This is a genomic window from Pseudonocardia sulfidoxydans NBRC 16205, from assembly GCF_007989085.1.
In the GTDB taxonomy this organism is placed as follows: Bacteria; Actinomycetota; Actinomycetes; order Mycobacteriales; family Pseudonocardiaceae; genus Pseudonocardia; species Pseudonocardia sulfidoxydans.
The window spans coordinates 113,332-170,704 of sequence record NZ_BJVJ01000002.1 but is presented as its reverse complement, the minus strand read 5'-3'; the positions used below and the strand labels follow the sequence as shown (position 1 = coordinate 170,704).

At 73.7% G+C, this 57,373-nt stretch carries 49 protein-coding genes and 1 pseudogene (2 of these 50 running past the window's edge); 28 read left to right on the top strand and 22 right to left on the bottom strand.

Annotated elements, in window-relative coordinates; all coding sequences use genetic code 11:
- The 3 genes in view from PSU4_RS02010 to PSU4_RS02000 are tightly spaced (at most 24 nt apart) and all read left to right on the top strand, a layout consistent with a single transcriptional unit that may run on beyond the window.
- Window positions 1-971, top strand: partial view of an acetamidase/formamidase family protein gene (locus tag PSU4_RS02010; protein ID WP_147102133.1) — the 3' portion only. Its footprint begins 31 nt before the window's first position; 971 of the gene's 1,002 nt are visible here — the last part of the coding sequence; its start codon lies off the left edge, out of view; it ends in the stop codon at window positions 969-971.
- Between the two features lie 14 nt (window positions 972-985).
- A complete protein-coding gene (locus PSU4_RS02005; protein WP_147102131.1) occupies window positions 986-1,747 on the top strand; it encodes an SDR family NAD(P)-dependent oxidoreductase in 762 nt (253 codons plus the stop codon).
- A 24-nt stretch (window positions 1,748-1,771) separates the two neighbouring features.
- The gene (locus PSU4_RS02000) at window positions 1,772-2,905 is read left to right on the top strand and encodes an epoxide hydrolase family protein (protein WP_147102128.1); all 1,134 of its coding nucleotides are present in this window, start codon (window positions 1,772-1,774) and stop codon (window positions 2,903-2,905) included.
- A gap of 55 nt (window positions 2,906-2,960) precedes the next feature.
- On the opposite strand, the gene PSU4_RS01995 is transcribed toward PSU4_RS02000, so the two are convergent.
- Window positions 2,961-4,085, bottom strand: coding sequence for an AbrB family transcriptional regulator (locus tag PSU4_RS01995; protein ID WP_222596140.1), 1,125 nt, complete (start codon window positions 4,083-4,085; stop codon window positions 2,961-2,963).
- A 91-nt stretch (window positions 4,086-4,176) separates the two neighbouring features.
- Here PSU4_RS01995 and PSU4_RS01990 point away from each other — a divergent pair, with 91 nt between their 5' ends.
- Window positions 4,177-6,099 (top strand): ABC transporter ATP-binding protein, encoded by a 1,923-nt coding sequence (locus PSU4_RS01990; RefSeq protein WP_147102126.1) that lies wholly within the window; start codon window positions 4,177-4,179, stop codon window positions 6,097-6,099.
- 13 nt (window positions 6,100-6,112) lie between these two features.
- On the opposite strand, the gene PSU4_RS01985 is transcribed toward PSU4_RS01990, so the two are convergent.
- Window positions 6,113-7,114: a hypothetical protein gene (locus PSU4_RS01985; RefSeq protein ID WP_147102124.1), complete on the bottom strand. Its 1,002-nt coding sequence runs from the start codon at window positions 7,112-7,114 to the stop codon at window positions 6,113-6,115.
- Window positions 7,115-7,251: 137 nt separating this feature from the next.
- Between PSU4_RS01985 and PSU4_RS01980 the strand changes: the two genes are divergently transcribed.
- Both PSU4_RS01980 and PSU4_RS01975 read left to right on the top strand, forming a co-directional pair.
- Entirely contained in the window at window positions 7,252-8,001 is a 750-nt protein-coding gene (locus PSU4_RS01980) for a hypothetical protein (protein WP_186816695.1), read from the top strand.
- Entirely contained in the window at window positions 7,998-8,603 is a 606-nt protein-coding gene (locus tag PSU4_RS01975) for a hypothetical protein (protein ID WP_147102122.1), read from the top strand. The genes PSU4_RS01980 and PSU4_RS01975 overlap by 4 nt, the downstream gene beginning before the upstream one ends.
- A 166-nt stretch (window positions 8,604-8,769) precedes the next feature.
- On the opposite strand, the gene PSU4_RS01970 is transcribed toward PSU4_RS01975, so the two are convergent.
- The 4 genes from PSU4_RS01970 to PSU4_RS01955 all read right to left on the bottom strand — a co-directional run bounded on the left by PSU4_RS01970 (window position 8,770) and on the right by PSU4_RS01955 (window position 11,313).
- The gene (locus PSU4_RS01970; RefSeq protein WP_147102120.1) at window positions 8,770-9,594 is read right to left on the bottom strand and encodes a family 1 encapsulin nanocompartment shell protein; all 825 of its coding nucleotides are present in this window, start codon (window positions 9,592-9,594) and stop codon (window positions 8,770-8,772) included.
- An 8-nt stretch (window positions 9,595-9,602) separates the two neighbouring features.
- Window positions 9,603-10,202, bottom strand: a complete 600-nt coding sequence (locus PSU4_RS01965; protein WP_147102118.1) for a hemerythrin domain-containing protein — start codon at window positions 10,200-10,202, stop codon at window positions 9,603-9,605.
- Window positions 10,203-10,264: 62 nt separating this feature from the next.
- The gene (locus PSU4_RS01960) at window positions 10,265-11,038 is read right to left on the bottom strand and encodes a DUF1990 family protein (RefSeq protein WP_147102116.1); all 774 of its coding nucleotides are present in this window, start codon (window positions 11,036-11,038) and stop codon (window positions 10,265-10,267) included.
- Window positions 11,035-11,313 (bottom strand): hypothetical protein, encoded by a 279-nt coding sequence (locus tag PSU4_RS01955; RefSeq protein WP_147102114.1) that lies wholly within the window; start codon window positions 11,311-11,313, stop codon window positions 11,035-11,037. Before PSU4_RS01955 ends, PSU4_RS01960 begins: the two co-directional genes overlap by 4 nt.
- A gap of 6 nt (window positions 11,314-11,319) precedes the next feature.
- On the opposite strand from PSU4_RS01955, the gene PSU4_RS01950 reads away from it, so the two are divergent.
- Window positions 11,320-12,039: a DUF1990 family protein gene (locus PSU4_RS01950; protein WP_147102111.1), complete on the top strand. Its 720-nt coding sequence runs from the start codon at window positions 11,320-11,322 to the stop codon at window positions 12,037-12,039.
- Window positions 12,040-12,110: 71 nt separating this feature from the next.
- Here the strand turns inward: PSU4_RS01950 and PSU4_RS01945 are convergent, their stop codons facing one another.
- A complete protein-coding gene (locus PSU4_RS01945) occupies window positions 12,111-12,635 on the bottom strand; it encodes a YbhB/YbcL family Raf kinase inhibitor-like protein (RefSeq protein WP_147102109.1) in 525 nt (174 codons plus the stop codon).
- 180 nt (window positions 12,636-12,815) lie between these two features.
- Between PSU4_RS01945 and PSU4_RS01940 the strand changes: the two genes are divergently transcribed.
- The 3 genes from PSU4_RS01940 (at window position 12,816) to PSU4_RS01930 (ending at window position 16,277) form a co-directional block, all read left to right on the top strand.
- A complete protein-coding gene (locus PSU4_RS01940; RefSeq protein ID WP_147102107.1) occupies window positions 12,816-14,399 on the top strand; it encodes a Na+/H+ antiporter in 1,584 nt (527 codons plus the stop codon).
- Window positions 14,400-14,780: 381 nt separating this feature from the next.
- Complete coding sequence (locus PSU4_RS01935) at window positions 14,781-15,536, top strand: SDR family oxidoreductase (RefSeq protein WP_147102105.1); 756 nt, start codon at window positions 14,781-14,783, stop codon at window positions 15,534-15,536.
- Between the two features lie 33 nt (window positions 15,537-15,569).
- A complete protein-coding gene (locus PSU4_RS01930; RefSeq protein WP_147102103.1) occupies window positions 15,570-16,277 on the top strand; it encodes a TetR/AcrR family transcriptional regulator in 708 nt (235 codons plus the stop codon).
- Here PSU4_RS01930 and cydC read toward each other — a convergent pair.
- From cydC to PSU4_RS01910, 4 genes are read right to left on the bottom strand one after another with little or no spacing between them, the layout of a single operon-like run.
- The gene (gene cydC, locus PSU4_RS01925) at window positions 16,274-17,998 is read right to left on the bottom strand and encodes a thiol reductant ABC exporter subunit CydC (protein ID WP_246114899.1); all 1,725 of its coding nucleotides are present in this window, start codon (window positions 17,996-17,998) and stop codon (window positions 16,274-16,276) included. The genes PSU4_RS01930 and cydC overlap by 4 nt on opposite strands.
- On the bottom strand, window positions 17,995-19,782 hold the full coding sequence (cydD, locus tag PSU4_RS01920; RefSeq protein WP_147102101.1) for a thiol reductant ABC exporter subunit CydD: 1,788 nt from the start codon (window positions 19,780-19,782) through the stop codon (window positions 17,995-17,997). Before cydD ends, cydC begins: the two co-directional genes overlap by 4 nt.
- A 24-nt stretch (window positions 19,783-19,806) precedes the next feature.
- Window positions 19,807-20,808, bottom strand: coding sequence for a cytochrome d ubiquinol oxidase subunit II (gene cydB, locus PSU4_RS01915; protein WP_147102099.1), 1,002 nt, complete (start codon window positions 20,806-20,808; stop codon window positions 19,807-19,809).
- Window positions 20,809-20,824: 16 nt separating this feature from the next.
- Window positions 20,825-22,285, bottom strand: a complete 1,461-nt coding sequence (locus PSU4_RS01910) for a cytochrome ubiquinol oxidase subunit I (protein WP_147102097.1) — start codon at window positions 22,283-22,285, stop codon at window positions 20,825-20,827.
- 198 nt (window positions 22,286-22,483) lie between these two features.
- On the opposite strand from PSU4_RS01910, the gene PSU4_RS01905 reads away from it, so the two are divergent.
- The 4 genes from PSU4_RS01905 (at window position 22,484) to PSU4_RS01890 (ending at window position 28,964) form a co-directional block, all read left to right on the top strand.
- On the top strand, window positions 22,484-24,397 hold the full coding sequence (locus tag PSU4_RS01905) for a methylmalonyl-CoA mutase family protein (RefSeq protein ID WP_147102095.1): 1,914 nt from the start codon (window positions 22,484-22,486) through the stop codon (window positions 24,395-24,397).
- Window positions 24,394-26,586: a methylmalonyl-CoA mutase gene (gene scpA / locus PSU4_RS01900; RefSeq protein WP_147102092.1), complete on the top strand. Its 2,193-nt coding sequence runs from the start codon at window positions 24,394-24,396 to the stop codon at window positions 26,584-26,586. The genes PSU4_RS01905 and scpA overlap by 4 nt, the downstream gene beginning before the upstream one ends.
- A gap of 61 nt (window positions 26,587-26,647) precedes the next feature.
- Window positions 26,648-27,628 (top strand): methylmalonyl Co-A mutase-associated GTPase MeaB, encoded by a 981-nt coding sequence (gene meaB, locus PSU4_RS01895; RefSeq protein WP_147102090.1) that lies wholly within the window; start codon window positions 26,648-26,650, stop codon window positions 27,626-27,628.
- 127 nt (window positions 27,629-27,755) lie between these two features.
- Window positions 27,756-28,964 carry a YihY/virulence factor BrkB family protein gene (locus PSU4_RS01890; RefSeq protein ID WP_373866027.1) on the top strand — a complete coding sequence of 403 codons (1,209 nt, stop codon included), beginning with the start codon at window positions 27,756-27,758 and terminating at the stop codon, window positions 28,962-28,964.
- Here PSU4_RS01890 and PSU4_RS01885 read toward each other — a convergent pair.
- Window positions 28,951-29,712 (bottom strand): HpcH/HpaI aldolase family protein, encoded by a 762-nt coding sequence (locus tag PSU4_RS01885; RefSeq protein WP_147102088.1) that lies wholly within the window; start codon window positions 29,710-29,712, stop codon window positions 28,951-28,953. The genes PSU4_RS01890 and PSU4_RS01885 overlap by 14 nt on opposite strands.
- A gap of 110 nt (window positions 29,713-29,822) precedes the next feature.
- On the opposite strand from PSU4_RS01885, the gene PSU4_RS01880 reads away from it, so the two are divergent.
- Together PSU4_RS01880 and PSU4_RS01875 are read left to right on the top strand one after the other, a co-directional pair.
- Window positions 29,823-30,650 carry a metal-dependent hydrolase gene (locus tag PSU4_RS01880; RefSeq protein ID WP_186816694.1) on the top strand — a complete coding sequence of 276 codons (828 nt, stop codon included), beginning with the start codon at window positions 29,823-29,825 and terminating at the stop codon, window positions 30,648-30,650.
- A 10-nt stretch (window positions 30,651-30,660) separates the two neighbouring features.
- Window positions 30,661-31,527: a DUF1932 domain-containing protein gene (locus PSU4_RS01875; protein ID WP_246114898.1), complete on the top strand. Its 867-nt coding sequence runs from the start codon at window positions 30,661-30,663 to the stop codon at window positions 31,525-31,527.
- Window positions 31,528-31,839: 312 nt separating this feature from the next.
- Here the strand turns inward: PSU4_RS01875 and PSU4_RS01870 are convergent, their stop codons facing one another.
- Window positions 31,840-33,171, bottom strand: a complete 1,332-nt coding sequence (locus PSU4_RS01870; protein WP_147102083.1) for a DUF1254 domain-containing protein — start codon at window positions 33,169-33,171, stop codon at window positions 31,840-31,842.
- A gap of 280 nt (window positions 33,172-33,451) precedes the next feature.
- Here PSU4_RS01870 and PSU4_RS01865 point away from each other — a divergent pair, with 280 nt between their 5' ends.
- Window positions 33,452-34,372, top strand: a complete 921-nt coding sequence (locus tag PSU4_RS01865; RefSeq protein ID WP_147102081.1) for an alpha/beta hydrolase — start codon at window positions 33,452-33,454, stop codon at window positions 34,370-34,372.
- A 4-nt stretch (window positions 34,373-34,376) separates the two neighbouring features.
- Here PSU4_RS01865 and PSU4_RS31780 read toward each other — a convergent pair whose 3' ends face one another.
- A complete protein-coding gene (locus PSU4_RS31780) occupies window positions 34,377-35,138 on the bottom strand; it encodes an LLM class F420-dependent oxidoreductase (protein ID WP_147102196.1) in 762 nt (253 codons plus the stop codon).
- Window positions 35,139-35,333: 195 nt separating this feature from the next.
- Window positions 35,334-35,765: pseudogene (locus PSU4_RS31775) on the bottom strand (Pr6Pr family membrane protein); the annotation flags it as partial.
- A gap of 422 nt (window positions 35,766-36,187) precedes the next feature.
- Between PSU4_RS31775 and PSU4_RS01855 the strand changes: the two are divergent.
- From PSU4_RS01855 to PSU4_RS01840, 4 genes are all read left to right on the top strand, one after another.
- Window positions 36,188-36,562, top strand: a complete 375-nt coding sequence (locus PSU4_RS01855) for a DUF742 domain-containing protein (protein ID WP_147102079.1) — start codon at window positions 36,188-36,190, stop codon at window positions 36,560-36,562.
- A 237-nt stretch (window positions 36,563-36,799) separates the two neighbouring features.
- Window positions 36,800-37,999, top strand: a complete 1,200-nt coding sequence (locus PSU4_RS01850) for an acyl-CoA dehydrogenase family protein (RefSeq protein ID WP_147102077.1) — start codon at window positions 36,800-36,802, stop codon at window positions 37,997-37,999.
- Between the two features lie 82 nt (window positions 38,000-38,081).
- Window positions 38,082-38,660: a winged helix-turn-helix domain-containing protein gene (locus PSU4_RS01845; protein ID WP_147102075.1), complete on the top strand. Its 579-nt coding sequence runs from the start codon at window positions 38,082-38,084 to the stop codon at window positions 38,658-38,660.
- A 9-nt stretch (window positions 38,661-38,669) separates the two neighbouring features.
- Window positions 38,670-39,110, top strand: coding sequence for a hypothetical protein (locus PSU4_RS01840; protein ID WP_147102073.1), 441 nt, complete (start codon window positions 38,670-38,672; stop codon window positions 39,108-39,110).
- Window positions 39,111-39,580: 470 nt separating this feature from the next.
- On the opposite strand, the gene PSU4_RS01835 is transcribed toward PSU4_RS01840, so the two are convergent.
- The gene (locus tag PSU4_RS01835) at window positions 39,581-39,970 is read right to left on the bottom strand and encodes a hypothetical protein (protein WP_246114897.1); all 390 of its coding nucleotides are present in this window, start codon (window positions 39,968-39,970) and stop codon (window positions 39,581-39,583) included.
- 90 nt (window positions 39,971-40,060) lie between these two features.
- Window positions 40,061-42,601, bottom strand: coding sequence for a DEAD/DEAH box helicase (locus PSU4_RS01830; protein WP_147102069.1), 2,541 nt, complete (start codon window positions 42,599-42,601; stop codon window positions 40,061-40,063).
- Window positions 42,602-42,875: 274 nt separating this feature from the next.
- Between PSU4_RS01830 and PSU4_RS01825 the strand changes: the two genes are divergently transcribed.
- The 3 genes from PSU4_RS01825 to PSU4_RS01815 all read left to right on the top strand — a co-directional run bounded on the left by PSU4_RS01825 (window position 42,876) and on the right by PSU4_RS01815 (window position 47,622).
- Window positions 42,876-44,450: an ATP-dependent DNA ligase gene (locus PSU4_RS01825; RefSeq protein WP_246114905.1), complete on the top strand. Its 1,575-nt coding sequence runs from the start codon at window positions 42,876-42,878 to the stop codon at window positions 44,448-44,450.
- Between the two features lie 65 nt (window positions 44,451-44,515).
- Entirely contained in the window at window positions 44,516-45,265 is a 750-nt protein-coding gene (locus PSU4_RS01820) for a beta-phosphoglucomutase family hydrolase (RefSeq protein ID WP_147102066.1), read from the top strand.
- Window positions 45,262-47,622 carry a glycoside hydrolase family 65 protein gene (locus PSU4_RS01815; RefSeq protein ID WP_147102064.1) on the top strand — a complete coding sequence of 787 codons (2,361 nt, stop codon included), beginning with the start codon at window positions 45,262-45,264 and terminating at the stop codon, window positions 47,620-47,622. The genes PSU4_RS01820 and PSU4_RS01815 overlap by 4 nt, the downstream gene beginning before the upstream one ends.
- A gap of 24 nt (window positions 47,623-47,646) precedes the next feature.
- Here the strand turns inward: PSU4_RS01815 and PSU4_RS01810 are convergent, their stop codons facing one another.
- Window positions 47,647-48,456, bottom strand: coding sequence for a SigB/SigF/SigG family RNA polymerase sigma factor (locus PSU4_RS01810; protein ID WP_147102062.1), 810 nt, complete (start codon window positions 48,454-48,456; stop codon window positions 47,647-47,649).
- Window positions 48,457-48,627: 171 nt separating this feature from the next.
- Here PSU4_RS01810 and PSU4_RS01805 point away from each other — a divergent pair, with 171 nt between their 5' ends.
- Window positions 48,628-50,997 (top strand): HelD family protein, encoded by a 2,370-nt coding sequence (locus PSU4_RS01805; protein ID WP_507763231.1) that lies wholly within the window; start codon window positions 48,628-48,630, stop codon window positions 50,995-50,997.
- 21 nt (window positions 50,998-51,018) lie between these two features.
- Here the strand turns inward: PSU4_RS01805 and recQ are convergent, their stop codons facing one another.
- The gene (gene recQ, locus PSU4_RS01800; RefSeq protein WP_147102060.1) at window positions 51,019-52,836 is read right to left on the bottom strand and encodes a DNA helicase RecQ; all 1,818 of its coding nucleotides are present in this window, start codon (window positions 52,834-52,836) and stop codon (window positions 51,019-51,021) included.
- Between the two features lie 170 nt (window positions 52,837-53,006).
- Here recQ and fgd point away from each other — a divergent pair, with 170 nt between their 5' ends.
- The 3 genes from fgd to PSU4_RS01785 all read left to right on the top strand — a co-directional run bounded on the left by fgd (window position 53,007) and on the right by PSU4_RS01785 (window position 55,120).
- A complete protein-coding gene (gene fgd / locus PSU4_RS01795) occupies window positions 53,007-54,011 on the top strand; it encodes a glucose-6-phosphate dehydrogenase (coenzyme-F420) (RefSeq protein WP_147102058.1) in 1,005 nt (334 codons plus the stop codon).
- 166 nt (window positions 54,012-54,177) lie between these two features.
- Window positions 54,178-54,756, top strand: a complete 579-nt coding sequence (locus tag PSU4_RS01790) for an ATP-binding protein (RefSeq protein WP_147102056.1) — start codon at window positions 54,178-54,180, stop codon at window positions 54,754-54,756.
- 97 nt (window positions 54,757-54,853) lie between these two features.
- Window positions 54,854-55,120 (top strand): hypothetical protein, encoded by a 267-nt coding sequence (locus tag PSU4_RS01785; protein WP_147102054.1) that lies wholly within the window; start codon window positions 54,854-54,856, stop codon window positions 55,118-55,120.
- A 93-nt stretch (window positions 55,121-55,213) separates the two neighbouring features.
- Here PSU4_RS01785 and PSU4_RS01780 read toward each other — a convergent pair whose 3' ends face one another.
- From PSU4_RS01780 to PSU4_RS01770, 3 genes are all read right to left on the bottom strand, one after another.
- Entirely contained in the window at window positions 55,214-56,008 is a 795-nt protein-coding gene (locus tag PSU4_RS01780) for an AfsR/SARP family transcriptional regulator (protein WP_147102052.1), read from the bottom strand.
- A 232-nt stretch (window positions 56,009-56,240) separates the two neighbouring features.
- Window positions 56,241-57,191 (bottom strand): ATP-binding protein, encoded by a 951-nt coding sequence (locus PSU4_RS01775; protein WP_186816692.1) that lies wholly within the window; start codon window positions 57,189-57,191, stop codon window positions 56,241-56,243.
- On the bottom strand, window positions 57,188-57,373 hold the final stretch of the coding sequence (locus PSU4_RS01770) for an MEDS and STAS domain-containing protein (protein ID WP_246114896.1). The gene runs 798 nt beyond the window's last position; the window shows 186 of its 984 coding nt (coding positions 799-984); its start codon lies beyond the right edge, outside the window — the gene reads right to left on this strand; its stop codon occupies window positions 57,188-57,190. The genes PSU4_RS01775 and PSU4_RS01770 overlap by 4 nt, the downstream gene beginning before the upstream one ends.

Genomic DNA, 57,373 nt, shown 5'->3' with positions numbered 1-57,373 from the left:
ACCAGTACGTGTGGACCTTCGGCGGTGTCGCGCCGAGCCACCGGATCTCACCCGGCACGCTGCTGCGACTCTGGACCGAAGACGCGTTCTCCGGGCGCATCACGAAGGTCACCGACCGGCCCGGCCAGGTGCTGAACCTCGCCGAGGTCAACCCGCAGACCGGCCCGTTCTTCGTCGAGGGCGCCGAGCCGGGCGACACCCTGGCGCTGCACATCGTGGACCTCACCCCGGCCCGGGACTGGGGCGCGTCGACGACCATCCCGTTCTTCGGTGCTCTGTCCACGACGGACCGGACCGCGCTGCTGCACGACCCGCTGCCGGAGCGGACCTGGATCTACCAGCTCGACCGCGCCGCGAACACGGTGCTGTTCGAGGCGTCCAGCGTCGACATGCGCCTGGAGCTGCCCTGCAACCCGATGCTCGGCACGGTCGGTGTCGCGCCCGCCGGGCGTGAGGTCCGGTCGAGCCTGGTGCCGGACACGTTCGGCGGCAACATGGACACGCCCGAGATGAAGCCGGGTGTCACCTGCTACCTGCAGGTCAACGTCGAGGGCGCCATGTTCTCGGTCGGCGACGGGCACTACCGCCAGGGCGAGGGCGAGAGCTGCGGCACCGCCGTCGAGGGGGCCATGGACGTGACCCTGCTCGTCGAGCTGATCAAGGGCGGCGCGGGCCCGGCGTGGCCGCGGATCGAGTCCGACACCCACTACGTCGTCGTCGGGTCGTCGCGCCCGCTGGAGGACGCGTGGCGGGCCAGCCAGGTCGGCATGATCGGCTGGCTCGGCGAGCTGTACGGCCTCGACCGACTCGACGCCTACCAGCTGCTCACGCAGGTCAGCGAGTCGCCGCTGGCCAACGTCGTCGACACCAACTACTCGGCCGTCACCAAGGTCTCGAAGGCGCTGTTGCCTGCGGGCCGGGCCTACAACGGGATGCACGCCCATCTGCGCGAGCAGTCCGCTTCCCTCTAGCTCGAAGGAGACCCATGGACCTGCAACTGGCCGGCCGCAAGGCCCTTGTCACCGGCGGCACCCGCGGTATCGGCGCCGCGATCGTCGAGCAGCTCGCCGCCGAGGGCGCCCGGGTGGCGTTCTGCGCGCGCACGGAGGACGACGTCCGGGCCCGGGTGGACCTGCTGGGCGGCAAGGGCTACGAGGTCGCCGGCCGCGCACTCGACGTCGCCGACGGCGACGCTCTCGCCGCGTGGGTGGCCGACGAGGCGCGCGAGGCCGGTGGCATCGACATCGTCGTCGCCGGCGTCAGCGCCCTGGCCATCGGGCCGGGGGAGCAGAACTGGCGCGACAGCTTCGAGGTCGACCTGCTGCACACCGTGCGGCTGGTGGAGGCGGCGATGCCGCACCTCGAGCAGAGCGACGCGGCGTCGATCATCGCGGTGTCGAGCGTGTCGGGCCGCGAGATCGACTTCGCGAACGGCTCCTACGGCGTCATGAAAGGGGCGCTGGTGCACTACATGTCCGGGCTCGCGCTCGACCTGGCGCCCAAGGGGATCCGGGCCAACGCCGTGTCGCCCGGCAACGTCTACTTCGACGGCGGTGTGTGGCAGGGCATCGAGACCGGCAACCCCGACCTGTTCACCATGGCCATGGGCCTGAACCCCACGGGCCGGATGGGCACCCCCGACGAGACGGCGTTCGCCGTCGTCATGCTCGCGAGCCCGCTCGCGAGCCGGATCTCCGGGGCGAACCTGGTGGTCGACGGTGCGCTGACCCGCGGGGTGCAGCTGTGAGCGGGGGCGTGCAACTGTAGGCAGGTGCGCGAGTTCCGCATCGAGACCCCCCAGGCCGACCTCGACGACCTCCGCGACCGGTTGCGGCGGACGCGGTGGCCCGAACCGGCGACGGTCGACGGCTGGACCCAGGGCGTCCCGCTGGACTACCTGCAGGAGCTGTGCGCCTACTGGGCCGACGGCTACGACTGGCGGCGTTGCGAGGCGGAGATCAACGCCCGCCCCCAGATCCGCACCGTGCTCGACGGCGGCGCCGACGACACCGTCGACGTCCACGCCCTGCACGTGCGGTCGCGTCACGAGAACGCCCTGCCGCTGATCCTCACCCACGGCTGGCCGGGTTCGATCGTGGAGTACCTGGGCATCATCGACGACCTCGTCGACCCGCCCGACCCCGCGGACGCCTTCCACGTCGTCGTGCCGTCGCTGCCCGGGTTCGGGTTCAGCGGCAAGCCCCGGCTGCCCGGCTGGGGCATCGAACGGATCGCGACGGCGTGGGCGCAGCTCATGGACCGTCTGGGCTACGACCGCTACGGCGCCCAGGGCGGCGACTGGGGCTCGATGATCACCGCGATGCTCGGGACGGGGGCGCCGGAGAACGTCGTCGGCATCCACCTGACGATGCCGCTGGCCGAGGTGCCGCCCGACGAGGAACGCCGCCCGCTCTCCCGCGAGGAGAAGAAGGGCATGCTCGACGCGAAGAAGTTCCGCCGTTTCGGCACCGGCTACTCCGCCCAGCAGTCCACCCGCCCGCAGACCATCGGGTACGCGCTGACCGACTCGCCGGTGGGGCAGTGCGCGTGGATCGTCGAGAAGTTCTGGGACTGGACCGACTGCGCGGGGCAGCCGGAGAACACGATCCGGCGCGACCGGCTGCTCGACAATGTGATGACGTACTGGCTGACGGGCAGCGCGGCGTCGTCGGCGCGGCTGTACTGGGAGAGCTACGGCAAGACCCGCTACGACCTCGTCGAGGTGCCGGCGGGCGCGACGGTGTTCCCGCACGAGATGCGCCGGCTCCCGCGGCACTGGCTGGAGCGGCGCTTCACCGACCTGCGGATGCTCAACCACCCGGAGGTGGGCGGGCACTTCGCGTCGATGGAGCAGCCGGAGGTGCTGGTCGACGACATCCGGACCTTCTTCCGCATGGTGCGCTGAGTGCGGATCGCGTCACCGCCCGGGTGCGGTGGCGCGGGGGGTGACGCCGGGCGGGTCAGTCGGCTCCGGTGGTGCCCCAGCGCCTGCCGGCGAGCCGGGCCAGGAACGGCGCGATCAGCAGCATCAGCACGACCCGCAGCACCTGCATGGCCACGACGAACGTGACGTCGGTGCCCGCGGAGATGGCCGTCGCCAGTACGGCGTAGATGCCGCCCGGCGTCGTCGCGAGGTAGCCCTCCAGCAACGTCGCCCCGGTGAGGTGCGACAGCGCCACGCCCAGCGCCGCGCTCGCCCCGATGATCACGACGATGAGCCCGGTCGCGAGGGGCAGCACCCGGGCGACCGTGCGCAGGCTCGCCCGGGTGAACCGCACCCCCGCCTGCCAGCCGATCACGGCGTAGGCGAGGTCGACGACCAGCGTCGGCGGCGTCGACCCGAACGACCACCCGGTGAGCGCGAGGGCCAGCGCGACGACCATCGGGCCCAGCAGCGCCCCGGCCGGGACGCGGGTGAGCACACCGAGCGGCACCCCGACGGCGCAGCAGAACGCCAGCACCCCGAGCCCGACGTACCAGGGCGCGGTCGCGGCGGCCTCCCCGCCGGGCGGGGAGTGCTGGGCGCCGAACGCGAGCGTCGCGACGACCGGCATCGTCGCGGTCACCAACCCGACGCGCAGGTACTGCACGACGGCGACGACACGTTCGTCGCCACCGAGCTCGCGGCTGATCGCGACCAGCCCCGACGCCCCGCCCGCGGTGAGCGCGAGCAGCCCGGTCAGCGGCGACACCCCGCGCTGTACCCCCATCAGCAGGCCCGCGCCCATGCTGGCCAGCAACGTCGCGAGCCCGATGCCGAGCACCGGCAGCCAGTCCCGGGCCACGGCGGCCAGGGTGTCGCTCTGCGCGATCAGCCCGATGACGACACCGATCACCGCCTGCGCGCCGGCCGTCGCAGGCTGCGGGACCGCGTTCGGGGCGCGGCCGAGCAGTGCCAGCACGGTCCCGACGAGCAGGCCCGCGAACAGCGCGGGCGACGGGACACCGAGCGCCCCGAACCCGAACGTCAGCGCAACGGTGAGGACGACCAGCAGCGCCCACCGTCCCCAGGCGACGGCGTGCAGACGTTCGCGCCACGGCCGCTGTGCTGCCGCGGGGGCCGTCTCCGGACACGCCGATCCCACGCCCCCGACCCTGTCACGGGCGCGGCGCGTCGCGCCTGGCAGGCTGGCCCGGCCGGTGCGGTGTGGCCGGTCTCACCGAGGGGGCGGCGACGTGACCGGGGCGAAGGACGCAGAGGCGACGACCGGGGCGAACGACCGCATCGGGCGCAGGGTGTGGGCGCTGTTCGGCCCGCACCGGCTCGCGCTCACCGGGATCCTCACCGCCGTCCTCGTGTCCAGTGGGCTCGGCATCATCACCCCGTTCCTCACCCAGGCCACGTTCGACAAGGCGCTGTTCCCGCCCGGCGGGCGCGTCGACATGGAACTGCTGGTGTGGCTCGTGGCCGGGATGATCGCGATCCCCGTCGTGTCCGCGCTGATCGGGGTGTGGCAGACCTGGCAGACCACGCTGCTCGGCAACCGCGTCATGGCCGACCTGCGCGGGCGGCTGTTCGAGCACCTGCAGCGGATGGACCTGTCGTTCTTCACCGCCACCCGCACCGGCGCGATCCAGTCCCGGCTGGCCAACGACGTCGGCGGCGTCCAGACCGTCCTCACCGAGACGGCGACCTCGATCCTGGGCAACGTCGTCACCGTGGTGGCCGCGCTGATCGCGATGCTGCTGCTGAGCTGGCAGCTGACGTTGATCGCCGTCGCGCTCGTACCGGTGTTCGTGCTGCTGCAGGTCCGGGTCGGGCGGATCCGGCGCAGGATCGCGGGCCGCACCCAGGAGTCGCTGTCGGACATGACCGCGATCACCGAGGAGGCCCTGTCGGTCTCGGGTGTGCTGCTGGCCAAGGTGTTCAACCGGCAGGCCGACGAGGTGCGCCGCTACCGCGAGGAGAACGCCAACCAGGTCGGCCTGCAGGTCCGCCAGGCCATGACCGGGCAGACGTTCTTCGCCGTCGTCCAGACGTTCCTCGGTGTCACGCCCGCGCTGGTCTACCTGGTGACCGGGCTGCTGATCGGTGCGGGCAGCGGGCTCAGCGCCGGCACCGTCGTCGCGTTCACGACGCTGCAGACCCGGCTGCTGTTCCCGACGGTCAACCTGCTGCGCGTCTCACTGGACGTCCAGACCTCGCTGGCGCTGTTCGGGCGCATCTTCTCCTATCTCGACCTGACGCCGCGGATCGTCGACACCCCGGCCGCGACGGTGCTCGATCCCGCGGCGGTCCGGGGCGCGGTCACCCTCGACGACGTCTGGTTCAGCTACCCCCTCGCCGACCGCGACGACCCGGCCGCGCCCGGCACCCCGGTGCGGCCGTGGGCGTTGCGCGGGGTCAGCGCGGAGCTGGCACCGGGGACGCTCACCGCGATCGTCGGGCCCAGCGGGTCGGGCAAGACGACCATGTCCTACCTCGTCCCGCGGCTCTACGACGTCGACCGCGGCGCCGTGCGCCTCGACGGCCACGACGTCCGCGACCTCACGCAGGACTCGCTGCGCGCCGCGGTCGGCATGGTCACCCAGGACACCCACCTGCTGCACGCGACGATCGCGGCCAACCTGCGCTACGCCAAGCCCGACGCCACCGACGCCGAGGTCGAGGCCGCGGCCCGGGCGGCGAACATCCACGACCGGATCGCGAGCTTTCCCGACGGCTACGACACGATCGTCGGCGAACGGGGCTACCGGCTCTCCGGCGGCGAGCAGCAACGGCTGGCCATCGCCCGGGTGCTGCTCAAGGACCCGCCCGTGCTGATCCTCGACGAGGCCACCAGCGCCCTGGACACCGCGAGCGAACGGCTCGTCCAGCAGGCCCTGGAGACCGCGACGCAGGCCCGCACCACCATCGCGATCGCGCACCGGCTCTCGACGATCCTGGGCGCCGACCAGATCCTCGCCGTCGAGAACGGGGAGATCGTCGAACGCGGGACGCACGCGGAGCTCCTCGCGAAGCGCGGGTTGTACGCCCGGCTCTACACCGAGCAGTTCGCCGACGGGAAGGTCGAGGCCCGCTGCCGCAACGGCGTCCTGTTCCGCGACGGCCACGAGCTGGTGGAGTCCCACCGCGACCCGCACCGGGCCGCGAGCTGACCGGGCGCGGGTCTCACGACAGGTCGGCCACCTTCGCCTGGGCCCGTTCGACGTCGGCCGCGGCGGCGCGGGTGCGGGCGGCTGCCTCGCGCAGCTCTGCCGCCGCGCTGCGTTCGGACTCCGTCGCGTCGCGCTGCGCGGCCCGGGCCTCCTCCAGCTCGGCGGCGAGGTCGGCGACGCGGGCCTTCGCGTCGGCCAGGCGACGTTCTGCCTCCTCGTGGGCGCGCCGCTCGGCCTCCTCGCGGTCGCGCGCCTCGCCGGCGGTCGACCGGGCGTCGTCGAGGCTGCGGCGGGCCTCAGCGAGCTCGCGGGCGCGCCGCTCCTGCTCCGCGCGGGCGGCGGCGTCGTCGGGCATCGCCCACGGGTCGTCGGCGACACCGTTCTGCGCGACACCGTTCTGCGCGACACCGTTCTGCGCGACACCGTTCTGCGCGACACCGTTCTGCGCGACACCGTCCTGCGCGGAGCCGGCCTCGGGCTCGCGACGTCTCGGCGCGGGGCGGGGCTCCGCCCCGGCGAGGGCGTCCGGGCCGAACCCCGAGTAGCTGACGGTGCGGTGCAACCGCCCCGACCGCACCTGCTCGGCGATGTCGGCGTCGGCGAGTGCGGCGTCGAGGATGCCGCGCAGGTCGCGCTCGGTGCTCTCGGCGACCTTGTGGCCGTCGCGGCCCGCGAGCGCCCGCGCTTCCCGGGCCATCGCCGCCACCAGCTTGCCCCGCTGGGCCGAGAGCGCGCGCAGCGCCGACCCGTCGAGGGTGCGCTGGGCGTCGTTCAGGTCGGCGGCCAGCGACAGCAGCCCGTCGAGCTGCGTCGCGCGTTCGCGGGCGAGGAGGTTGGCCAGCCACGCGGCCTGGGTGGGACGGCGCAGCTTGGCGATCGCGCGGGCGGCGTCGCGGTCGCCCGCCTCCCGGGCTGCGGCGACGAGCTCGTCGCGGACGGGGACGAAGTCGTCGGGTGCGACGCCGTACAGCTCCTCCGCCGCGTCCTCCACCCGATCGGGCGCATCCTCACTCATCGTCGTGCACCCACGTGGACCACCGCGTGCCTCCCGAATCCATAGAATGTGATGGGTGTCACATCTCCGAATCGCGCGAACTGGTTGTGGCGGACATCGTCCGGGCACCCGGACGCATGGACACGACTGTCATCGTAGTGATCATCGTCATCGTGGTGGTCCTGCTCGGCATCGGCGTGGCGGCCTACCTGGTCGGCAAACGGCGCCGCAGCGAGCGGCTGCGCGAACACTTCGGACCGGAGTACGAGCGCACCCTCGCCCGGACCGACGACGAGCGTGCGGCCGAGCGTCATCTCGCCGAGCGCGAGAAGCGGCACCGGTCCCTGGACCTGCGTCCCCTCGACGACCGCGAGCGCGCCGACTTCCGCGACCGCTGGCTGACCCTGCAGGGCGAGTTCGTCGACGACCCCGACCGCGCCGTCGAGCGCGCCGACACCTTCGTCGCCGAGGTGATGCACGCCCGCGGCTACCCGGTCGCCGACTTCGACCAGCGTGCCGAGGACGTGTCCGTCGAGCACCCCGTCGTCGTCCAGCGCTACCGGGAGGCCCGCGCGATCGCCCAGCGCAACTCCCGCGGCGGCGTCGACACCGAGGAGCTGCGCCACGCCGTGACCTCCTACCGGGCCCTGGTCGACGCCCTGCTCGACGAGTCCGGCGACCACGCCCGCGGCGAGTCCCACCGTGGTTCCCGTGACGGCGCCCCCGATCGGCACGCCGGGTCCGGGCGCCACGAATCCCACGGGCGCCACGAATCCAACGGGCGCCACGACGCCGATGGGCATCACGAACCGGCCGGGCGTCACGAGGCCGCGGGCCGCCACGACGGTGGTGTCGCCCCCGACGCCGCGTGGGGCCGGTCGAACCGGCACGAGGAGCCGACCCGATGAGCCGCCCGACCGACGCGCACGCGACGACGACGGAGGGCACCATGCAGGACCGACTCGACGACCAGCTCGACCAGCGCCACCATGACGCCGTCGACCCGACCGCAGCCGAACCCCGTGACGGCGATCCCCGTGATCCCCGTGGCGGCGAGGCCGGCGGCCCGGGCGGCTGGGGCGGCCAGGGCAACGGGCACGACGGCGGCGCCCCGGCGCAGACGCCGCCCACGGCACACCCGCAGCCCCCGGACCCGAACGCGGCCGGCGCGGGGGCGGCGCAGGACGGGAGCCGGGCCGCGCGGCTGTCCGAGCCGTCGGCGGTGTCGCAGCACGAGGCCGAACGGACGGCGCTGATCCCCCGACAACGGGCCTCGGACTACCAGGACCGCTGGCAGGTACTCAAAGCCCAGTTCGTCGACGAGCCGCGCACCGCGGTGCGGGACGCCAACGAGCTCGTCGGCCAGGTGCTCGACGAGATCGAGGAGACCTTCCGCACCCAGCGCAGCGACCTCGAACGCGACCTGCACGACGACGCCGCGTCCACCGAGGACCTGCGCCTCGCCCTCGGCCGCTACCGGACGTTCTTCGACCGGCTGCTGAACTTCTGACCGCAGCCCCGCACACGTACGACCCGGCCGGGACCCGAACACGGGTCCCGGCCGGACGACGTCGCCCCGGAAAAACGCCGAGTTCGACAGGGGACTGGTCCCGATCGTGATCGAACCAGGCCGGTGTCGAACTCGGCGGGGGTCAGGGGCGCGGGTGTGCCGGGGGTCAGGACAGGGCGAGCGCGGCGTCGGGCTCGACGACGCGGAAGGAGAAGCTCTCCTCCAGGTACAGGTGCACCGTGTCGGCGTCGTGGTGGGAGTAGCCGATCGACAGGTCCTGCCCGACGTCGAGACGGAAGTCCCCGCCGCGCGTGCTGGCGACGATCGCGCCCTCCGTGCCCGGCGCCCAGACGATGGAGCCGCCGAGGATGCGGGCGAGGTGGTCGAACAGCAGGTAGCCGCCGTGCTCGGCGGTCTCGACGATGCGGGTGTAGCCCTCCGGCCCGATGATCAGCGAGTAGGGGCCCTCGATCCCGTTGCGGCGCAGCGTGTCGACGGCGCGGGCCACGATGCCGGGGTAGGCGTTGCAGTCGGTGCCCAGCGTCATCGCCGGGTAGGGCGCGACGGCGCTGAGGCCCTCGATGCCGGCGGCGGCCCAGCCGTGCAGGATCGCGCGGTTCTCGATCTCGGCGGCGACGCGGGCGGCGCGGGCGAGGTCGTCGAACTCCGGGTCGGCGGCACCACGCTGGATGTCGTCGATCTCGGCGCGCGCGACCGTGAACGGCACCCGCACCTCCGCGAGCGGCAGGACGCGGCGGCGCCGGGTGCGCACACCGTCGGGGGAGACACCTTCGGGCGGGGCGAGCAGGTCCTCGGTGCGGCCCAGGCTGGTGGCGGAGTGGAACCAGCCGCCGGGGCCGGCGAAGTCGACGATGCGACGGCCGGCCAGCAGCGGGGTGAGGCGCTCGCGGGCCTCGTCGTCGATCTGCGTCCACGCCTCGGCGGGGATCGGGGCGAGCCCCCGCAGGAGGTGGTCGGCGGGTGTGGTCATGGGCGTGCTCACTTCCCCTTCAGGCTGCCGATGCCGAGCGACCCGTCGAGGCGTGCGGCCTCGTCGGCGTCACCGGAGGTGATCGTATTGCGTTCCTCGGTCCGCGCGACGTAGGTCTCGGGGTCCTTGTCGCCGACGTCGAGGTCGCGCGCACCTCGGTGGCGCTCCATGAACGTGGCGAACTGCCGGCCCAGCGACTTGCGCAACCCGGTCGCGGCGTGCAGCCGGAAGTCGGGCAGGCCCTCGTTCTCCTCCTCGGACATGTGCTCGTCGTTGGCGTCGCGCGCGGCCTGCACGGCGTCCCACCAGGCGGAGGTGCCGACGGGGTGGCGGGCCGCGGCGTGCACGCCGTCACGGATGTCGTTGTGGTCGCCGATGGCGTCGACGGTCTCGTCCTCGGCGTCGTCGCCGCCCCGGCGCAGCAGCTGCGGGTAGAAGATCTCCTCCTCGGCCACGGCGTGGACGTCGAGATGGTCGGCCAGTGGTTGCCAAAGGTCGCGCAGTGCGGTGGCGTCGACGGGCGTCGACCTGCGCACCTCGTCGAGCGCGGCGAACTGGCGACGGAACCACTCGTGGTCGTCGAGGATCAGTTCGGTGATGTCGGGCACGGCCCGGGACGCTACGCCGGATCCGGTGTCCCGGCGCGCCGGGACACCACTGTGGCCGGTCGTCACGTACGGGCCCTCCGGCGCAGCGCCAGGCGGCGGCGGTGCACGTGGACACCGGGATGGCGCAGCGGCAGCGCGGCCGGGTCCCACGGGCGCATCCGGCTCTGCGACGGGGCGAGCACGACGTCGCCCGCGAGCCGCGAGGGGTGGGGCAGGGGGTCGCCGGGCCGGTGGTCGGCGAGCAGGTCGTGCATGCGGCGCCCGACGCGCCGGTAGAAGTCGAGCTGGGTGCGGCGCCCGAACACCCGGAAGCCGCCGCGCAGCACCGGGTTCTCGATGGGGGCGCGCCGGGAGTAGGCGTCGAGGCGGAAGGACACCACACCCGTCGTGAGGTCCTTGAGCACCTCGTAGGTGAGTTTGCCCTGCTCCAGGTGGCCGTCGAGGGTCTGGTAGGTCCAGCCCCAGACGCGCTGGGGGCCGTCGGGCCCGTCGCGGGTGCCCTCGACGACTCCGGTGACCCGCACGCCCAGGTAGAACCGCAGGAACAGGAACCGGCCCTCGAGCAGCATGTTGCGGCCCAGCAGCTCGTCGGCGGGCCGGAAGACCCCGCGGATGAGGCGGTGGTCGGAGAACTCGTAGTCGCGCACGAGGATGCACGCCGCGTCGAAGATCCCGTCGGGAACGGGGTCGCCGGGCGGCTCGGTGCCCAGCTCGGCGCAGGCGACGTCGACGTGCCAGGCCGGGTCGTCGGGCCCCGTCGGAGCCTCGGACTCCTCGTAGTTGACCCCCAGCGGTGGCAGCCGGTCGAGCTCGGCGACGAGCCCCCGGGCCCTCATGTCCGGGGCCCCCGGAGCAGGCCGCGGTCCTCGTTCTGGCGCACCGACTCGCCGATCGCCCAGAACATGGGCGGCCACAGCCCGACGAACAGGGCGCGCCGTTCGGCGTTGCCGCGTTCGTCCTGGTCGACGGTCTTCGCGCGCAGCCAGAGCGCGATGCACAACACGATCGACCCCAGCGAGGTGGCCTGCAGATGGATGGCACGGAACCCGATGCGGTGCAGCAGTCGTCCGACGGTCACGACGAGCGCTTTCCCCGTGGGGCGTGTTCTCATGCGCGCATGGCAGTGCTCAGCCGCAAGGCCGCCACCGGGACCCGACGTCACCGCCGGGTCGCCGCACTCGTGCGGTGGCCGGTCGGGCTGGCCGCGGTGAGCTGGCGCTACATGTGGCGCACGGTCCCGCTGCACCGCAGCGAGGTCGACGGTGACGCCTCCGACGAGGCCCCCGAGCTGCCCGCACACCATCGCGACGACCGCGTGCAGGAGGCCGCGGACGGGCACGGGGACCTGCTGCACCGCCGGTACACGGTGCACATCGGTGGGTCCGGTCTCGACGCCGAGGCCCTCGTGGCCGACCTGGTCCGCGACATCAACGAGTGGTTCCCGACGGGCGTCGCCGTGTTCCGGCGCACCCGCGGTGAGGTCGGCACGATACGCGACGGCGACGAGTTCCTGATCCGGCTCCCCGGGCCGTGGGACGGGCCGGTGCGGGTCGTGGGCCGTGACGCGACGGGCTTCCGGTTCGCGACGCTGCGCGGGCACCTGGAGGCCGGGCAGATCGAGTTCCGGGCCCGCGACGTCGACGGCGAGCTGGTGATGGGCATCGAGTCGTGGGCCCGCCCCGGTGACGTCGTGTCGCGCGTGCTCTACGACAAGCTGCTGGCGGCCAAGGAGATCCAGCTCAACCTGTGGACGGAGGTCCTGCTGCGCATCACGAGACACGCCGGCGGGCGACCCGTCGGCGGCGTCACCGTCCGCACCCGCCGCGTCGCAGCCTGACCCGGCACGGTCGCGGGTGGCCGGGCGGCGCTCGGCGCGCTCGCCCCGGCCACCGCTCGCCGGAGGAAGGCCTACTCCGTGATCTCGTACACCGGGGTGATCGTCGCCCGGGCGAGGGTGTGGGAGAACAGGTTGAACCCGAGGAACGCGTTGGTCGCCTCGGCGGGGATCCCCAGCGACGCCACGTCGACGGCGTGCACCACGAAGATGTAGCGGTGCGGGCCGTGCCCGGCGGGTGGGGCGGCGCCCAGGTAGTTCTTCAGGCCGGCGTCGTTGGCCAGGGTGAACGCGCCCTCGGGCAGCGCGCCGTCGCCGGCGCCGGCGTCGAGCGAGGTCACCGACGCCGGGATGTCGACGACGGCCCAGTGCCAGAAGCCCGACCCGGTCGGGGCGTCGGGGTCGAGGCAGGTGACCACGTAGGACTGGGTGGCATCGGGGGCGCCGCTCCACGACAGCTGCGGTGAGCGGTCCTCACCGCCCGCGCCGAAGATGCCACTGACCTGCGGCATCGCGAGCGGCTCGCCGTCGGTGACGTCGGTGCTGGTGACGTCGAAGGACGGGACCTGGGGAAGATCGGCATAGGGGTCGTGCGCCATCGCTGCTCCCTGTCGGCTGGGCGCCCGCCACGTCGCGGGCGCGGTCACGGATGGTCTCCCGCACCGGCCCCGGCGGGACCGGGTACGCCGGGACCACGGGGGATCACGGGGGATCTCGGGCCACCGTAACCATCGGGGCCGCCCGTCCGCACCGCGCACCCGCCGGGCAGTCTGTCGCATGTGGAGCTGCTGCTGCTCGTCGTCGGGCTGATGCTGGCCGCGGTCGTGCTCGTCGGTATCGGCGACCGGCTGCACCTGCCGTGGCCGGCGCTGATGGTCGTGCTCGGCGCGGCGGTCGCGTTCGTCCCGGGCCTGCCCGACCGGTTCGAGCTCGAACCCGACCTGATCCTCCCGCTGTTCCTGCCCCCACTGCTGTTCGCGACGGCCCAGCGCACGTCGTGGGCGCTGTTCCGGGCGCGGTGGCGCAGCATCGTGATGCTGGCGATCGCGCTCGTCGCCGTCACGATCGCGGTCGTCGCCGGGACGGCCATGGCGCTGATCCCCGGCATCGGACTGTCGGCCGCGGTCGCGCTGGGTGCGATGGTCGCCCCGCCCGACCCGGTCGCGGTGGAGGCCGTCGCCGGGCCGGTCCGGATGCCGCGGCGGCTGCTCGCGGTGCTGCAGAGCGAGGGCCTGTTCAACGACGCCACCGCGCTCGTGGTGTTCCAGGCCGCCGTGTTCGCGACGGTCAGCGGCGACGAGCTGAGCTTCCCGCTCGTCGCCGGCCGGTTCCTGCTGGGCGCGGCGCTGGCCGTGGTCATCGGGATCGTCGTCGCGAAGATCGCCCGCTGGGTGTCGACGAAGGTCACCGACACCACCGGCCGCAGCGCGCTCACCGTCGTCCTGCCGTTCGCGGTCTACCTGCTCGCCGAGGAGGTGCACGCGTCCGGTGTCGTCGCCGTCGTCGTGGTGGCGTTGCAGCTGCGCGTGCACGCCAACGCCGACGAGGCCGCCGAACGTCTGGTGCAACGCTCGTTCTGGGACGTCGTCGAGCTGCTCGTGACCGGGGTGGCGTTCGGGCTGATCGGGCTCGACCTGCGGCAGGTCGTCATCGACGCGGGCGCCGACCTGCCCCGGATGCTCGTGCACGCCGCGATCGTGTGCGGCGTGGTCATCGTGCTGCGGGCGCTGTGGATGACCGGCGCGCTGCTCGCGGTGCGCCGCCGCGAGGACCCGGGCGTCGCGCCGCGGACCGGGCGGGAGGCGGTCGTGCTGGCCTGGTGCGGGATGCGCGGGCTCGCGACGCTGGCGCTCGCCCTCGCGCTGCCGGCGGTCACGTCCACGGGCGCGGCGTTCCCGGCGCGCACCGAGATCGTCGTCGTCGCCTGCTCGGTCCTGGTCGTGACGCTGTTGCTGCCCGGGTTCACGCTGCCGATCGTGGTGCGGGTGCTGAAGGTCGCCGAGGACGCCGACGCCGAGCGTGCCGCCGAGCGGATGCTGGCCCACCGCGCGTGGCACGCCGCGCTGACCCGGCTCGTCGAACGTGAGCGCGCCGACGGCCTCCCCGACGAGGTGTCGGCGGTGCTGCACCAGAGCATCGGCAGGCTCGAGGCGGTGCTCGCGGGTGAGACCCTCGGTGACGAGGAGCGCGACCGCTTCGCCACGCTGCGTGCCAGCCGCGCCACGCTGGGTGCGGTGCAGGCGGAGGCCCTCTCGGCCGCCCGCGCGGAGGTCCTGGCGGCCCGTCGTGAGTCCGGTGTCGACCCGGAGGCGGCCGACCGGGTGCTGCACCGACTCGATCTCCGCACCGTTCTGCTCGACTGATCTTGCAGGTCAGAGCACTGAAAGCCGCTCGGCGAACGGCGTTGACGTGACATGGGTCACCGGGTAGCGTTCGGAACCGACAGCTCCGGGACAGCGCTTCCCGGACCGGGCGCGCACCGGCGCCCGCCACCGACTTGTCGCCCATCCGGCGCCGTCGGCTCCTCCGGGAGCCGGCGGCGCCGTGCCGCGTTCCGGCCCGGCCGCCGGAGCGGCCGTCGAGAGCCCCGCGCAACCTCCCTGCTGTCCGCGCCCCGTCGCGACGACCGTCAGGTTGCGCGCGAAGGTCCGTGTGACGTCCCCCCGCCCTGGGCGGCCGGCACCCCGCCAGGATGCGACGATCGGGCCCGGCACACAGTGGTGACAACGGAAGGAACGTCAGGCATGGCTGAGGCACGCGTCGCGATCGTCACGGGTTCGGCACGGGGGATCGGGGCGGCCACCGCCGTCCGGCTCGCCGCCGACGGGTTCGCCGTCGCGGTCCTCGACCTCGACGAAGCCGCCTGCAAGGCCACCGTCGACGCGATCGTCGCCGCCGGCGGGAAGGCGATCGCCGTCGGCGCCGACGTCTCCGACGCCGACCAGGTGAGCGCCGCCGTCGACCGGGTCGCCGCCGAGCTCGGCGCCCCGACCGTCCTGGTCAACAACGCCGGCGTCACCCGCGACAACCTGCTGTTCAAGATGTCCGAGCTCGACTGGGACACCGTCATGAACGTGCACCTGCGCGGCTCGTTCCTGATGGCCCGCGCCGTGCAGAAGCACATGGTCGAGGCGAAGTACGGCCGGATCGTGAACCTGTCGAGCACATCGGCGCTGGGCAACCGCGGCCAGTCCAACTACTCCACCGCCAAGGCCGGGCTGCAGGGCTTCACCAAGACCCTCGCGATCGAGCTGGGCAAGTTCGGCGTCACCGCCAACTGCATCGCCCCCGGCTTCATCGTCTCCGACATGACGAAGGCGACCGCCGAGCGGATCGGGGAGGACTGGGACACCTACGTCGCCGCCCGCGCCGCCCAGATCCCCGTCGCCCGCGCCGGGCAGGTCGAGGACATCGCCCACACCGTGTCGTTCTTCGTCAGCGAGGGCGCCGGGTTCGTGTCCGGGCAGGTCGTCTACGTCGCCGGCGGCCCCAAGGCCTGATCCGGTGCGCGGTCGGCCCGGTAGCCTGCGCCGATGACGCGCGTTGCGGGGCCCGACGGGGGTGCGGCCGACGGTCGCGACACCCGGTCGAGGCTGCTCAGCGCCGCCGAGGAGCTGTTCGCCGACCGCGGCAGCGACGCGGTGTCGCTGCGTGAGATCGGCCGGGCCGCGGGCGCGCGCAACGTCATCGCCGCCCAGTACTGGTTCACCGACCGCGACGGCCTCGTCCAGGCGCTGCTCGACCGGCACGCCCCCGAGGTGGAGCGGCACCGCCACCGGCTGCTCGACGAGTTCGGCGCCGGCCCGCACGCGGACGCCGTCGTCGGCGGCCCGGGTGCCGACGGCGCCGTGCACGAGCTGGCCGCCGCGCTCGTCGAGCCCCTCGCCGCGAAGCTCGACCAGGGCGCGGCCGGTGCCGGCTACCTGCGCACCGTCGCCGACCTGCTGACGCGGCCGGTGCCGTCGATGGCGCCGCTGGCCCTCGACCAGCCCGGCGGCAGCATCGGCCGCTGGCGCGCGCTGCTCGAACCGGTGCTGGAGCCCGACGCCGTCGAGCTGCACCGGCGGTTCCTGACCGTCCGGTTCGTGGCGGTCGAGATGGCGCAACGGGCCCGCGCGGGCCGCGACGACCATCGGCTGTTCGTCAGCCAGCTCGTCGACGCCGCCGCCGGGCTCCTGGGCTCGCGGGTGTCGGCCCGCACCCGGGAGCTGCGCGCGCAACGCCGCGGCCCCTCCTCCTAGGACGGCAGCGGGGCGAGCCGGTGCGCCCGCCGGTACCAGCCGTCGCGGGCCAGCAGCTCGGCGTGGGTGCCGTGCTGCACGACCCGCCCGTCGACGACGACGTGGATCGCGTCCATCGCGTCGAGCCGGTCCAGGTCGTGGGTCACCAGCAGCACCGCGCGGTCTCCGGCGGCGGCGAGCAGGTCGCCCAGGACGGCGTCGCGGGTGTCGGGGTCGAGGTGCGTCGTCGGCTCGTCGAGGACCAGCAGCGTCGCGTCGGTGAGCAGCGCCCGGGCCAGCGCGAGGCGCTGCCGCATCCCGCCCGAGAGGCGTTCGCCGTGCTCTCCGACGTCGGCGTGCAGGCCGCCGGGCATGGCGGCCACGTCGTCGGCGAGGCGGACCCGGCGCAGCACGTCCCACAGGTCGGGGTCGCTCGCGTCGGGGCGGGCGAGCCGCAGGTTGGCGGCGACGGTGCCGGTGAACAGGTGCGGGTGCTGCGGAACGCCGCTGATCACCTCGCGCGCCGCGTCGGGCGGCACGTCGGTGAGCGCGGTGCCGCCGAGGGTGACGGTCCCGGAGTCGGGGTCGAGGAACCGGAACAGCACCGAGGCCAGGGTGCTCTTGCCCGACCCGCTCGGCCCGACGACGGCGACCTTCGCACCGGGTCCGACGTCGAGGTCGAGGCCGTCGAGTGCCCACGGCTCGCCGGGGGCGTAGCGGACCCGCAGGTCGCGGACCCGGCACGCCCCCGGCGCAATGCCCCCCGCACCCCCGGGGTCGCGCACCGCGGGTGGGGTGTCGAGGACGTCGAACAGGCGCTCGCCCGACGCCCGCACCGCGCCGAGCCGCGCGGCCGCGGCGGGCAGGGGGGCGACGATCTCGAACGAGGCGAGCGCGGTCAGCACCAGGACCGCGAGCGGGACGGTGCCGAGGGCCCCGTTCTGCACCGCGGCCACGCCGAGCAGCAGCGTCGCCCACAGCGTGAGGCCCGCGACCAGCGCGGACGCGCCCGCGCCGAGGCCCAGCAGGCCGGCGTCGCGGCGGGCGGCGGCGGTGAGCGCGGCGTCGGCCGCCTCGACGCGGGCGACCGCGCGGCCGGTCGCACCGTAGGCGGCGAGGTCGGGGGCGCCGTGCAGGGCGTCGACGAGTGCGGTCGACAGCTCGGCCCGCGCCGCGGCCTGCCGGATCCCCGACGCCCGGCTCAGCGCAGCCGCCACCACGGGCACGACGAGCCCGCCGACGACGAGCCCCCCCGCGAGCAGCAGCCCACCGGGCACGAGCAGGGCGGTCGCCAGCGTGACCGCGCCGGCCCCGGCGACGACCGCGCTCAACGGCGGCGTCAACCCGCGGACCAGCAGGTCCTGGGTGGCGTCGGTGTCGCTGACCAGGCGGGTGACGAGGTCGGGGGAGCGGAAGCGGCGGACCGGTTCGGTGCGGGCGAGCCGCTCGTAGACGCGGACGCGGACGTCGGACAGCGTGCGCAGCGCGGCGTCGTGGGTGACGAGCCGTTCGAGGTAGCGGGTCACGCCGCGGGTGACGCCCAGCGCGCGGGTGAGCACGACGGCGACCGACAGCGCGGTGACCGACGGGTGCGTCGCGGCGGTCGCGATGAGCCAGGCGGCGAGGCTGAGCAGCCCGGCCCCCGACGCGGTCGCGGCAGCCCCGGCCAGCACCCCGAGCGCGAACCGCGTCCCCCGCGGCCGGGCCAGGGCCACCATCCGGACGAGCGGCCCCCCACTCACGAGACCACCCCCTGCGAGACGACCCCCTGTGAGTGGCAATAGTCGCTATAGCGACTATTGCCACTCACAGGCGCCGGAGGCGTGCCGTTCGCGAGCGCCGGGTTGCCCGCCGCCGCCGGTGCCGCCGGAGGCGTGCCGTGGGCGGCGAGCCGGCCGGCGGTGAGGACGACCGTGGCGTCGGTGATCTCGCCCCAGCCCGTGTCGTGGGCGACGACGATCCCGGTGCGCCCCCGCAGGAGCCGGGCCGTGGCGGCGCGGACGAGCGCGGCGTTGTCGGGGTCGAGGTGGGCGGTGGGCTCGTCGAGCAGCACGAGGTCGGGGTCGCGCAGGAACGCCCGGGCCAGCGCGACGCGTTGGCGCTGGCCGGCCGAGAGCCGCGCGCCGCGCTCACCGACGCGGGTGTCGAGCCCGTCGGGCAGCGCGGCGACGACGTCGGTCAGCCCGGCGGCCGCGACGGCGTCGGCGACCGCGGCGTCCCCCGCACCGGGGTCGCCGAGCGCGACGTTGGCGGCGACGGTGTCGTCGAACAGGTGCGGGTGCTGCGGCACCCACGCGACGCGGGCGCGCCACGAGTCGGGGTCGAGCTCGCGCAGGGGGACGCCGTCGGCGCGGATCTCACCGGACTGCGGCTCGGCGAAGCGCAGCAGCAGCGACAGCAGCGTCGACTTGCCGGCGCCGCTGGCCCCGGTGAGCAGGACCGAGCGCCCCGGTTCGACCGCGAGGCTCAGCCCGTCGAGCACCGGGGTGTCGCGACCGTCGTGGGTGAAGGTGACGTCGTCGATCGCGAGCGAGACCGTGCCGCGGCGCGCGCTCGGCGCGGTGCCGGGGACGGCGGGCCGCGGGGCCTCGAGGATCGCGAACGCCGACTCGGCCGCGGCGATGCCCTCCATGCTGGCGTGGAACCGGGCGCCGACCTCGCGCAGCGGCAGGTACGCCTCCGGCGCGAGGATCAGCACGATCAGCGCCGTCGTCAGGTCCAGCTGTCCGTAGAGCAGCCGGAACCCGACCTCGACGGCGACGAGCGCGACGGCGAGGGTGGCGAGCAGCTCCAGCACGAACGCCGACAGGAACGCCACCTTCAGGGTGCCCATCGTCGCCTCGCGGTGGTCGTCGGTGACGCGCCGCACGAGCGCCGCCTCGGCCTTGGCCCGGCGGAACAGCGCGAGCGTCGGCAGCCCTTCGACGACGTCGAGGAAGTGCCCGCCGAGGCGCTGCAGCAGCGTCCACTGCCTGCGGGTGCGGGCCTGGGTGTGCATGCCGACGAGTGCCATGAACAGCGGGATCAGCGGCAGCGTGACCGCGATGACGACGGCGGAGATCCAGTCGGCGGAGGCGACGACGACCAGCACCGCGATCGGGACGAGCGCGGCGAGGACGAGCTGGGGCAGGTAGCGGGCGAGGTAGTCGTCGAGGGCGTCGAGGCCGCGGGTGGTGAGGGTGGCGACCTCGCCGGCGGTGGCGGCGCCCCGGCCGGGCCGGTCGGTCACGTGGGCGACGATCCGCCGCCGCAGCTGGGACTTGGCCCGGGCGGCGCTGCGCAGGGCCGCGGCCTCGGCGCCGTAGGCCAGCACGGCCCGCCCGATCGCGACGGCGGCGACCGCGGCGACCAGCGGGCCGAGCTGGTCGAGACCGTGGCCGTCGGTGGCGCCGCCGATGACGTGGGCGACGAGCCAGGCCTGGGCGAGGATCAACCCGGTCAGGGCCAACCCGCAGGCCGCGGTGACGGCGACGTGCGTCCGCACCGCACGCGCCGCCCGCAGCAGCCGCGGATCGAGGGGTTTCATCTCACGGACCTCTTCTCGAGGACGTCAGTGCGCCGGCGCGATGTGCGCGCGGGTCACGCGGCGCCGGAACACCCAGTACGACCAGGCCTGGTAGCCGATCACGAAGGGCAGCAGCACGAGTGCGATCCAGCTCATGACCACGAGCGTGTACTCACCCGACGCGGCCCCGGCGACGGTCAGCGACAGCGCCGGGTCGGTCGTCGACGGGATGAGCACGGGGAACATCGACCCGAAGATCACCACCGAGGTGCCCAGCACCGACACGGCCGTCGACGCGAACGCCCAGCCCTCCCGGCCGCGCCCGGCCAGCCCGGCACCCACGACCAGGGTGACGACGGCGATCACCGCGACCGGCAGCGTCCAGCCGGTCGGGCGGTGGGCGAGCGTCGTACCGAGGAACCCGACGAGGGCGGGGACGGCGACGACCGCGGCGCGCAGCGCGACCGCGCGGGCCAGCACCCGGACGGGGCCGTCGGTCTTGAGCGAGAGGAACACCGCGCCGTGCAGGAGGAACAGGCTGCCGGTGACGAGCGCGCCGAGCAGGGCGTAGGGGCTGAGCATGTCGGCGAGCCCGGCGTCGACGACGTGGTTCTCGCCCATCGGCAGCCCGCGCAGCAGGTTGGCGAAGATCAGGCCCCACGCGAGGGCGGGCACGGTGCTGCCGACGACGATCGCGACGTCCCAGCGTCGCCGCCAGCGGTCGTCGTCGACCTTGCCGCGGTACTCGAAGGCGACGCCGCGCACGATCAGGGCGAGGACGATCGCGAGGAACGGCACGTAGAAGCCCGACAGCATCGACCCGTACCAGGCGGGGAAAGCGGCGAAGGTGGCGCCGATCGCGGTGATGAGCCAGACCTCGTTGCCGTCCCAGACCGGGCCGATCGAGTTGATCATGACGCGGCGGTCGGTGTCGTCGCGGCCGATGACGGGCAGCAGCATGCCGACCCCGAAGTCGAAGCCCTCGAGGACGAAGTAGCCGGTCCAGAGGACGGCGATGGCGAGGAACCAGATGGTCTGCAGGTCCATGTCGTGCTCTCGGGGCTCAGTAGACGAACGCGGGGACGCGGTCGTCCTCGCGCTCGCGTGCAGCGGGGACGTCGGAGTCGTCGGGCGGGTAGGGCATCACCGCGGCCGCCCCGGCGGCGACGTAGCGCAGCAGCAGCTTCAGCTCGACGACGGCGAGCGCGGCGTAGAGCAGCGTGAACGTCGACAGCGAGATCGCGACCTCGGTGAGGCTCACCCCGGGTGAGACGCTCGCGGCGGTGAGCAGTTCGCCGACGACGGTCCAGGGCTGGCGGCCCATCTCGGTGAGGATCCAGCCGAAGACGTTGGCGGCCAGCGCCGCGGGCAGCCCGAGGATCGCGACGCGGTACATCCAGCGGTGTTCGGGCAGCCGACGGCGCCGGGTGAGCCACAGCCCGAGGACGCCGATGCCGACGCCGGCCAGGCCGAGCCCCATCATCAGCCGGAACGACCAGTAGAGGACGGCGATGTCCGGCCGGTAGTCGCCGGGGCCGAACTGCTGTTCGAAGCGCTGCTGGACGTCGTTGATGCCCTGGACGTCGCCCTGGAAGTCACCCGTGGCGAGGAAGCTCAGCACGTTGGGGACCTGGACGTTGATGTGGTTGCGGCCCTCGCGGATGTCGCCGACGGCGAACAGCGAGAACCCGGCGCCCTGCTCGTCCTCCCACAGCGCTTCGGCACCGGCGAGTTTCATGGGCTCGTACTGGGCCATGAGCTTGGCCTGGTGGTCGCCGGAGAACACGACGAGTGCACCCGCGATGGCGGTGACGGCGAGCCCGAGGCGCAGGGTCTTGCGGAACAGCCCGTGCTCCGACGGGTGCGGGACGGCGTCGGTCGAGCGCCGCGGCCAGCGGGCGCGCATGAGCTTGACGGCGCTGACGGCGACGACGAACAGGCCGGCGGCGATGAAGGCGCCCGAGACGACGTGCAGGTAGGTCGACCAGGCCTGGTCGTTGGTGAGGACGGCCCAGATGTCGGTGAGGCGGGCGCGCCCGGTCGTCTCGTCGACGGTGAAGCCGACGGGGTGCCGCATCCAGGCGTTGGCGGCGATGATGAAGTACGCCGAGAAGTTGGTGCCGATCGCGACGATCCAGATGCAGGCCAGGTGGATGCGGCGGGGGAGCCGGTCCCAGCCGAAGATCCAGAGCCCGATGAACGTGGACTCCAGGAAGAACGCGAGCAGCGCCTCCATGGCCAGCGGGGCGCCGAAGACGTCGCCGACGAACGTCGAGTAGCTGCTCCAGTTCATCCCGAACTGGAACTCCTGGACGATCCCGGTGACGACGCCCATCGCGAAGTTGATCAGGAAGAGCTTGCCGAGGAAGCGGGTGGCGCGCAGGTACTCGACCTTGCCGGTGCGGTGCCAGGCCGTCTGCAGGATCGCGACGATCGCGGACAGCCCGATCGTCAGCGGGACGAAGAGGAAGTGGTAGACGGTGGTGATCCCGAACTGCCAGCGGGCGAGGTCGAGCGCGTCCATGATGGCCTCCGGGCTGATGTTCTACGTCCTGTAGTAGTTCTACACCACGTAGAAAGTCGGGAGTCGATGTTGTGCTGCGCGACACCGCGTCCGCCGCGTGAGCCCGGCGACACAAGCCGTGCCGGGGTCCGGTGAACCGACCTAGACTCCGCGAAACCCCACGGCCATCGGCGGCCCATGGGCGCAGGAGGGAGAGCGATGACCCCGCAGGTCGACCCCGAGGTGGTGGAACGGGGCGCTCCCGAGGAGCCCGACGAGCTCGCCCTCGCCGCCGAGTTCCCGCAGGCCACCCGCGAGGAGTGGGCCACCCTGGTCGACGGGGTGCTGCGCAAGGCGGGTCGCCTCGCCGAGGACGCCCCCGCCGGATCCGGCGTCGACACGCTGGTCCGCGAAACCCTCGACGGCATCGCGGTCCGCCCGCTCTACACCGCCGATGACGCCCCTGCTCCCGAGGCGACCGGCGTCCCGGGCGCCGCCCCCTACGTCCGCGGCAGCCGCGCCCACGGCCACGTCCCCGACGGCTGGGACGTCCGCGCCCGCCACACCGCCGCCGATCCCGCCGCCGTCGCCGCGGCCGCAGCCGAGGACCTCGAGAACGGCGTCACCTCGCTGTGGCTCGGGGCGGGGGAGCGCGGCGTCGCCGTCGCCGACATCCCTGCCGCCCTCGACGGTGTCATGCTCGACCTCGCCGCCGTCGTCCTCGACGCGGGTGCCGACGCCGGGGCCGCGGCAGAGGCGTTCCTGGCTCACGTCGAGGCGTCCGGTGTCGACGCAGGCCAGGTCCGCGGCAACCTCGGCCTCGACCCGATCGGCCTGCGCGCCGCCACCGGCGACGGCCCGGCCGTCGACTCCGTGCTCCCGCTCGCCCGCCGCGTCGCCGAGGCCTTCCCGGCGCTGCACGCGATCGTCGTCGACGCCCTGCCCGTGCACGGTGCCGGCGCGTCCGACGCCCAGCAGCTCGGCTGGTCGATGGCCGCCGGGGTGGCCTACCTGCGCGCGCTCACCGACGGCGGGCTCGACGTCACGACGGCCGCGCGCCTGCTGGAGTTCCGCTACGCCGCCACCGGCGACCAGTTCGCGACGATCGCGCTGCTGCGCGCCGCGCGCCGGCTCTGGTCGCGGGTCCTGGAGGCCTGCGGCGCCGCCGACGCGCCCGGCCAGGTCCAGCACGCCGTCAGCTCACCCGTCGGCACCACGCGCCGCGATCCGTGGGTGAACATGTTGCGCGGCACCGTCTCCGGCTTCGCCGCCGGTGTGGGTGGCGCCGACGCGGTGACCGTCGCCCCCTTCGACGAGGCGATCGGCGTCGCCGCCCCGTTCGCGCGGCGCGTCGCCCGCAACACCCAGTCGCTGCTGATCATGGAGTCGCACCTGGCGCGGGTCGTCGACCCGGCGGGCGGGTCCTGGTACGTGGAGTCGCGCACCGCCGACCTGGCCCGCGCCGCCTGGGCGTTCTTCCAGGAGGTCGAGGGCGCGGGCGGCGCCGTCGCCGCACTCGACTCGGGATTCGTCGCCGACGCCGTCGCCGCGGTGCGGGAGCGTCGCGAACGCGCCGTCGCCACCCGGCGCACCCCCGTCACCGGGGTCAGCGAGTTCCCCGACATCGACGAGAAGCCCGTCGAACGCGAACCCCACCCGGCCCCGGCCGCGTCCGCGGGTCTGCCCGTCTACCGGGCCGCCGCCGCGTTCGAGGAGCGCCGCGACCGCTCCGACGCGGTCCTCGCCGAGACCGGCGCCCGCCCCACCGCGTTCCTGGCCACACTCGGCCCGGTCGCCGCGCACAGCGCCCGCGCCGGGTTCGCCCGCAACCTGCTGGGCGCCGGCGGCATCGCCGCCCCCGACGCCGGGGCCACCGAGACCGCCGACGACGTCGTCGCCGCGTTCCGGGAGTCGGGCACGACCGTCGCCGTCGTGTGCGGCACCGACGCCGCCTACACCGAGCGTGCCGCCGCGACCGCCGCCGCGCTGCGCGAGGCCGGCGCCACGCGCATCCTGCTGGCGGGCAAGGCCGACGTCGACGGCATCGACGCCACGCTCTACGCCGGGTGCGACGCGCTCGCCGTGATCGACGACGTCTACGCCGCCCTCTCCGATGGGAAGGACGCTCGATGACCGTCCCCGACTTCACCCGCGTCGACCTCGACGGCGGCGCCGCCCCGGCAGGCGCACCGGCCGGGGACGCCCCGCCGGCCTGGGACTCGCCCGAGGGCATTCCCGTCTCGCCGCTCTACACCGCTGCCGACCTGGGCGACGTCGACTTCCTCGGCACCTTCCCGGGCGTCGCGCCCTACCTGCGCGGGCCCTACCCGACGATGTACGTCACCCAGCCCTGGACGGTGCGTCAGTACGCCGGGTTCTCCACCGCCGCGGCGTCCAACGCCTTCTACCGGCGCAACCTCGCCGCCGGCCAGAAGGGCCTGTCGATCGCGTTCGACCTGGCCACGCACCGCGGCTACGACTCCGACCACCCGCGCGTCGCAGGCGACGTCGGCATGGCCGGTGTCGCGATCGACTCGATCTACGACATGCGCCAGCTCTTCGACGGCATCCCGCTGGACAAGATGTCGGTGTCGATGACCATGAACGGCGCCGTCCTGCCCGTCCTCGCCCTCTACATCGTGGCGGCCGAGGAGCAGGGGGTGACACCGGCGTCGCTCACGGGGACCATCCAGAACGACATCCTCAAGGAGTTCATGGTCCGCAACACCTACATCTACCCGCCGCAGCCGTCGATGCAGATCATCTCCGACATCTTCAGCTTCACGTCGGAGAAGATGCCCCGGTTCAACTCGATCTCCATCTCCGGCTACCACATCCAGGAGGCGGGAGCGACCAACGACCTCGAGCTCGCCTACACCCTCGCCGACGGCGTGGAGTACCTGCGGGCCGGGATCGACGCGGGGCTCGACGTCGACAGGTTCGCGCCCCGGCTGAGCTTCTTCTGGGCGATCGGCATGAACTTCTTCATGGAGATCGCCAAGATGCGGGCCGCGCGCCTGCTCTGGGCCAAGCTCGTGCGCCAGTTCGACCCGAAGAACACGAAATCGCTGTCGCTGCGCACACACTCGCAGACCTCCGGCTGGTCACTGACCGCGCAGGACGTCTACAACAACGTCGTCCGCACCTGCGTCGAGGCCATGGCCGCCACCCAGGGCCACACACAGTCGTTGCACACCAACGCCCTCGACGAGGCCCTCGCGCTGCCGACGGACTTCTCCGCCCGCATCGCCCGCAACACCCAGCTGCTGTTGCAGCAGGAGTCGGGCACCACCGACGTCATCGACCCGTGGGGCGGCAGCTACTACGTCGAGCGCCTCACCTACGACCTCGCCCGCCGCGCGTGGGCGCACATCAGCGAGGTCGAGAAGGCCGGCGGCATGGCCCAGGCCATCGACGCCGGCATCCCCAAGCTGCGCGTCGAGGAGGCCGCGGCCCGCACCCAGGCCCGCATCGACTCCGGCCGCCAGCCCGTCATCGGCGTCAACAAGTTCATCACCGAGTCCGACGAGCAGATCGACGTGCTCAAGGTCGACAACGGCGGGGTGCGCCGCGAGCAGCTGGAGAAGCTGGAGCGGCTGCGCCGCGAACGCGACTCCCGCGAGGTCGACGCCGCGTGCGAGAAGCTCACCGCCGCCGCGGCCGCGATCGCCGAGGGCTCGGCCCGCGACGCATCGCAGAACCTGCTGGCCCTCGCGGTCGACGCCGCCCGCGCGAAGGCCACCGTCGGGGAGATCTCCGACGCACTGGAGAAGGTGTTCGGGCGGCACTCCGGACAGATCAGGATCATCTCCGGCGTGTACTCCGAGGAGGCCGGGCGCAACCCGGCGATCGCCCGTGCCCGTGAGCTCGTCGACGAGTTCGCCGAGGAGGAGGGCCGCCGCCCCCGCATCCTCGTCGCCAAGATGGGCCAGGACGGCCACGACCGCGGCCAGAAGGTCATCGCGACGGCGTTCGCCGACCTCGGCTTCGACGTCGACGTGGGCCCGCTGTTCCAGACCCCCGGCGAGGTCGCGCGCCAGGCCGTCGAGGCCGACGTGCACGTCGTCGGCGTGAGCTCGCTGGCCGCCGGGCACCTGACGTTGGTGCCGGAGCTGCGCTCGGCGCTGGCCGAGCTCGACCGCTCCGACATCATGGTCGTCGTCGGCGGCGTCATCCCGCCCGCCGACGTCCCCACCCTGCTGGAGATGGGCGCCGCCGCGGTGTTCGGTCCCGGCACGGTGATCGCCGAGGCGGCCATCGACCTCGTCGGCAAGCTCGCGGCGACCCTGCACTCCGACGACGCCCCGCCGAGCTCGACCTGAGACTGCCCAGCACCATGATCGAACCAGTCCAGCGTCGAACTCGACGGTTCTAGGGAGGAACGTGGCACGGCAGATCGACGTCGACGCGCTCACCGAGGGCGTGCTCGGCGGGTCACGGTCGTTGCTGGCCCGGGCCATCACGCTCGTCGAGTCGCAGCGCGCCGACCACCGCCTCGCCGCGCAGGACCTGCTGTCGCGGCTGCAGCCGCACGCCGGGGCCGCGCGCCGCGTCGGCATCAGCGGGGTTCCCGGCGTCGGCAAGTCGACGTTCATCGAGGCGCTGGGCACCCGGCTCACCGCCGACGGCCACCGCGTCGCCGTGCTGGCCGTCGACCCGTCGTCGACCCGGACCAAGGGCTCCATCCTCGGCGACAAGACGCGGATGGCCCGGCTGTCGGTCGACGACAACGCGTTCGTCCGGCCCTCGCCCAACGCCGGCACGCTCGGCGGCGTCGCCCGCGCCACCCGCGAGACCATCGTGCTGATGGAGGCCGCCGGGTTCGACGTCGTGCTCGTCGAGACCGTCGGGGTCGGACAGTCCGAGATCGCGGTGTCGGAGATGGTCGACACCTTCCTGTTCCTCACCATCGCCCGCACCGGCGACGCGCTGCAGGGCATCAAGAAGGGCATCCTCGAGATCGCCGACGTCGTCGCCGTCAACAAGGCCGACGGCCCGCACGAGAAGGAGGCCCGCGGCGCGGCCGCCGAGCTGCGCGCGGCGCTGCGGCTGATGACACCGGCCAGCGAGTCGTGGCGCCCGCCCGTGCTGCCGTGCTCCGCGCAGACCGGCGCCGGGCTCGACGACGTCTGGGCGGCCGTCGAGAAGCACCGGGCCACCCTCGACGGCACCGGTGAGCTCGCCGACCGCCGCGCGGCGCAACAGGTGGGGTGGATGTGGGCCATGGTGCGCGACCAGCTCATGGACCGGCTGCGCTCCGACCCCGGTGTCCGCGAGAAGCTCCCGACGCTCGAACGCGAGGTCCGCGCCGGTGGGCTGCCACCCAGCGTGGCCGCCCGCACGGTGCTCGACCTCCTCGGCTGAGCCGTCTCCCGAGCCCTCCCGTGAGTCCTCTCCTGGGCCGGCGGAGAGCCCGGTTCACCCGTTCCGGCCGGTCACGGCCCGGCCACGGATCAGGCGTCACGCGCTGTGGGGGAGCATCCTGGACGACGTGACGGAGCTGCACACCGGGAAGGACGGGTCCACCACCCCGCCCGGTGACGACGCACGCCGGGACCGACCCGGGGATTCTTCGCCGACGGTCCCCGCGGAGCAGCCCGTCGACGAGACCGCGGAGCAGCCCGTCGACGAGACCGCGGAGCAGCCCGTCGACGAGACCGCGGCGCAGTCCGTCGACGAGACCGTGGAGCGGCCCGTCGACGCCGAGCTCCGCGACGGCGGGCAGAAACGCAAACCCGGGGCGCGGCGGCTGATCACCCGCACCGTCGGCGGCGCCTGGGACGACAACATCTTCTCCGAGTCGGCGGCGGCCGCGTTCTGGCAGACCCTGTCGCTGCCCCCGCTGCTGCTGGGCCTGCTCGGGGCGCTCGGCTACATCGGCGGCTGGTTCGGCCCGGACACCGCGCAGATCGTCGAGAACCGGATCGTGGCGGCCACCAGCGGCATCTTCAGCCGCAACGCCGTCGACGAGATCATCGCCCCCACCGTCTCCCAGATCCTCACCACCGGCCGCAGCGAGCTGATCTCGCTGGGCTTCGTCATCTCGCTGTGGTCCGGGTCGTCGGCGATGTCGTCGTTCGTCGACGCGATCACCCGCGCCCACGGCCAGTACGGCATCCGCAACCCGGTCTGGCAGCGCATCCTGGCGCTGCTGCTGTACCTGGTGGGGCTCGTCGGCGGGATCATCTCGCTGCCGCTGCTCGCCCTGGGCCCCGACCGGCTGCCCGGCATCCTGCCCGAGTCGTGGCGGCCCACGGCGATCACGCTGATCTCCGACCTGTACTACCCGGTCATCGGCGTCATCCTGGTCCTCGCGCTCACCACGCTCTACAAGGTGGCGCTGCCGGCCAAGCCGCCGTGGTGGCGGGGGCTGCCCGGCGCGCTGTTCGCCGCCGTCGTGTTCCTGGTCGGGGTGACGGGGCTGCGCGTCTACATCGACTGGCTCACCGGCACCGGCTACACCTACGGCGCGCTGGCCGCCCCGATCGCGTTCCTGCTGGCGGCGTTCTTCATCGGCTTCGCGATCGTGCTGGGCGCGCACCTCAACGCCGCCATCCAGGAGCTGTGGCCCGCCCGCCTGTCCGACCGCCGGGGCGCGCTGAGCAGCCGCGAGCCGACCGACGGTCCCGACGGGCAGCCGGACCCGCCCGCGTCCGACCCGCCCGCCGACCCCCACGGGGGAACGGTCAGCCGCGCCTGAGCGGCTCCGCCCCACCGGGACGGCTCGCCCGCAGCTCCGCGGCCGCCATCTCGGCGAGCAGCGCACCGTCGCCGCGGACGAAGAAGTACGTGAACCCCAGCTCCCGGAACCGCTGCACGTGCCCGGCGGAGGCGCAGAAGATGCCGACGGGCATGTCCGCGGCCCTGCCCGCCTCGAGCACCCTCGCCAGCAACGCGTCGTAGTCGGGGTCACCGTCCTGCGCCGAGGTCGGCCTGCCCATCGACAGCGCCAGATCCGACGGCCCGACGAACACCGCGTCCACCCCGTCGACGGCGACGATGTCGGACACCGCCTCGACGGCCGCGACCGACTCCACCATCACCGCGCACACCGGGTCACCGGGCGCCGACGTCATGAAACCGTGCCGGGTCGGGCCGTAGCTACGGGTGCCGTGCGGGGGCCAGCGGCACGCCGACGCCGCCGCGGCCGCCTCCTGCGCGGAGTTCACCAGCGGGACGATCACACCCGCCGCGCCGCGGTCGAGCGCCTCGGTGATCGGGGACGGCGCGTTCCAGTGCACGCGCACCATCGACGGGGTGCCCGTCGCGGCGAGCGCCTGCAGCATGGGGAGCAGGGAGTCGGGGCCGATCAGGCCGTGCTGGGTGTCGACGCACACCACGTCGAACCCCACCGAGCCGATCACCTCCGCCGTCGCCGATCCCGGCAGCTGCAGCCAGCCCCCGACGGCGTCACCACGCAGCACGTCCAGCAGTCCGCTCTCGCTCATGATCCCCACCCTGCCGCACGGGCCCCCCGGCGCGCCTGCCGATCCGTGCACAGCCGGGCGCCTAGAGTTCCCGACCGTCCGCGCGCACGGCCCGGGCGCGGTGGGAAGTGGTGGGGCGCAAGGTGCTCGGGGTCAGTCATGCCCTGTCGGGAGCGGCGTTGGGGCTCGGCGTCGCCGGGTTCGCGGCCGGCTGGTCGGGCGCCCCGCTCGACGCGGGCGGGGTGCTGACGTTCGCCGCCGTGTGCGCGGGCGCAGCGCTGCTGCCCGACCTCGACCATCCCTCGTCCATGGCGACCGCCCGGTTCTCCTGGGCGTCGGTCGTGGCCGGCCGCGCCGTGCGGCCGCTGTCGGCGCTGGTGTACCGGCTGACCCGCGCGCCCCGCGACACCGGCCGGGGCACGCACCGGGGGCTCACCCACACCGCGCTGTTCGCCGTCGGTGTGGGCGCGGCGATCAACGCCGCGTCGGCGGCATGGGGCGCACCGGTGCTGCTCGGCACCCTGTTCGTCTGCATCGCGCTGGCCATCAAGGGGCTCGACGCGATCGTGCCCGGCCCCCCGTCGCTGCTGATCGCCGCCGGTCTCACCTACGCCGTCGGCGCCTGGATGCCCGGCGGTGTCGACGGCACCGCCGGCTGGCTCGGCACCGCCGTCACCCTCGGGATGCTCGTCCACTCGGTCGGCGACGCGGTCACCGAGTCCGGGGCGCCGCTGCTGTGGCCGCTGCCGATCCGCCGCCGCCGCTGGTACCCCGTCGGCGGGCCGCGGCCGCTGCGGATGCGCACGGGCGGGCGGGTCGAGACGATGCTGGTCGCGCCCGCGCTGGCGCTCGCGGTGTTCCTGCTGGTGCTGCTCGTCGTGCCCGGGGCCGGGGACCTCGCCCTGGACCTGCGTGACCGGGTCGGGGACCTGCTCGCCGCCCGCTCGGGAGATGGGTGATGATGCCGTGGTGAGCGACGCAGAGGTTGGCCACACCGGCGTGCTGCCCGACCGGCCGGTCGTCGGGATCCTGCATCCCGGCGCGATGGGCTCCGCCCTCGGCTCGGCGCTCAAGCCGCGGGCCGGGGCGGTGGTGTGGGCGGCGGCCGGCCGCAGCGACGTCACGTCCAAGCGCGCCGAGATCGCCGACCTGATCGGGGTCCCCGACGTCGACGAGCTGGCCCGGCGCAGCGACGTCGTCATCTCGATCTGCCCGCCGCACGCCGCCCTCGACGTCGCCCGGCAGGTCGCCGACGCCGTCCGCGACCGCGCCCACCCCCCGCTCTACGTCGACGCCAACGCGGTCTCGCCCACGACCGTCGCTGCCATCGCGGAGCTGTTCGACCGCGGTGACGGCGCAGCCGGGGTCGTCGACGGGGCGGTGATCGGCCCGGCCGCCTACGAGGCGGGCCGGACCGTCCTGTGGCTCTCCGGTGCGGCGGCACCGTCGGTCGCCCGCCTGTTCGAGGGCTCCCCGTTCGCGGCGAGGGTCCTCGACGGTGGCCTCGGCGCCGCGAGCGCGCTCAAGGCGTGCTTCGCGTTGCACACCAAGGCGTTGCCGACGATCTGGGCCGTCATGGCGGCCGCCGCGAACGGCTACGGCGTGCTCGACGACCTGCGCGCCGAGGTGGGGCGCATGGGCGGCGACCTCGACGCACAGCTGGCCGCACTGGCGGACAAGTCCGGTGACCGCGCGTGGCGCTGGGCGGGGGAGATGGACGAGGCCGCCGACACCGTTGCGGCACAAGGCCTGCCCGACGGGTTCTCCCGCGCGGCGGCGGAGGTCTACCGGCGGCTCGCCGACGGGACCCTGGAGCTCGGGCGCGGCGCCCCCTAGCCGAGCTGGGACGTCGCCCAGGCGTGGCCCGCGTCCCAGCCGCGGTTCGCTGCCGCCGGGTCGGTCGAGGCCACCCAGCCGGCGGCGAGCGTGGCCACCAGCGCACCGACGGCCACCGCTGACGTCGCCCGACGGTGATCAGCGCGACGCTTCTCCTGCCCGTCCGAGTGATCATCGGTCCGATGCGTCCGCAAGCCCATGCGCCCAGAGTGTCCATCTCGCCTGCCGGAGTCGCGTTCGCCGCGCCTAACCCACCCGAAAGTGTGACGGGAGGGTCACTGGGCCGAGCGGCCCGGATCTCACTCCGGGGGATCAGACCCGGCGGACCGGCGGCGGCGTCCAGCGGCCGTCGAGCAGCGCCCGCTCCGGGTGGTAGAAGCGGGCGCAGAGGTTGAACACGCCCTCCGGGGCGGGCAGCCAGTTCGACGTGCCTTCCTCGGGCCCGGTGTGCGACACGGCGAGATCGAGGGACCCGTCGGAGTTGAACCGCAGGTCGTCGCGGTCGCCGATGGCGAACCGGTCGAGCTCGTTGGGTACCTGGAACCCCTCCGGGTCGTAGAGGGTCAGCGACCAGAAGGCACGTACGGGCGGCATCGCGTCCTTCTCGAAGTGCCACACGTAGCGCTCGGCCCCGGTGAACGGGTTCCCGTCGGAGTCGACGTAGGTGACCGGGTAGATCGCGTCCTCGGCGAGGTTGGCGCCCAACCCGATCAGCTCCACGCACGCCCGCCGCAGGAAGTCGCCGCCGTAGGTGCCCATGCCGGACCGGAGCACGACCCAACCGTCGTCCGGTTTCGCGAGCCGGGTCTGCTCGTCGCTGATCCGCTTGCGCGCCTCGGGGGTCACGTCCTGCAGGGCGGACCGGACGGCGGGATCGGCCGCGGCCAGGTCGAACGGCTCGCCCGGGACGAAGCCGATCCGGGCCAGCCGGTCGAGAATCGGGTAGTCCGCGTGGTGCGGGGGGTGCTCGGCGATCAGCTCGGCCGCCCGGCCGAAGAACGCGGCGGCGTCGAGCGCGAAGACCTGCCGCAAGGGTGGCGTCTCGTCGTCGACAGCGGGATCGATCTCCCCGGTGACGGTCGGCGCCGTGCCGCCCCACGCCGACAGCGGGGTGATCGTCATACCGGCCTGGAACTCGTGCACCGCGGCGTAGGTGGCCGGGCTGGCCTCGGTCCGGCCGATCACCCACACCCACGGGGTCGGCGCCTCGTAGCGGCGGACCCCGGCGGGCAGCCGTCCGCTCCAGCCGGGCGGGCAGACCGCGACGTCGATCGCCGCGTTTCCCGTGGTGCGGGTCCCGGGGCAGCTGAACACCTCGCCCCACATGTCGTAGAGCGGCAGCAGGTAGTACTTGTCGCCGGCGTCGGGCAGCGACACGATCCGCGGCTCCTCGTGCACGTCGAGGAACGCCGCCGAGTACAGCGTGTCGAAGTTCGGCCGGACGACGGCGCGGAAGTCCCCCGCGGGGAAGGTGGGTGCGTGGACGAACGTGTCGCGGGGAGCCCGCATCGGGACGTCGTGGGCCGTGCGCACGTTGGTGAGCTGCTGCCGCGTCACGTCCATCAGGACGAGCGGGTACAGGTATGTGTAGCCCTCGACCCCGATGACCCTGATCGTCTCGTCGTCCGGCGGGGTGTTGGTCATCGGTGTTCCCTTCTCGGCCTGGGCGTCCGATTGCACAGATGATCCGTGCTCCGGCACTCACCCCGGAGAGGTGAAATCGGGGGATCAGCCGACGACGTCCCCGCTCGACGACGTCCCCGCTCGGCGGCGCCGGCGGCTCCGTCCGCAGCGCTGCCGTCGCAGCGCCGAGAGGTTCCGGGAGGGGCAGCTGCGGCATACGGTGATCGCGTGAACGACGACGTGCACGCTCCCCGCCGCTCATCCCGCATCACCCACCGTCCCGTCCGGGGGGTGTGCTGAGATGGCGCTCGACCCCCAGTTCCGCACCGTGCTCGACACGCTGGAGGCCAACGGCGCGCTGCCGCTGATCCGCGGCTCGGCCCTCGAGACTCGCGAGCACTACCGGAACCTCTCGCTCGCCCGCCGCGGCGCCGACTACGTGCCGTTCCCCGTCGCCGGCGTCTCCGACGACGAGATCGACGGACCTGCCGGCCCGATCCGCATCCGCGTCTACCGGCCCCTCGACGACCGGGGCGGCGTCGTCACCTACCTCCACGGTGGCGGCTGGGTCGTCGGCGACCTCGACACCCACGACCCCGTGTGCCGCAAGGTCGCCGGCGAGACCGGGTCGGTCGTCGTCGCCGTCGACTACCGGCTCGCCCCCGAGCACCCCCACCCCGTCCCCCTCGGTGACGCCGTGGCCGCCCTGCGCTGGACCCACGCCGCCCACCCCGACCGGCCGCTCGCCGTGGCGGGGGACAGTGCCGGGGCGAGCCTCGCCGCCGGTGTCGCGCTCGTCGCCCGCGACGAGGGCATCCCGCTCGCCGCGCAGCTGCTCTGGTACCCCTCGACCGACCCGACGCAGAGTTCGCAGTCGGTGCGCGACAACGCCGAGGGCTACTTCCTCACCGCGTCGGACATGCGCTGGTTCTACGAGCAGTACCTGCCCGGTGGCTCCGACGACCCGCTCGTCGACCTGCGGCACGCCGACGTCGCCCGCGTCGCGCCTGCCGTCGTCGCCACCGCCCAGTTCGACCCGCTGCGCGACGAGGGCGACGCCTACGCCGAACGGCTGCGCGCCGCCGGGGTCCCGGTCACCCACGTCCCCGGGCCGGGCCTCATCCACGGGTACGCGGCGTTCATCGGGCTCGTCGCGGCCGCCGACGCCGCCGGCGCCACCGCCCTCGGCGCGCTCGGTGACCTGCTGACGACGGCGCGGTGAGGGCTCAGGCCGGGGGGAGCGCGTCGCGCCAGGCGATCCAGTCGCGCAGCAGGCCCAGGTCGTAGCGGGGCCCGCCCACGCCGATCGTGAACAGCGTGACCCCCGCGGCGAGCATCGCGTCGGCCACCGTGTCCGGCGCCGACTGCACCCCCGCCGACCGCGCGATCGCCGCAGGGTCCCGGCCCACGTCGGCGCAGTGCTCGTCGAGCACCCGGCTCTTGTGCGCGATCGTCTCGGCATCGCCGAAGCCGTGCCAGATGTCGGCGTGCTCGGCGGTGTAACGCAACGTCTTCTTCTCCCCGCCGCCCCCGACGAGGATCGGGATGGTCCGCGTCGGCGGCGGGTTGAGCCGTTCCCAGCGGGCCTGGATGCGGGGCAGCGCGTCGGCCAGCGTCGCCAGCCGCGACCCCGGGGTGCCGAAGTCGTAGCCGTACTCGTCGTAGTCGCGACGGAACCAGCCCGCGCCGATGCCCAGGATCAGCCGGCCCCCGCTGATGTGGTCGACGGTGCGGGCCATGTCGGCCAGCAGCTCCGGGTTGCGGTACCCCGCGCACGACACCAGCGCCCCGATCTCGACGCGCTCCGTGGCCTCCGCCCACGCGCCCAGCATCGTCCAGCACTCGAAGTGCCTGCCGTCGGCGTCGCCGCGCAGCGGGAAGAAGTGGTCCCAGTTGAAGACGACGTCGACGCCCGCCTCCTCGGCCTCGGCGACGGCGTCCCGGATGCGGGCGTAGTCGGCGTGCTGGGGCTGGAGCTGGACGCCGATGCGGACGGGCGGTCGTGCGCCGGCGGTGCCGGGCGCGGTGTCGGCGGCGGTGTCGGCGGCGGTGCGCGGCGTGGTCCGGGCTGCGCCGCCCGTTGCCGCTGCGGCCGCGTCGGGGTGGAACCGCCGCGTCAGGAACCGGTCCAGGGCCTTCGCGCCGAACGCCAGCCCCAGGAACAGCACCGCGATCACGACGCAGTTGATCGCGACCCGCCAGTACCCCAGCTCACCGACGTCGACGAACGGGTACGGGTACCACGGCGGGTTCGGGCCCCAGTCGGTCACCGCGCCACGGACCAGCGTGAACGCCAGCCACAGGATCGGGTAGATCGTCGACAACAGGACCGTCGAGGTGTCGACCTGGCCGCGCGGCCCGAACACCAGCCAGCCCAGCACCGCCATGATCGGGACGACGACGTGCAGCAGCAGGTTCGCGAGCCACGCCGCCCCGGACAGGTCGAACAGCGGCGCCAGCACCAGGTTGTAGACGATGCCCGTCACCGCGATGCCCAGCACCGCGTCCAGGTGCAGCACACGCAGCAGCCGCGGGTACGGGCCCTGGCGCAGCGCGAGCACCGCGAACGTGACGCCGACCAGCAGGTTCGACAGGATCGTGAAGAACGCCAGCATGTTCGCCAGCCGCTCGCCGGGCGTGTCGAACAGCGAGTACGGGTTGCCCCGGGCGGCGACGACGGCCTGCACGACGATCGCGACCACCACCACGACCGCCGTCGCGGCGAACCACATGCGTCCGACGGCCGAGGTGCGGATCATGCCGGGCAAACTACTGCGCGCACGCCGCGGCGCACAGCGTGTGGCCCGGTGCGCCGGATCCGGTGTGCGGAGGATCGCCGTGGCGTGACCGGCGGATCGTCACACGCACGGAACGCCCACGACACGACCCCGCAACACCCGTCACGTCCGATGGCGGGGTGCCGGACCACGAACCCGATGACGGCGGACCGGTCGTCGGACGGACCGGTGCGCGCTTCGGCGGGGCGCCACGACGGCGGCGCGAGGCCCGGGCGAGGCAGCCCGTCGCCGACGAGCCCGTGACCGTCCCGATCTCTGTCGTCGAACCGGATCTCCCCGCCGACGGGTCGGGACCGTCCGTCAGGCCCTACATGCTCACCGGGGGCCGGACCCGCGCGCCGGTCGAGCTCGGGCTGGAGACCCTCGTCGGTGTCCGGCCCGACGCCGGCCCGACCGCCCCGTCGCCCGCCCATCGCGCCGTCCTCGACCGCTGCCGCGTCCCATGCTCCGTGGCGGAGGTCGCCGCGACCACCGGCGTGCCGCTCGGGGTGGTACGCGTCCTGATCGGCGACGTCGTCGTGGCGGGGACGGTGCAGGTCCACGGCCCGGCGACCGCCGCGCCACCCGAGCAGGGGCTGCTCGCCCGCGTCGTCGACGGCCTGCGGCGCCTCTGAAGGGCGCACCGCCCCCGGAGCCCGGCCCCGGACGAGGGCACACGTGCGCGAACGTGTCGTCAGAGCTCTCCGGCCGCGCTCACGACACGGCCGGTGATGCCGTCTACGTCCGGCGTGTCAGCAGCTCGTTCCGACGGCGCTCCTGACACGTCCGGTGGCGCGGAGCTGCCCGCCTGCCCGGCCGGGTCGCCGGCCTCCCGGGGTGCGGGCGTCCGCCGGGTGTGGCACAACCAGCGGATGGACGACGATCTCCTCCCGCCCCCGCTGCCGGAGGTCCCGCCGCAGTACCGGACCGACGTCCGCGTCGCGCTCCAGGCCACCGCCCGCCGGTTCGCGACGGAACGGGTGCTGCCCGTCGCGAACGAGCTGGACCCGCAGAAGGGCGAGATCCCGCGGTCGCTGCTCACCGAGATGGGCGAGCTGGGGTTCTTCGGCATCACCGTCGGCACCGAGTACGGCGGCCTCGGCCTCGGCGCCTACGAGTACTGCATGGTGGCCGAGGAGCTGGCGCGGGCGTGGATGAGCGTCGGCAGCATCATCGCCCGCGCGCAGGGCGCCGGGACCGGGGTCGGCGACGCCCAGCGGCGCGCGGAGCTGTTGGCGCGCAGCGCGCGGGGGGAGTGGATCGGGGCGATCGCCCTGTCCGAACCGGACGCCGGGTCCGACCTCGCGGCCGTCTCGACCCGCGCCGAGCGCGACGGTGACGACTTCGTCCTGACCGGGCGCAAGCGCTGGATCGGCAACGCGAAGGCGGCCGACTTCATCCAGGTGCTCGTGCGCACGGCCGACCCGGAGCCGGGGGAGAAGCGGTCCGCGGGGCTGGCGACGTTGCTCGTCGAGAAGGAGCCGGGCACGTTCCCCGACGGGCTCACCGGCTCGCCGATCGACAAGATCGGCTACCACGGGTTCGTCACCTGGGACCTGGAGTTCGACGGGCTGCGCGTCCCCGCGGCGAACGAGATCACCGCGGGCGGGTTCGCGCACACGCAGCGCTGGCTGACGATCGCGCGCGTCCACACCGCGGCCCGGGCCGTCGGGCTGGCGCGCGCGGCGGTGGAGGACTGCATCGACTACCTGCAGCAGCGCCGGCAGTTCGAGCGCCCGATCGGCGATTTCCAGGCTGTCCGGTTCACCCTGGCCCGGATGGCGGCGCGGGTGGAGCAGGCGCGGGCGTTCTACCAGCACGTCGCGCACCTGATCGACCTCGGCGAGCCGTGCGGGCGCGAGGCGGCGATGGTGAAGCTGCTGGCCACCGAGATGGCGGCGGAGGTCACCGGCGACGGCATCCAGCTGCACGGCGGCAACGGCTACACCACCGAGCACCAGGTGGAGCGGCACTGGCGCGACGCCCGGCTGACGACGATCTTCGAGGGCACCAGCGAGATTCAGGCGAAGATGATCGCGGACCGGTTGTTGCCGCGCAGCGAGATCGGCTGAGCACACGTTGTCAACGACTGATTGACGTAACGCGCGCCGCCTCGTCGGGCATTTTCGGATCACGCAAGGTACTTTGCGTGATGTGGTAGCTCCCGCGCCGCCGTTGCTGCCGGTGTTCCGCAGCCGACTCCAGGGCGACCTGCTGGCCGTCCTGCTCGTCGTGCCCGGCACCGAGCTGACCCTCACCGCGCTCGCCGGCCGCACCGGGGGATCGCTCGCCGCCGTCCAGCGCGAGACGAGCAGGCTCGAGGAGGCCGGCATCCTGCGGTCACGCCGCATCGGCAACGCACGGCTCGTCTCCGCCGATCCCGCCTCGCCCGCGATCGCACCCCTCACCGAGCTCGTGACCTTGAGCTTCGGCCCGGTCCAGGTGCTGGCGGAGGAGTTCGACGGGATCGCCGACGTCGACGCCCTCGAGGTCTTCGGGTCCTGGGCCGCCCGCCACCACGGCGAGCACGGCGCCCCGCCCGCCGACGTCGACGTGCTCGTCGTCGGCAGCCCCGACCGCGACACCGTCCACGACGCGGCCACCCGCGCCGAGGAGCGGATCGGCCTGCCCGTCAACGCGACCGTCGTCGCCCCGCAGCGCTGGGAAAGCGGTACCGACGGGTTCGTGACCCGTGTCCGCGAGTCGTCCCGCGTTCCGGTGCCGCGCCGGTAGGTTCGCCCGGTGGACCGGCAGGGGCAGCGCGAGCTCGACGCCCTGCTCGCCGCAGGCCGGCTCGAACGTGTCCCCGCCGACCCCGAGGCCGCGGTCCGGGCGGTCGCGTCGGCGCGTCGTCATCTGGAGTCGGCGCGCACCCTGGCCGACGACGACCCCGACCTCGCGTACACCGCCCTCTACGACGCCATGCGCAAGGCGTGCGCGGCGCTGCTCGCCGCGCAGGGGCTGCGGGCGACCAGCAGGGGAGGGCACCTCGCGGTGCAGCGGGCGGTCGTCGCCATGCACGCCCGCGCGGAGGCGTTGCGACCCTTCGACCGGGTTCGCCGGCGCCGGAACGAGGTCGAGTACCTCGGGGGAGAGGTCCACCCCGACGACGTCGACGCCGACCTCCCGGCCGCCACCCGGGTCGTGGAGTTCGTGGCGGCGAGGCTGCGCCGCCTGGACTGAGTCTGCCCGCTCGAAACGGCGGCCGTCTCCCTCTTTGACAACGATTCATTGACGCGACGCGTGGACGACCCGTCGTGCCGCACCGCTGGGGCAGGGGGAGCCGCCCCGAGAGGCCACCGGGTCGGGGTGTGGGCGCCGCGCCGTGGCGCCACTCCGACTCGGCGCCCCACGGCCGAACGTGTCATGAGAGTCGACGGACGACGCTGATCACACGCTCGGGACGGGGCTCGTCGACGGACGTGTTGTGAGCGCACCTCGGCCGCGCTGGTGACACGCTCGCTGCAGCGGGACGCCCCGAGAGCAGCAGCTTGCCCAACGTCGGCGTTGCGCGGCCGCCAACCCCGGCCCGATGTGAGGCTGACCCGCTGTCCAGCCCGCCCCTGCGCCGGCTGGTCGTCGGCCGGTCCACAGCCCACGTCAGGCCTCGTGAGCGGCGATAGTCGCTATAGCGACTATCGCCGCTCACAGGGTTACTCGCCGGGGGAGAGGGCGGGCGGGTCCTTGGGGCGGCCGCCGCGGCGCATGTCGCCAGTGGTCGTGCGGCGGCCGGGGTCGATGAGCCGCTTCCACTTGGCGTGCGCGGCCTGCCGGCTGGACAGCTGCGCCTCGACGGCGTGGGCCACCTGGGCCCAGGTCATGCCGTCGGAGCGCAGGCCGCGGATGAGGTCGCGTTCGTAGTAGTCGGCCAGCCGTCGCATCTCCTGGACCAGGGCGTACCAGACGGCGATGCCGCTGTGCGGCAACGCGTCGTCGGCGGCGAGCTCCTTGAGCCGGTCGAGCTGCTCGACCAGGGACGGCTCGCCGGAGTCGGGAAAGGGCCCGGCCTTGGCCAGCCAGCGCTGGGCTTCGTCGTACTTCACTCGTAAACCATACATTGACACGCCGGCACCGAAAAAGACGCCACGCCGTGGTCTGGGACCGGATCCACCGGTCCCAGCCCACACGAACCGCTACGAGGCCCGGGCCCAGTCCGTCGCGTCGGAGACCCCGGTGACCCAGACGACGGCCTCGCCGGCCTCGTCGGACGCGGCGAGGTCGACCTCGGCGGTGATGGCCCAGTCGCGGTCGCCCGCGGGGTCGTCGAGGACCTGGCGGACGCGCCAGCGCTCGGGCTCGACCTCGATCGACACGAGCTGGGGGCCGCGGGCGTCGGGGCCGGTGCCGATGTCGTCGTGCAGGTCCCAGTAGGGCTCGAACGCCTCGCGCCACGCGTCCGCATCCCACCCCTGACCGCCGTCGAGCTCACCGAGCAGGTCCCAGCGCCGCAAGGCGGCGAGCTCGACGCGGCGGAACAGGGCGTTGCGCACCAGCACGCGGAAGGCGCGGACGTTGCGGGTGACACCGGCCGGGCCCTGGTCGAGGGACGGGGGGGTGGGTTCGTCGCCGGCCCCGGCGCCCGCGGCGAGGGCCTCCCACTCGTCGAGGAGGCTGGAGTCGACCTGCCGGACCAATTCGCCGAGCCATTCGACGAGGTCGGTGAGCTCCTCGGTCTTGGCGTCGTCGGGCACGGTCTGGCGCAGCGCGCGGTAGGCGTCGGCCAGGTAGCGCAGGACGAGGCCTTCGGAGCGGGCGAGCTGGTAGTAGCCGACGTACTCGACGAACGTCATCGACCGCTCGGACATGTCCCGCACGACGGACTTGGGGGAGAGCCGGGTGTCGGCGACCCAGGGGTGGCCGCGGCGGTAGGTCTCGAGCGCGGCGTCGAGGGACTCCGCGAGGGGCTTGGGGTAGGTGACGTCCTCGAGCAGCGTCATGCGCTCCTCGTACTCGATGCCGTCGGCCTTCATCTGCTGCACGGCCTCGCCGCGGGCCTTGTTCTCCTGCGCGTGCAGGACCTGGCGCGGGTCGTCGAGGGTGGCCTCGATGGTGGAGAGGACGTCGAGGACGTAGGTGGGCGACTCGCGGTCGAGGAGCTCGACGGCGGCGAGGGCGAAGGGGGACAGGGGCTGGTTGAGCGCGAAGTCGAGCTGCAGGTCGCCGACGACGCGGACGCGGCGGCCCTCGGCGTCGGGCTCGGGGAGCTCCTCGACGACGCCGGAGTCGCGCAGGGCCCGGTAGATGGCGATGGCGCGCAGGATGTGGCGGCGCTGCCGGTCGCGGGGCTCGTGGTTGTCCTCGAGCAGGTGGCGCATGGCGGCGAAGGCGTCGCCGGGGCGGGAGACGACGTTGAGCAGCATGGAGTGCGTGACTGCGAAGTGGCTGGTCAGCGCTTCGGGCTGCGCGGTCTGCAGCCGTTCGAACGACTTCTCGCTCCAGCCGACGAACCCTTCCGGCGGCTGCTTGCGCACGATCCGCTTGCGCTTCTTCAGGTCGTCGCCGGCGCGGGCGAGCAGCCGGGCGTTCTCGACCTCGTGGTCGGGAGCCTCGGCGACGACGGTGCCGACGGTGTCGTAGCCGGCCCGCCCGGCACGGCCGGCGATCTGGTGGAACTCGCGGGCCTTGAGCCCGCGCACGCGTACGCCGTCGTACTTGGTGAGCGCGGTGAACAGCACCGTCCGGATGGGGACGTTGATGCCGACGCCGAGGGTGTCGGTGCCGCAGATGACCTTGAGCAGACCGGCCTGGGCGAGCGTCTCGACGAGGCGGCGGTAGCGCGGCAGCATGCCCGCGTGGTGGACGCCGATGCCGTGGCGGACCAGCCGCGACAACGTCTTGCCGAACCCGGCGGTGAACCTGAAGGCGCCGATGAGGTCGGCGATGGCGGCCTTGTCCTCCTTGGAGGAGACGTTGACGCTCATCAGCGACTGCGCCCGTTCGACGGCAGCCTGCTGGGTGAAGTGCACGACGTAGACGGGGGCCTCGTGCGTCGAGAGCAGCTCGTCGATGGTCTCGTGCAGCGGCGTGAGGACGTAGCGGTAGTGCAGCGGCACCGGCCGCTCCGCCGACGTGATCACCGCGGTCTGGCGGCCGGTGCGGCGGGTGAGGTCGTCGCGGAAGAAGGTGACGTCGCCCAGGGTGGCGCTCATCAGCAGGAACTGCGCCTGCGGCAGCTCGATCAGCGGGACCTGCCACGCCCAGCCGCGTGCGGGGTCGGCGTAGAAGTGGAACTCGTCCATGATCACCGAGCCGACGTCGGCACCCTTGCCGCCGCGCAGCGCGATGTTGGCGAGGATCTCGGCGGTGCAACAGATGATCGGCGCGGTCTCGTTGACGGCGGCGTCGCCGGTGAGCATGCCGACCTTGTCGGCGCCGAACACCGCGCACAGCGCGAAGAACTTCTCGCTGACGAGCGCCTTGATCGGCGCGGTGTAGAACGTCCGCTCGCCGCGGGCCAGCGCGACGGCGTGCGCGGCGATGGCGACGAGCGACTTCCCGGAGCCGGTGGGCGTCGACAGGATGACGTTCGCGCCGGTGACCAGCTCCAGCAGCGCCTCCTCCTGCGCCGGGTACAGCGACAGGCCCTGCTCCTCGAACGCCCACTCGGCGAAGGTCTCGACGAGGGCGTCGGGGTCGTCGGGGGAGGGCAGCCGGTCGGCGAGGGTGCTGGTCATGATGGGTCGATGGTGCCCCGCGGGCGGAGTCGGTGCCGCGCCGGGGTTGCCGGGGGAGCCACCGGGTGCGCCGAGCGGGTGAACGGCGTCGTCGGCGACCGGGCCGGGGAGTGGTCGTCGCAGGTCACGGCGATCCGGCGGGTGTGCGAGGCCGCGGAGCCGACCGTTCGGCGCTCCCGGGACACCAGTTGATCTCCGTTCGTCCCGCTGTGGCGTCCGTACGGCCGACGGGCGGCGTCCGGGGCCGGGGCCGCGAACTACGCTGAGCGACGTGATGGGCCGGGCGGGCGCGGGCGGGATGCCCGACCTGGTGCCGCCCATGCAGGCGGCCACCGGGGACCTGCCGAGCGGCCCGGGCTGGGCCGTCGAGTTCGCGTGGGACGGGCTGCGCTGCATCGCCTACGCGCGCCCCGGCCGCGTCCGGATGCTCACCGCCCGGGACCGGTCGGTCACGTCGGCGTTCCCGGAGCTGCACGTGCTGGCGGCCAAGGCCCCGCGGGGCGGGGTGATCCTCGACGGGACGGTCGTCGCGCTCGACGACGCGGGCGTGCCGAGCAGGCGGCTGCTGATGCGCCGCACCGCCACGCAGCGGCCGGGCGCGACGCTGGTGGCCGACGTGCCGGTGGGCTTCTTCGTCAGCGACCTGCTGTGGCTCGACGGTGAGCCGACGACGGCGCTTCCCTACCAGCGTCGCCGCGAGCTCGTCGACGATCTCGGGCTCGCCGAGCAGCCGGTCGTGCTGTCGCCGTCGTGGCCGGCAGGCGATGCCGGGCACGTGCTGGCGACGGCCCGGCGCTACGGCCTCGACGGTGTCTACGCGAAGCGGCTCGACTCGGCCTACCAGCCGGGGCGGCGGTCGCGGAACTGGCTGCGGGTGCCGTTGCGGCAGTCGCGGCAGGTCGTCGTCGGCGGGTGGACACCGGCCTCGCCCGACCGTCCCGACACGGTGGCCGCGCTGCTGCTGGGCGTACCGGGTCCGGGCGGGTTGCGCTACGTCGGCCGGGTGGGTCTGGGCGCGGGCGCCCCGCGCGCGGCGGTGACCGCGCTGCTGCCCGACCTGGGCACCGACGACTCGGCGTTCGCGGGCGAGGTGCCGGCGAGTGTGGCCCGGGACGCCCGCTGGGCGGTGCCGCGGCTGGTCGGGCAGGTCGAGTTCACCGAGTGGACGGTGGGCGGGCGGCTGCGGCTGCCGGTGTGGCGCGGGCTGGTCGCTCCGGAGGACGTCGAGGACGGCCTGTGGGACGACGAGTTCGCCGACGACGAGCGCTGGGACGACGGCACCGACGCGCAGGTACGCACGGTCGACCTGGACGGGCCCGAGGAGCCCTCGCCGCGGCCGGCCGCCCAGGCCCCGCCGGAACCGGCCGCGCCGGCCGGTCCCGACCCGGCCGCGCGCGTGCAGGCCCGCCGGCTCGAGCAGCACTTCGTCTACAACTCGCTCAACACGATCGCGTCGCTGGTGCGCACCGACCCGGGCCGGGCCCGGGAGCTGCTGCTGGGGTTCGCCGACCTGACCCGCGCGGCCGACCGCCCCACCGACGACACGATCACCCTGCGCGACGAGCTCGACTCGGTGCGGGCCTACCTGCAGCTGGAGCAGGCCCGCTTCGGCAAGCGGCTCACGTCGACGGTGTCGTCGGCACCCGGTCTCGACGACGTCCCCGTCACCTCGATGGAGGTGCTGGGCCGGGTCAGGTCCGTGGTGCAGGAGATCGTCGAGCCGCGGCCCGAGGGCGGCACGGTCACCGTGGAGGCCGCCGCGGACGGCGAGCACTGCGTCGTGACGATCACCGAGACGGCCACGGAGCAGTCCTGGACGGTGCGCCCGGCCGTCGCCACCATCACGTAGGAGCGCGGGCGACTGCTCGACAGCCCGTCGCGCGACTGTGATGATCGGGAGATACGGTTCGGCGCATGCTGGGTCTGCCGGACGCCACACGCGCCTGCCTGTTCGATCTCGACGGTGTCCTGACCGACACCGCGAGCGTCCACGCCGCGGCGTGGAAGCAGATGTTCGACGACTTCCTGCGGGCCCGCTCGCAGCGCACGGGCCAGCCGTTGCGGCCGTTCGACCTGTCGGCCGACTACGGCCCGTACGTCGACGGCCGGCCACGGATGGAGGGCACGGCCGAGTTCCTGCGCTCCCGCGCCATCGAGCTGCCCCTCGGCGGCCCGGACGACGGGCCGTCGGCCGACACGGTCTGGGGCCTGTCGACCCGTAAGAACGACCTGGTCCAGGAGAAGATCACGACGAACGGTGTCGACGTCTACCCGGGCTCGGTGCGCTACCTGACGGCGGTGCGCGAGGCCGGGCTGGCCACGGCGGTGGTGTCGTCGTCGGCCAACGCCGAGCAGGTCCTGGAGGTATCCGGCCTCGCGCGCTACGTCGACCACCGGGTCGACGGTGTCGTCGCGAAGCAGCGGTCGCTGCCCGGCAAACCCGCGCCCGACACGTTCCTCGCCGCCGCGGCCGATCTCGGGGTCGGTATCGGTGAGGCCGTCGTGTTCGAGGACGCGCTCGCCGGGGTGGCGGCGGGCCGCGCCGGCGGGTTCGTCGCGGTCGTCGGGGTCAACCGGCTCGACCAGGCGGCGGCGCTGCGCGAGCACGGTGCGACGGTCGTCGTCGACGACCTGGCGGAGCTGCTCGACGGGGCGGCCCGGTGACCGCCGCGGAGGCCGGGCGGCCGTTCACCGTCGAGCCGTGGTGCGTGCGCGAACCGGCGCTGCACCTGGAGGCGATGGGCCAGACCGAGTCGGTGTTCGCGCTGTCCAACGGCCACATCGGGATGCGCGGCAACCTCGACGAGGGCGAGCCGCACGCCATCCCCGGCACCTACCTGAACTCGCTGTACGAGCGGCGGCCCCTGCCGTATGCCGAGGGCGGCTACGGCTACCCGGAGTCCGGTCAGACGATCATCAACGTCACCAACGGCAAGCTGATCCGGCTGCTGGTCGACGACGAGCCGTTCGACCTGCGCTACGGCAACCTCACCCGCCACGAGCGGGTGCTCGACCTGCAGGCCGGGACGCTCACCCGCGAGGTCGAGTGGGCCTCGCCCGCCGACAAGACGATCCGGGTGCGCAGCACCCGGCTGGTGTCGCTGACACAGCGGGCCATCGCGGCGATCTGCTACGAGGTCGAGGCCGTCGACGCACCGACGACGCTCGTCGTGCAGTCCGAGCTCGTCGCCAACGAGCAGCTCCCGCAGCGCGCCAACGGTGACCCCCGTGTCGAGGCCGCGCTGGCCGAGCCGCTGGTGTCCGAGCAGCACCGCAGCGAGAGCGCCGGCGCCACGCTCGTGCACCAGACCCGGCAGTCGGGGCTGCGCCTGGCCGCGGCGATGGACCACGAGGTGTACGGGCCGGAGTCGACGCAGACGTCGTCGGAGGCCACCGAGGACATCGGCCGCACCACGGTGATCGCCCGGCTCAAGCCGGGGGAGACGCTGCGGATCGTCAAGTACCTGTCCTACGGCTGGTCGTCGCGGCGGTCGCTGCCCGCGGTGCACGACCAGGTCCGCGCGGCGCTGGCCGCGGCCCGGTTCACCGGCTGGGACGGGCTGCTCGCCGAACAGCGCGCCTACCTCGACGACTTCTGGATCACCGCCGACGTCGAGATCGACGGTGACGCCGAGCTGCAGCAGGCCGTGCGGCTCGCGGTGTTCCACGTCCTGCAGGCCGGTGCCCGGGCGGAGCGGCGCGCCATCGGCGCCAAGGGCCTCACCGGCGACGGCTACGACGGCCACACCTTCTGGGACACCGAGACGTTCGCGCTGCCCGTGTTGTCGCACCTGGCCCCCGACGCGGCGGCCGACGCGCTGCGCTGGCGGCGCTCGATCCTGCCGCAGGCCATGGAACGCGCCGAGCAGCTGGGTCTGGCGGGTGCGGCGTTCCCGTGGCGGACCATCCGCGGCCACGAGTGCTCCGGCTACTGGCCCGCCGGTACCGCCGCGTTCCACATCAACGCCGACATCGCCGACGCCGTGCGCCGCCACGTCGCCGCCACCGGCGACCTGGAGTTCGAGCGCGAGGTCGGTCTCGAGCTGCTGGTGCAGACGGCGCGGCTGTGGCGCTCGCTGGGCCACCACGACTCGGCGGGCGAGTTCCGCATCGACGGGGTGACCGGGCCCGACGAGTACACCGCGATCGTCGACAACAACGTCTACACGAACCTGATGGCGCAGCTGAACCTGCGCTACGCCGCCGACGTCGCCGCCCGCAACCCGCGCGCGGCGTCGCGGCTCGGGGTCAACGCCGAGGAGATGGCCAGCTGGCGCGACGCCGCCGCGTCCATGCGCATCCCGTTCGACGAGGTGCTCGGGGTGCACCCGCAGTCGGAGGGCTTCACCGACCACCAGATGTGGGACTTCGAGAACACGCCGGAGAAGAAGTACCCGCTGCTGCTGAACTATCCGTACTTCGACCTGTACCGCAAGCAGGTGATCAAGCAGGCCGACCTGGTGCTGGCCATGCAGCTGCAGCCCGACGCGTTCACGCGTGAGCAGATGTCGCGCAACTTCGCCTACTACGAGGCGATCACGGTGCGGGACTCGTCGCTGTCGGCGGCCACGCAGGCCGTCGTCGCCGCGTGGACCGGGCACCTCGACCTGGCCTACGACTACTTCGCCGAGGCCGCGCTGGTCGACCTCGGGGACCTGGCGGGCAACACCGACCACGGCATGCACATCGCGTCGATGGCGGGGACGTGGAACGCCGTCGCCTCCGGGTTCGGCGGGATGCGCACCGACCGTGACGGCATCTCGTTCGCGCCGCGGCTGCCGTCGCCGTTGCCGCGCATCTCGTTCGGGGTGCTGTGGCAGGGCCGGTCGCTGCGGGTCACCATGACCGCGGACGAGGTGGAGTACCGGCTGGTCAGTGGGCCGCCGATGCGGCTGCGCCACCACGGGGAGGCCCTGGCCCTGGCCGATGCGCCGGTGGTGCGGGACATGCCGCCGGTGCCGGCGGTCGAGCCCGTCGAGCAGCCGCACGGCCGGGGCCCGCGCCGCCGCCACCCCGGCTGACCCGCGCAGGGCCGGCCCGGCGGCTCAGGTGCCGCCCATGCGGCGGCGCAGCCGGGCCAGGGTGCGGGCCAGCAGCCGGGAGACGTGCATCTGCGAGATGCCGACCTCGTCGGCGATCTGCGTCTGCGTCATGCCCACGAAAAACCGCAGCACGACGATGGTGCGCTCGCGCCCGGGCAGCTCGTCGAGCAGCGGGGCCAGGGTCTGGCGGTAGTCGACCTTCTCCAGTTCGGCGTCGGCGACGCCGAGGGTGTCCCCGATCTGCGACTCCGAACCGGCGACGAGCTCGTCGAGCGAGGTCGACCGGTACACCTGGCGCGCCTCCAGCCCGGAGATCACGTCGTCGACCGACAGGCCGAGGTGCTCGGCGATCTCGGTGGGCCGCGGCGCCCTGCCGAGGTTCTGCGCCAGGACGCCCACGGCGCCGTTGATGGCGCTCTGCAGCTCCTTCAGCCGCCGCGGCACCCGCATCGACCACGTCCGGTCCCGGAAGTGGCGGCGCACCTCGCCGGTGATGGTCGGCACGGCGTAGGAGAGGAAGTCGACGCCGCGGCCGGGGTCGAAGCGGTCGACGGCGTTGATGAGCCCGACGGTGGCGGCCTGTTCGAGGTCGTCGACGGGTTCGCCGCGGCCCGCGAACCGGCGCGCGATGTGCGCGACGACGGGCAGGTGCCCGGTGACGAGCCGTTCGCGCAGGAGGGCGCGGCGCGGGTCGTCGTCGCCGAGGTCGGCGAGCTCGTCGAAGAGGGGGGAGAGGTGGTCGTAGCCGTCGCGCGTGCCGCCGTCCCCGGGCCCGTCGGGGGCCGGAGGATCGGGGGACGCCCGGTCAGGCACGGGGCCCCCGTCGGGGCCGGTGGCGCGTCGGCGGATGGCTGCGCACGCGGTGATCTACCCTCGGCGCCCGCCGCGGTAAACCCGTGCGCTGGTACGTTGGACAGTCGCCCGGCCGGGCTGTGTCATGTCGGCGGGCGATCCGTCACGTCGCCCGCGAAGGTAGTCGTACTGGTGTCCAACAGTGTGTCCCACGACAGCGATCCTGCTCCTGCGGAGCGTCCGGGGATCCCCGACACCGATCCCGACGCGGCGCTGGAGCACGAGCGGGACTACGTCGAGATGCTCTACCAGCGTCTCGACACCCGCCGCGTGGAGACCGCGCGCCGGTTGCACGACGTGCTGCACGGCGAGACGGTCGGCACCCCGCAGGCGTTGACCGAGCGGGACGCGGCCGCCGCGATGTACACCGACCGGCTGGCCGCGTTGCGCGCCGCCGAGCACGGGCTGGCGTTCGGCCGTCTCGACGCCGACTCCGGCGAGGTGCGCTACGTCGGCCGGCTCGGGCTGCTCGACGAGGACAACGAGTACGAGCCGCTGCTGATGGACTGGCGGGCCCCTGCGGCGCAGCCGTTCTACACGGCGACGGCGGCGTCACCGGAGGGCATGCGGCGGCGCCGGCACCTGCGGACGCGGCGGCGCACGGTCGTCGCGATCGACGACGAGGTGCTCGACCTGGCCGACGCCGCGGCCCGGGGCAACCAGTCGGGGCTGACCAGCGAGGCGGCCCTCATGGCCGCGGTGACGCAGGCGCGGACCGGGCGGATGGGCGACATCGTCGCGACGATCCAGGCCGAGCAGGACCGCATCATCCGGTCGAAGCCGTCCGGGGTGCTGGTGGTGCAGGGCGGGCCGGGCACCGGTAAGACGGCGGTCGCGCTGCACCGCGCCGCGTACCTGCTCTACACCCACCGCGACCGGCTGGCGCGGCGCGGTGTGCTCGTCGTCGGCCCCAACTCGACGTTCCTGCGCTACATCGGGCAGGTCCTGCCGTCGCTGGGGGAGACCAGCGTCGTGCTGGCGACGGTCGCGCGGCTGTTCCCGGGACTGCACGCCCGCCGCGTCGAGCCCCCCGAGGTCGCGGAGCTGAAGGGGGGCGTCGAGATGGCGGCGATAGTCGCCGCCGCGGTGCGCGACCGCCAGCAGGTGCCGCGCAAACCGATCCACCTCGTCGTGGAGCAGCAGCAGGTCCGGCTCGACCGCGACGTCGCCAACCAGGCGCGGACCCGGGCCCGGCGTTCCCGCAAGCCGCACAACGAGGCGAAGCGGATCTTCCGCACCGAGGCGGTCCGGTTGCTCGCCCAGCAGGTGATGAACACCCTCGGCGGGCGCGGCCTGCTCGGGCGGGCCGACCTGGAGGACATCCGCGAGGAGCTCGGGGAGAGCCCGGAGCTGCTGCGTGAGCTCGACGCGCTGTGGCCGACGCTGTCGGCCGAGCAGCTGCTCACCGACCTGTTCTCCGACCGGCGCCGGCTCAACTCGGTGGCGCGCCGGCTCGGTCCCGTGGACCGGGAGCTGCTCTACCGGCCGGCCCCGGCCGACGACGTGGCGCCCGACGACCGTTGGACCCCGGCCGACGTGCCGCTGCTCGACGAGGCGGCCGAGCTGCTCGGCGACGACGGTGCGGCGGCCGCGGCGGCCGCGGCGGCGGCGCTGCGGGAGGAGGTCGAGTACGCCCAGGGGGTGCTCGACGTCCTCGACCTCGAGGAGGACCTCGACCCGGAGCTGTTGCGCGCCACCGACATCGTCGACGCCGACCGGTTGGCCGAACGTCAGCAGGTGCGCCGCTACGACACGACGGCCGACCGCGCGGAGGCCGACCGCGAGTGGACCTACGGGCACGTGATCATCGACGAGGCGCAGGAGCTGTCGGCGATGGCGTGGCGGCTGGTGATGCGCCGCGTGCCGAGCCGGTCGATGACGATCGTCGGTGACATCGCCCAGACCGGGGACCGGTCGGGTGCGCGGTCGTGGGACGAGGTGCTGGGCCCGTTCGTCGCGAAGCGGTGGCGGCTCGAGCAGCTGACGGTCAACTACCGCACCCCCGCCGAGATCGCCGACATCGCCGACGACGTGCTCGCCGAGATCGAGCCGTCGCTGGCGCCGCCGCGGTCGGTGCGCAGCACCGGGGTGCCGCCGCGGGCGGTCCGGGTCGCCGCGGGCTCCCTCGACGGGACCGACGGGGTGCTCGCCGACCTGGTCGCCCAGGAGCGGGAGGCCGTGGGGGAGGGCCGGGTCGTCGTGCTGGCCCCGGCCGCGCGCGTGGCGGCGCTGCGGGCCGTGCTGGTCCCGGACACGGTCGACGCCGCCGCGGCCGATCCGGAGGCGGCCGATCTCGACGCCCCCGTCGTGGTGCTGTCGATCACCGCGTCGAAGGGTCTGGAGTTCGACTCGGTGCTGCTGGTGGAGCCCGGTGAGGTGCTGGCGGAGTCCCCGCGCGGCGCGAACGACCTCTACGTGGCGCTGACCCGGGCGACGCAGCGGCTCACGGTCGCGCACGCGGGTGAGCTGCCGCGGATGCTCAAACGCCTGCAGCAGCGCTGACCAGACCGTGGACGGCTGGCGCTATGCCGGGTCGGCCGCGAGTGTCTCCAGGATCTGGTCGCCGTAGCGGGCGAGCTTGGCCTCGCCGACACCGTTGACCCGGCCCAGCTCGGCGAGCGTGGTGGGGGCGCCGGTGGCGATCTCGCGCAGCGTGGCGTCGTGGAAGATCACGTAGGCGGGGACGCCCTGCTCCTTCGCCGCGGCGCCGCGCCACGCGCGCAGCCGTTCGAACACCCCGGCGGCCTCGGCGGGCAGCGCCACGGTGGCAGCGGCCGACCGGCCGCGGGAGGCCCGGGCGCGACGTTCGGGATCGCGGCGCAGCGCCACGTCCCGGTCGCCGCGCAGCACCTCGCCGCTGGCGTCGGTGAGCGACAACGTCTGGTAGGCCCCGCCGACGGTGAGCAGTTCGCGGGCCAGCAGCTGGCGGATCACGGTGCGCCACTCCACGTCGCGCAGCTCGGTGCCGACGCCGAACACCGACAGCTCGTCGTGGCGGTGCTGGGTGATCTTCGGTGTCCGCTTGCCGACGAGGATGTCGACGATCTGGCCCGCGCCGAAGCTCTGGTTGCGTTCCTTCTTCAGCCGCCACACCGTCGAGAGCACCTTCTGGGCGGCGACGGTGCCGTCCCAGGTCTGCGGCGGGGTCAGGCAGGTGTCGCAGTTGCCGCACGCCTGCCCGGGCTGCCCGAAGTAGGCGAGCAGGTTCACCCGCCGGCACTCGACGGTCTCGCACAGCGCGAGCATCGCGTCGAGGTGCTGCGCCAGCCGGCGACGGTGCGCGAGGTCGCCCTCGGAGTCGTCGATCATCTTGCGCTGCTGCACGACGTCGCCGAGCCCGTAGGCCAGCCACGCCGTCGACGGCAGCCCGTCGCGGCCCGCGCGGCCGGTCTCCTGGTAGTAGCCCTCGACGGACTTGGGCAGGTCGAGGTGGGCGACGAACCGGACGTCGGGCTTGTCGATGCCCATGCCGAACGCGATCGTCGCCACCATGACGATGCCGTCCTCGCGCAGGAACCGGGCCTGGTTGGCCGCGCGGACCGGCGCCTCCAGGCCCGCGTGGTAGGGCAGCGCGGTGATGCCCTGCGCGGTGAGGAACTCGGCGACCTGCTCGACCTTGCGCCGCGACAGGCAGTAGACGATCCCGGCGTCGCCCGCGTGCTCGGCGCGCAGCAGCTCGACGAGCTGCCGGCGTTCCTCGGCCTTGGCCACGATGCGGTACTGGATGTTGGGCCGGTCGAAGCTGGCGACGAAGTGCTTGGCGGCGGTGAGGTCGAGCCGCTCGGCGATCTCGGCGTGGGTGGCCCGCGTCGCGGTGGCGGTCAGCGCGATCCGCGGCACGTCGGGCCAACGCTGGTGCAGCTGCGAGAGCATCAGGTAGTCGGGGCGGAAGTCGTGGCCCCACTGGGACACGCAGTGCGCCTCGTCGATCGCGAACAGGGCGATCGTGCCGCGCTCGAGCAGGTCGACCGTCGAACCCACCTTCAGCCGCTCCGGCGCCAGGTAGAGCAGGTCGAGCTCGCCCGCCAGGAACGCACGCTCGGTGTCGCGGCGCTCGTCGGGGCCCTGCGTGGAGTTGAGGAACCCGGCGCGCACACCCAGGGCGCGCAGGGCGTCGACCTGGTCCTGCATGAGCGCGATCAGGGGCGAGACGACGACACCCACGCCGTCACGCACGAGGGCGGGAATCTGGTAGCACAGCGACTTGCCGCCACCGGTCGGCATGAGGACCAGGGCGTCGCCGCCGCCGGACACGTGCTCGACGATCTCGCGCTGGTCGCCGCGGAAGTCGTCGTAGCCGAAGACCTGGTGCAGCACCTGAGCGGGATCCCGGGGAGCCATGCCGCGATCCTAGGAGCCCCCGGCGCGGCCGCGGCCCGCCCGTCGCCAACCTGTCGCACCCGTGATCACCCGCCCCGGGGTGTCGTGCCGGTCACCGTGGGCTGCGCCGACCGGGTCCCGGCGGTGTAGGAACGACACGGCATCCCCAATGACGGTGAGAGGACGGGTTCGTGGGCCTGAAGATCGGCTACAAGGCGTCGGCGGAGCAGTTCGGTCCGCGAGACCTGGTCGAGTACGCCGTCCGCGCGGAGGAGGTCGGCCTCGACAGCGTCTGGACCTCCGACCACTTCCTGCCGTGGCGGCACAACGGCGGGCACGCCCCGTTCGCGCTGACCTGGATGGCGGCGGTGGGGGAGCGGACGCGGCGGGTGCAGATCGGCACCAGCGTGCTCACCCCGACGTTCCGCTACAACCCGGCCGTGATCGCGCAGGCGTTCGCGTCGATGGCGCTGATGTTCGACGGCCGGGTCGCGCTCGGCGTCGGTACGGGGGAGGCGCTCAACGAGATCGCCGTGTCCGGGCGCGAGTGGCCGGAGTTCAAGGAGCGCTTCGCGCGGCTGCGTGAGGCCGTCCGGCTGATCCGTGCACTGTGGACGGAGGAGTCGGTCTCGGTCGAGGGCGACTTCTACACCCTGGTCGACGCCAAGATCTATGACCGGCCGAAGGACCCGGTGCCCGTCTACATCGCGGCGGGTGGGCCGGTCGTCGCCAGGTACGCGGGCCGCGCGGGCGACGGGTTCATCTGCACGTCGGGCAAGGGCATGGACCTCTACACCGAGAAGCTCGTCCCGGCCGTGCAGGAGGGTGCCGCCGCCGCGGAACGCGACCCCGACGGCATCGACCGCATGATCGAGATCAAGATGTCCTACGACCGCGACGCCGGCCACGCCCTGGAGAACTGCCGGTTCTGGGCGCCGCTGTCGCTGTCGGCCGAGCAGAAGCACAGTGTCGACTCGGCGTCGGAGATGGAGCGGCTGGCCGACGAGCTGCCGATCGAGCAGGTCGCGAAGCGGTGGATCGTCGCCTCGACACCCGACGAGGCGCTCGACCAGATCCGGCCCTACGTCGACGCGGGGCTGAACCACCTGGTGTTCCACGGACCCGGCGACGACCAGGAACGGTTCCTCTCGCAGTTCGCCGAGGACGTGCTGCCGCGGCTGCGCGAGCTGGGCTGACTGTGAGGAGGGTCTGACCGCACACCGCTCGACCCGACCCTCGGCGCGGCTCTCGACGACCCGCACGGTGGTCCGTTCGGTGCCGCCCGGCGTGACGTACACCCCGCCGGGCGACACCGACGTTTGGCGATGTCACGTCCTGGCCACCCCGGACGAAGAACACTGCGTGGATCGGGCTACGGACACGACGCTGTTCGGCGCACAGTTCGGCGCACACGGTGTCGACGCGACGGGGGCCGCGGGCTCCGGGAAGGTGCGGATTCCGGTGGGGGACACGGTGGACGAGCAGGAACGCGTCGTTCCGCTGCGGGCCGTCGCCGACCCCGCCCCCGCACCGGCCCCCAGGAACGACCCGGCGACCGAGCTGGCACTCGAGATCGTGTCCGATCCCGCCCGGCTCGCCCCGATGCGCCGTGCCGTCGTCGCGTGGGCCCGCGCCCTCGACCTGACCGAGGACACCGTGGCCGACCTGCAGCTCGCCGTCGGTGAGGCCGCGGCCAACGGCGTCGAGCACGCCTACCCCGCCGACTCGACGGGTCTCGTCGAGGTCACGCTGCGGCTGCGGCGGCGTCGTGGCCGCCGCGTCGTCGCCGTCCGCGTGTCCGACCAGGGCCGCTGGCGCCGCCCACCGGCCGATCCCGGCTACCGCGGCCGCGGCATCGCGATGATCCGTGCCGTGGCGCACGACGTCGCGATCACCCCGGGCCGGCGCGGCACCGAGGTCACCTTCTCCCTGCCCGCCTGAAGGGCCCGCCTGAAGGGCCGGCGGCGCTGGGCGATCCGGGTGATCCACGCCCACCGCGGGTGTTCGGGCCGCGCCCGGTGGGGTAGACCCCGAAGCGATGCCGCCCGATCCGCTTCCCCCGCAACCCCCCGACCGGCCGCCCGGCGACCCGGTCGAGGACGGTCACGACGCGCCCACCCCCGAGCAGCGCGCCCGGAAAGTACGCATGTGGGTCTCGACCGCCGCGCTGGTGATCCTCGTCGTCGGTGCCGCGCTGGTGTTCGTGCGCGGGTTCGCGTTCTTCGGTGTCGTGCTCGTCGTCCTCGCGGTGTTCGCCGCCGTCGACCTCACGTGGGTGGCGCGCCGCACCATGCGCTCGCGTTGAGCCCACCCGCTTCGGTACGGCAGCGGGTACGGCACGACGAACGCCCCCGGCCGGTGGGCCGAGGGCGTTCGGGACAGCGCGTGCGACGCGGGCTCAGCGACCCGACGGGATCGAGCCGCCGGCGACGAGCCGGCGCGAACCCGGGGTGCGGACGGCCCGCAGACCCGGCAGGGCGACGGCCGACCGCGGCGCCGTCGGGCGGAAACCACGCACGACCGGCCACGCCGGCGACGGCGGGAACAGCACGTCGAGACCCGAGCCGACGGGCCCACCGACGCTGGAGCGCAGCAGCTCCTGGTAGTCGTCGTACTCGGCGATCGCGGCGGCCAGGTCGCCCTGGGCGAGGTGGGCCTCGATGAGGGCGCGGCGGGCGTTCTCGCGGCTCGGGGCGGCGTTCACGGCGATCCGTGCCAGCGCGACGGCCTGCTCGTGGTCGCCCCCCGCGCTGTAGCGCAGGCTCAGGTCCTCCAGCGCGTTGAGCCGCAGCTGGCGGAAACGCTCACGCTCGACCGCGATCCACGGCGCCGTCCACGACGGCAGCACATCGGCCCGCAGGAGCGTGGTGTCGGCGACCTCGTGGGCCGCGACCTCGGGGATCAGCCGGACCAGGGCCATCGCCTCGTCGAGGTCGACCGACACCAGCGAGTCGAGGACCACGGTGCCCGCGAGCGTGTCGACGACGAGGAGCCCCGGTACGTCGACGTCGGCGAGCGCCTCGTCGAGCAGCCGCAGCGCGGCGCCGGACTCGACACCGGCCCACAGGTCGGCCGCCAGCGTCGCCAGCGGCTGCGGCCGGCGGTGCACCGCGAGGTACGCGACGACGCGGCGGGCATCGACACCCAGCGCCACGGCCACCCCGTCGTGAGTCAGGGTGAACGATCCCAGCACAGAGACCTTGTGTCCGGGTCCTGGCGTGGAAGATCGGCGCTGATCGTCAGACATGTCTGTCCCCGTGAAGAATGTCGAATGTTGTCAACCCATGGCAGGCCCAGAGGGCGCCCGGCGCGGAACCGAGTCTTCTCCCACGCAACGGACTTGCCAAGGGGCTTCCGGCAGTCGTTTCGTCACAGTTTCCGGCTGGTCACGAGAGGCCGGCACCGGGACGCATAACGATGTTAGCTCAGGGCACCGCGTGCATCCGCACATGGGTACCCGAACGATCACGCCACACGTGCAGCACGTCACACAGCTGCCGCGCGATCCACACGCCGCGGCCACGCGGATCGGCCGGGTGCGGGGCACGCAACCCGGGCAGCGGCTCGGTGAGGGCCTCGCCCGTGTCGTGGATCTCGGCGACGAGCCCGTCGCCCGCGATCCACAACGCGACCCGCGCCTCACCCGACCCGTGTTCCACCGCGTTGGTGGCGATCTCGTTGACCGCGAGCACCACGTCCTCGGAACGGGCCGTGTCGAACGCCGTCGCCGCCGCCAGGTCGGCCACCGCCGCCCGCACCTCGTGCAGCTGCCACGCCGAGAACACCATGTCGAGATCGGGCGCGCCCAGCAGCACGGGCGGCGCGGCCGGCATCCCCGCCAGCACGTCGCGCGGGGGCCGGTGGTCGGCGTTCACGTGCAACCGCCCGCCCTCGAACAGCAGCGGGTGGTTGGCGATCGCGCCCTCGAGGATCTCCGAGTGCAGCGGCAGCTCGGGGTAGAAGCAGAACATGCTGACCGGCAGGTCGGTCAGCGCGACGTTGACCGCCGCGTCCAGCTCGGTCCAGTACCGGCCGTCGATGCCGTCGAGGGCGCTGTCGTGCTCGGACACGGCGAGGACCGCACCAGCCTGCGACGTCAGCTCCCGCAGCTCGCGGGCCAGCCGGGCCGCGGTGGTCTGCCCCGAGCTGCGCGCCGGGGCGGCGGCCCCGAGCGCGACGACCCGGGCCGTACCGGCCGCCTCACGCAGCAGAGCCTCCGTCTCGGGGCGCACCGAGAGCACGACGGCCTCGCCGCGCCCCGCCGCGTCGGCCACGACGGGTGCCGCCGTCTCGACCAGATCGGCCGACGACGAGTACACCGCGCACGCGTGCTGGAGCCGGACCGGCGCCGCGGTCCGGGTGGTCTCGACCCTCACCGCGCCTCCCGCAGGTCCGGGAACCCGTCGCCGTGCCCGTCGGTCCAGCCGGCGTCGGCCCCGGCCGACGGTGCGGCGGGGGCGTCGCCGCCCGCGTGGCGGCCGCTCCCGGGGACCGGGCCCGGCCCCGCCCACACCGTGTCGGACGTGGCCGGGAACTCGTGGACCGTGAGCTGGGCCGC

What these genes read in the sequence shown, in the direction of transcription:
- PSU4_RS02005 (WP_147102131.1), top strand. Translation starts at nt 986, where the DNA reads ATGGACCTGCAACTGGCCGGCCGCAAGGCCCTTGTCACCGGCGGCACC.
- PSU4_RS01985 (WP_147102124.1), bottom strand. Translation starts at nt 7,114, where the DNA reads ATGAGTGAGGATGCGCCCGATCGGGTGGAGGACGCGGCGGAGGAGCTG.
- PSU4_RS01975 (WP_147102122.1), top strand. Translation starts at nt 7,998, where the DNA reads ATGAGCCGCCCGACCGACGCGCACGCGACGACGACGGAGGGCACCATG.
- PSU4_RS01970 (WP_147102120.1), bottom strand. Translation starts at nt 9,594, where the DNA reads ATGACCACACCCGCCGACCACCTCCTGCGGGGGCTCGCCCCGATCCCC.
- PSU4_RS01960 (WP_147102116.1), bottom strand. Translation starts at nt 11,038, where the DNA reads ATGAGGGCCCGGGGGCTCGTCGCCGAGCTCGACCGGCTGCCACCGCTG.
- PSU4_RS01955 (WP_147102114.1), bottom strand. Translation starts at nt 11,313, where the DNA reads ATGAGAACACGCCCCACGGGGAAAGCGCTCGTCGTGACCGTCGGACGA.
- PSU4_RS01950 (WP_147102111.1), top strand. Translation starts at nt 11,320, where the DNA reads ATGGCAGTGCTCAGCCGCAAGGCCGCCACCGGGACCCGACGTCACCGC.
- PSU4_RS01945 (WP_147102109.1), bottom strand. Translation starts at nt 12,635, where the DNA reads ATGGCGCACGACCCCTATGCCGATCTTCCCCAGGTCCCGTCCTTCGAC.
- PSU4_RS01935 (WP_147102105.1), top strand. Translation starts at nt 14,781, where the DNA reads ATGGCTGAGGCACGCGTCGCGATCGTCACGGGTTCGGCACGGGGGATC.
- PSU4_RS01930 (WP_147102103.1), top strand. Translation starts at nt 15,570, where the DNA reads ATGACGCGCGTTGCGGGGCCCGACGGGGGTGCGGCCGACGGTCGCGAC.
- cydD (WP_147102101.1), bottom strand. Translation starts at nt 19,782, where the DNA reads ATGAAACCCCTCGATCCGCGGCTGCTGCGGGCGGCGCGTGCGGTGCGG.
- cydB (WP_147102099.1), bottom strand. Translation starts at nt 20,808, where the DNA reads ATGGACCTGCAGACCATCTGGTTCCTCGCCATCGCCGTCCTCTGGACC.
- PSU4_RS01910 (WP_147102097.1), bottom strand. Translation starts at nt 22,285, where the DNA reads ATGGACGCGCTCGACCTCGCCCGCTGGCAGTTCGGGATCACCACCGTC.
- PSU4_RS01905 (WP_147102095.1), top strand. Translation starts at nt 22,484, where the DNA reads ATGACCCCGCAGGTCGACCCCGAGGTGGTGGAACGGGGCGCTCCCGAG.
- scpA (WP_147102092.1), top strand. Translation starts at nt 24,394, where the DNA reads ATGACCGTCCCCGACTTCACCCGCGTCGACCTCGACGGCGGCGCCGCC.
- PSU4_RS01885 (WP_147102088.1), bottom strand. Translation starts at nt 29,712, where the DNA reads ATGAGCGAGAGCGGACTGCTGGACGTGCTGCGTGGTGACGCCGTCGGG.
- PSU4_RS01870 (WP_147102083.1), bottom strand. Translation starts at nt 33,171, where the DNA reads ATGACCAACACCCCGCCGGACGACGAGACGATCAGGGTCATCGGGGTC.
- PSU4_RS01865 (WP_147102081.1), top strand. Translation starts at nt 33,452, where the DNA reads ATGGCGCTCGACCCCCAGTTCCGCACCGTGCTCGACACGCTGGAGGCC.
- PSU4_RS01850 (WP_147102077.1), top strand. Translation starts at nt 36,800, where the DNA reads ATGGACGACGATCTCCTCCCGCCCCCGCTGCCGGAGGTCCCGCCGCAG.
- PSU4_RS01830 (WP_147102069.1), bottom strand. Translation starts at nt 42,601, where the DNA reads ATGACCAGCACCCTCGCCGACCGGCTGCCCTCCCCCGACGACCCCGAC.
- PSU4_RS01825 (WP_246114905.1), top strand. Translation starts at nt 42,876, where the DNA reads ATGGGCCGGGCGGGCGCGGGCGGGATGCCCGACCTGGTGCCGCCCATG.
- PSU4_RS01820 (WP_147102066.1), top strand. Translation starts at nt 44,516, where the DNA reads ATGCTGGGTCTGCCGGACGCCACACGCGCCTGCCTGTTCGATCTCGAC.
- recQ (WP_147102060.1), bottom strand. Translation starts at nt 52,836, where the DNA reads ATGGCTCCCCGGGATCCCGCTCAGGTGCTGCACCAGGTCTTCGGCTAC.
- PSU4_RS01785 (WP_147102054.1), top strand. Translation starts at nt 54,854, where the DNA reads ATGCCGCCCGATCCGCTTCCCCCGCAACCCCCCGACCGGCCGCCCGGC.